The 57,671-nt window shown below is 65.0% G+C and carries 47 protein-coding genes, 1 tRNA gene and 2 pseudogenes; 28 read left to right on the top strand and 22 right to left on the bottom strand.

Annotated features, from left to right (window positions below):
- From ACV22V_RS03515 to ACV22V_RS03530, 4 genes are all read left to right on the top strand, one after another.
- On the top strand, positions 1-197 hold a 197-nt coding region (locus tag ACV22V_RS03515), incomplete at its 5' end, for a hypothetical protein (protein WP_448013021.1).
- 17 nt (positions 198-214) lie between these two features.
- Complete coding sequence (gene cueR, locus ACV22V_RS03520; protein WP_059701975.1) at positions 215-619, top strand: Cu(I)-responsive transcriptional regulator; 405 nt, start codon at positions 215-217, stop codon at positions 617-619.
- Between the two features lie 215 nt (positions 620-834).
- The gene (locus ACV22V_RS03525; RefSeq protein ID WP_006478295.1) at positions 835-981 is read left to right on the top strand and encodes a DUF3563 family protein; all 147 of its coding nucleotides are present in this window, start codon (positions 835-837) and stop codon (positions 979-981) included.
- Between the two features lie 145 nt (positions 982-1,126).
- Entirely contained in the window at positions 1,127-1,462 is a 336-nt protein-coding gene (locus tag ACV22V_RS03530) for a hypothetical protein (RefSeq protein WP_448013023.1), read from the top strand.
- Positions 1,463-1,477: 15 nt separating this feature from the next.
- Here the strand turns inward: ACV22V_RS03530 and ACV22V_RS03535 are convergent, their stop codons facing one another.
- Positions 1,478-2,323 carry a 23S rRNA (adenine(2030)-N(6))-methyltransferase RlmJ gene (locus ACV22V_RS03535; protein WP_059692400.1) on the bottom strand — a complete coding sequence of 282 codons (846 nt, stop codon included), beginning with the start codon at positions 2,321-2,323 and terminating at the stop codon, positions 1,478-1,480.
- Positions 2,324-2,434: 111 nt separating this feature from the next.
- Entirely contained in the window at positions 2,435-3,406 is a 972-nt protein-coding gene (locus ACV22V_RS03540) for a potassium channel beta subunit family protein (protein ID WP_059530621.1), read from the bottom strand.
- A 163-nt stretch (positions 3,407-3,569) separates the two neighbouring features.
- Here ACV22V_RS03540 and ACV22V_RS03545 point away from each other — a divergent pair, with 163 nt between their 5' ends.
- Positions 3,570-4,358, top strand: coding sequence for a 3-hydroxybutyrate dehydrogenase (locus ACV22V_RS03545; RefSeq protein ID WP_107938115.1), 789 nt, complete (start codon positions 3,570-3,572; stop codon positions 4,356-4,358).
- A gap of 144 nt (positions 4,359-4,502) precedes the next feature.
- Here ACV22V_RS03545 and ACV22V_RS03550 read toward each other — a convergent pair whose 3' ends face one another.
- The gene (locus tag ACV22V_RS03550) at positions 4,503-5,702 is read right to left on the bottom strand and encodes an amino acid aminotransferase (RefSeq protein WP_059535557.1); all 1,200 of its coding nucleotides are present in this window, start codon (positions 5,700-5,702) and stop codon (positions 4,503-4,505) included.
- A gap of 250 nt (positions 5,703-5,952) precedes the next feature.
- On the opposite strand from ACV22V_RS03550, the gene uvrB reads away from it, so the two are divergent.
- The 5 genes from uvrB (at position 5,953) to ACV22V_RS03575 (ending at position 11,497) form a co-directional block, all read left to right on the top strand.
- Positions 5,953-8,043, top strand: a complete 2,091-nt coding sequence (gene uvrB, locus ACV22V_RS03555; protein WP_059535554.1) for an excinuclease ABC subunit UvrB — start codon at positions 5,953-5,955, stop codon at positions 8,041-8,043.
- A 219-nt stretch (positions 8,044-8,262) separates the two neighbouring features.
- Entirely contained in the window at positions 8,263-8,814 is a 552-nt protein-coding gene (locus tag ACV22V_RS03560; protein WP_057929472.1) for an iron transporter, read from the top strand.
- A gap of 55 nt (positions 8,815-8,869) precedes the next feature.
- Positions 8,870-9,202 carry a cupredoxin domain-containing protein gene (locus ACV22V_RS03565; protein WP_006760846.1) on the top strand — a complete coding sequence of 111 codons (333 nt, stop codon included), beginning with the start codon at positions 8,870-8,872 and terminating at the stop codon, positions 9,200-9,202.
- Positions 9,203-9,260: 58 nt separating this feature from the next.
- Entirely contained in the window at positions 9,261-10,103 is an 843-nt protein-coding gene (locus ACV22V_RS03570; RefSeq protein WP_059535552.1) for an FTR1 family iron permease, read from the top strand.
- Positions 10,100-11,497 carry a 4Fe-4S binding protein gene (locus ACV22V_RS03575; RefSeq protein WP_059690425.1) on the top strand — a complete coding sequence of 466 codons (1,398 nt, stop codon included), beginning with the start codon at positions 10,100-10,102 and terminating at the stop codon, positions 11,495-11,497. The genes ACV22V_RS03570 and ACV22V_RS03575 overlap by 4 nt, the downstream gene beginning before the upstream one ends.
- 328 nt (positions 11,498-11,825) lie before the next feature.
- Here the strand turns inward: ACV22V_RS03575 and hemP are convergent, their stop codons facing one another.
- The 3 genes from hemP to ACV22V_RS03590 form a co-directional block, all read right to left on the bottom strand.
- The gene (gene hemP / locus ACV22V_RS03580) at positions 11,826-12,071 is read right to left on the bottom strand and encodes a hemin uptake protein HemP (protein ID WP_059820944.1); all 246 of its coding nucleotides are present in this window, start codon (positions 12,069-12,071) and stop codon (positions 11,826-11,828) included.
- Positions 12,072-12,210: 139 nt separating this feature from the next.
- A complete protein-coding gene (locus ACV22V_RS03585) occupies positions 12,211-12,693 on the bottom strand; it encodes an SRPBCC family protein (RefSeq protein ID WP_059535558.1) in 483 nt (160 codons plus the stop codon).
- Positions 12,694-12,792: 99 nt separating this feature from the next.
- The gene (locus tag ACV22V_RS03590) at positions 12,793-13,665 is read right to left on the bottom strand and encodes a pirin family protein (RefSeq protein ID WP_059535547.1); all 873 of its coding nucleotides are present in this window, start codon (positions 13,663-13,665) and stop codon (positions 12,793-12,795) included.
- Positions 13,666-13,787: 122 nt separating this feature from the next.
- Between ACV22V_RS03590 and ACV22V_RS03595 the strand changes: the two genes are divergently transcribed.
- Positions 13,788-14,765: a LysR family transcriptional regulator gene (locus ACV22V_RS03595; RefSeq protein ID WP_059690423.1), complete on the top strand. Its 978-nt coding sequence runs from the start codon at positions 13,788-13,790 to the stop codon at positions 14,763-14,765.
- A gap of 393 nt (positions 14,766-15,158) precedes the next feature.
- On the opposite strand, the gene ACV22V_RS03600 is transcribed toward ACV22V_RS03595, so the two are convergent.
- The 9 genes from ACV22V_RS03600 to ACV22V_RS03640 form a co-directional block, all read right to left on the bottom strand.
- A complete protein-coding gene (locus ACV22V_RS03600; protein ID WP_006754473.1) occupies positions 15,159-15,587 on the bottom strand; it encodes an ExbD/TolR family protein in 429 nt (142 codons plus the stop codon).
- Between the two features lie 13 nt (positions 15,588-15,600).
- A complete protein-coding gene (locus tag ACV22V_RS03605; RefSeq protein WP_059449473.1) occupies positions 15,601-16,332 on the bottom strand; it encodes a MotA/TolQ/ExbB proton channel family protein in 732 nt (243 codons plus the stop codon).
- 34 nt (positions 16,333-16,366) lie between these two features.
- The gene (locus ACV22V_RS03610) at positions 16,367-17,098 is read right to left on the bottom strand and encodes an energy transducer TonB (protein WP_223962579.1); all 732 of its coding nucleotides are present in this window, start codon (positions 17,096-17,098) and stop codon (positions 16,367-16,369) included.
- 217 nt (positions 17,099-17,315) lie between these two features.
- Positions 17,316-17,552, bottom strand: coding sequence for a (2Fe-2S)-binding protein (locus ACV22V_RS03615; RefSeq protein WP_059702732.1), 237 nt, complete (start codon positions 17,550-17,552; stop codon positions 17,316-17,318).
- A gap of 149 nt (positions 17,553-17,701) precedes the next feature.
- Entirely contained in the window at positions 17,702-18,565 is an 864-nt protein-coding gene (gene murI / locus ACV22V_RS03620; protein ID WP_448013028.1) for a glutamate racemase, read from the bottom strand.
- Between the two features lie 46 nt (positions 18,566-18,611).
- Positions 18,612-19,088, bottom strand: a complete 477-nt coding sequence (gene bfr, locus ACV22V_RS03625) for a bacterioferritin (protein WP_059535536.1) — start codon at positions 19,086-19,088, stop codon at positions 18,612-18,614.
- 191 nt (positions 19,089-19,279) lie between these two features.
- Positions 19,280-20,803: a fumarate hydratase gene (locus ACV22V_RS03630; RefSeq protein WP_006478316.1), complete on the bottom strand. Its 1,524-nt coding sequence runs from the start codon at positions 20,801-20,803 to the stop codon at positions 19,280-19,282.
- 34 nt (positions 20,804-20,837) lie between these two features.
- Positions 20,838-21,443, bottom strand: a complete 606-nt coding sequence (locus tag ACV22V_RS03635) for a TIGR00645 family protein (RefSeq protein ID WP_448013030.1) — start codon at positions 21,441-21,443, stop codon at positions 20,838-20,840.
- A 113-nt stretch (positions 21,444-21,556) separates the two neighbouring features.
- Positions 21,557-22,474: a DMT family transporter gene (locus tag ACV22V_RS03640; protein ID WP_448013031.1), complete on the bottom strand. Its 918-nt coding sequence runs from the start codon at positions 22,472-22,474 to the stop codon at positions 21,557-21,559.
- 315 nt (positions 22,475-22,789) lie between these two features.
- On the opposite strand from ACV22V_RS03640, the gene acs reads away from it, so the two are divergent.
- The 4 genes from acs to ACV22V_RS03660 all read left to right on the top strand — a co-directional run bounded on the left by acs (position 22,790) and on the right by ACV22V_RS03660 (position 27,470).
- On the top strand, positions 22,790-24,772 hold the full coding sequence (gene acs / locus ACV22V_RS03645) for an acetate--CoA ligase (RefSeq protein ID WP_448013033.1): 1,983 nt from the start codon (positions 22,790-22,792) through the stop codon (positions 24,770-24,772).
- An 85-nt stretch (positions 24,773-24,857) separates the two neighbouring features.
- Positions 24,858-25,202: a DUF4212 domain-containing protein gene (locus ACV22V_RS03650; RefSeq protein WP_448013035.1), complete on the top strand. Its 345-nt coding sequence runs from the start codon at positions 24,858-24,860 to the stop codon at positions 25,200-25,202.
- A gap of 3 nt (positions 25,203-25,205) precedes the next feature.
- A complete protein-coding gene (locus ACV22V_RS03655; protein WP_059689162.1) occupies positions 25,206-27,221 on the top strand; it encodes a sodium:solute symporter family protein in 2,016 nt (671 codons plus the stop codon).
- A 158-nt stretch (positions 27,222-27,379) separates the two neighbouring features.
- Positions 27,380-27,470: transfer RNA gene (locus ACV22V_RS03660), tRNA-Ser, on the top strand.
- Positions 27,471-27,536: 66 nt separating this feature from the next.
- On the opposite strand, the gene ACV22V_RS03665 is transcribed toward ACV22V_RS03660, so the two are convergent.
- Positions 27,537-28,904 carry a hypothetical protein gene (locus ACV22V_RS03665; protein ID WP_448013036.1) on the bottom strand — a complete coding sequence of 456 codons (1,368 nt, stop codon included), beginning with the start codon at positions 28,902-28,904 and terminating at the stop codon, positions 27,537-27,539.
- A gap of 335 nt (positions 28,905-29,239) precedes the next feature.
- Here ACV22V_RS03665 and ACV22V_RS03670 point away from each other — a divergent pair, with 335 nt between their 5' ends.
- The 12 genes and pseudogenes from ACV22V_RS03670 to ACV22V_RS03725 all read left to right on the top strand — a co-directional run bounded on the left by ACV22V_RS03670 (position 29,240) and on the right by ACV22V_RS03725 (position 48,345).
- A complete protein-coding gene (locus ACV22V_RS03670) occupies positions 29,240-32,182 on the top strand; it encodes a type VI secretion system Vgr family protein (RefSeq protein WP_448013038.1) in 2,943 nt (980 codons plus the stop codon).
- On the top strand, positions 32,172-33,422 hold the full coding sequence (locus ACV22V_RS03675; RefSeq protein ID WP_448013039.1) for a hypothetical protein: 1,251 nt from the start codon (positions 32,172-32,174) through the stop codon (positions 33,420-33,422). Before ACV22V_RS03670 ends, ACV22V_RS03675 begins: the two co-directional genes overlap by 11 nt.
- Positions 33,407-34,207, top strand: a complete 801-nt coding sequence (locus ACV22V_RS03680) for a hypothetical protein (RefSeq protein ID WP_257129909.1) — start codon at positions 33,407-33,409, stop codon at positions 34,205-34,207. The genes ACV22V_RS03675 and ACV22V_RS03680 overlap by 16 nt, the downstream gene beginning before the upstream one ends.
- A gap of 93 nt (positions 34,208-34,300) precedes the next feature.
- Positions 34,301-36,949, top strand: a pseudogene (locus ACV22V_RS03685) (type VI secretion system Vgr family protein); the annotation flags it as partial.
- 43 nt (positions 36,950-36,992) lie between these two features.
- On the top strand, positions 36,993-38,213 hold the full coding sequence (locus ACV22V_RS03690; protein ID WP_059689168.1) for a hypothetical protein: 1,221 nt from the start codon (positions 36,993-36,995) through the stop codon (positions 38,211-38,213).
- A 96-nt stretch (positions 38,214-38,309) separates the two neighbouring features.
- Positions 38,310-39,353 carry a hypothetical protein gene (locus tag ACV22V_RS03695; RefSeq protein ID WP_448013041.1) on the top strand — a complete coding sequence of 348 codons (1,044 nt, stop codon included), beginning with the start codon at positions 38,310-38,312 and terminating at the stop codon, positions 39,351-39,353.
- A 105-nt stretch (positions 39,354-39,458) separates the two neighbouring features.
- Entirely contained in the window at positions 39,459-42,242 is a 2,784-nt protein-coding gene (locus tag ACV22V_RS03700; protein ID WP_448013042.1) for a type VI secretion system Vgr family protein, read from the top strand.
- 122 nt (positions 42,243-42,364) lie between these two features.
- A complete protein-coding gene (locus ACV22V_RS03705) occupies positions 42,365-43,234 on the top strand; it encodes a hypothetical protein (protein WP_448013044.1) in 870 nt (289 codons plus the stop codon).
- A gap of 12 nt (positions 43,235-43,246) precedes the next feature.
- Complete coding sequence (locus ACV22V_RS03710; protein ID WP_448013045.1) at positions 43,247-46,096, top strand: T6SS effector BTH_I2691 family protein; 2,850 nt, start codon at positions 43,247-43,249, stop codon at positions 46,094-46,096.
- 129 nt (positions 46,097-46,225) lie between these two features.
- Complete coding sequence (locus tag ACV22V_RS03715; protein ID WP_448013046.1) at positions 46,226-46,945, top strand: putative type VI secretion system effector; 720 nt, start codon at positions 46,226-46,228, stop codon at positions 46,943-46,945.
- 120 nt (positions 46,946-47,065) lie between these two features.
- Positions 47,066-47,212 carry a hypothetical protein gene (locus ACV22V_RS03720; protein WP_448013048.1) on the top strand — a complete coding sequence of 49 codons (147 nt, stop codon included), beginning with the start codon at positions 47,066-47,068 and terminating at the stop codon, positions 47,210-47,212.
- A 512-nt stretch (positions 47,213-47,724) separates the two neighbouring features.
- Positions 47,725-48,345: an HAD family hydrolase gene (locus ACV22V_RS03725; protein ID WP_059535722.1), complete on the top strand. Its 621-nt coding sequence runs from the start codon at positions 47,725-47,727 to the stop codon at positions 48,343-48,345.
- A 44-nt stretch (positions 48,346-48,389) separates the two neighbouring features.
- Here ACV22V_RS03725 and ACV22V_RS03730 read toward each other — a convergent pair whose 3' ends face one another.
- Positions 48,390-49,502: a fatty acid desaturase gene (locus ACV22V_RS03730; protein WP_448013049.1), complete on the bottom strand. Its 1,113-nt coding sequence runs from the start codon at positions 49,500-49,502 to the stop codon at positions 48,390-48,392.
- Positions 49,503-49,728: 226 nt separating this feature from the next.
- On the opposite strand from ACV22V_RS03730, the gene ACV22V_RS03735 reads away from it, so the two are divergent.
- Positions 49,729-50,766 carry an AraC family transcriptional regulator gene (locus ACV22V_RS03735; protein ID WP_321852492.1) on the top strand — a complete coding sequence of 346 codons (1,038 nt, stop codon included), beginning with the start codon at positions 49,729-49,731 and terminating at the stop codon, positions 50,764-50,766.
- Positions 50,767-50,835: 69 nt separating this feature from the next.
- On the opposite strand, the gene ACV22V_RS03740 is transcribed toward ACV22V_RS03735, so the two are convergent.
- The 5 genes and pseudogenes from ACV22V_RS03740 to cysD form a co-directional block, all read right to left on the bottom strand.
- Complete coding sequence (locus ACV22V_RS03740; RefSeq protein ID WP_448013051.1) at positions 50,836-51,885, bottom strand: lactonase family protein; 1,050 nt, start codon at positions 51,883-51,885, stop codon at positions 50,836-50,838.
- Positions 51,872-53,233, bottom strand: coding sequence for an MFS transporter (locus ACV22V_RS03745; RefSeq protein WP_059689177.1), 1,362 nt, complete (start codon positions 53,231-53,233; stop codon positions 51,872-51,874). The genes ACV22V_RS03740 and ACV22V_RS03745 overlap by 14 nt, the downstream gene beginning before the upstream one ends.
- A 281-nt stretch (positions 53,234-53,514) precedes the next feature.
- Complete coding sequence (locus ACV22V_RS03750) at positions 53,515-54,702, bottom strand: helix-turn-helix transcriptional regulator (RefSeq protein WP_059701646.1); 1,188 nt, start codon at positions 54,700-54,702, stop codon at positions 53,515-53,517.
- Between the two features lie 122 nt (positions 54,703-54,824).
- The gene (cysN, locus tag ACV22V_RS03755) at positions 54,825-56,738 is read right to left on the bottom strand and encodes a sulfate adenylyltransferase subunit CysN (RefSeq protein ID WP_448013053.1); all 1,914 of its coding nucleotides are present in this window, start codon (positions 56,736-56,738) and stop codon (positions 54,825-54,827) included.
- Positions 56,738-57,658: pseudogene (gene cysD / locus ACV22V_RS03760) on the bottom strand (sulfate adenylyltransferase subunit CysD); the annotation flags it as partial. The pseudogene cysD and the gene cysN, both read right to left, overlap by 1 nt.
- Between the last annotated feature and the right edge of the window lie 13 nt (positions 57,659-57,671).

A 57,671-nucleotide genomic window follows, 5' to 3' on the forward strand; every position in this document is an offset into this window, starting at 1 on the left:
GACAAGGCGGGGGTTTTTGCATTGGGGCGGCGGAAATGCGAGTGCAGGCAATCGAACCTCTCCGTTTGCTGCCCAAGCGCGTCGCCGGAATCCTCCGCTTGTCACCGCCGCGCCGGAACGAAATCTCGCGATTTGATACGATCGAAGTGTCGTCGACGGCTGCTTGCCTCGACGTTCATGTTCGAACCAGTGCTTGATGGAGAGAGGGCAGGGAATGAATATCGGCGACGCGTCGCGCGAATCCGGCGTCAGCGCAAAAATGATCCGGTACTACGAACAGGTTGGTCTTCTTGCGCCCAGCAAGCGTAGCGACGCCGGATACCGGATCTACGGTTCGGACGAAGTCCATATCCTGCGCTTCATCCGCCAGGCGCGGCGGCTCGGTTTTCTCGTCGAGGATATCCGCAAGCTGCTGATGCTCTGGCAGGACCGCACCCGCGCCAGCGTCGAAGTGAAGTCGATCGCCCTCGGACACGTGGCCGAACTCGACAAACGCATCGCGGAATTGAGCGATATGCGCAATACGCTCGCCGATCTCGCCGCGCACTGCCATGGTGACGAACGACCTGAATGCCCGATCTTGGCGCGCCTGGCCGAACCGATCAGTGAACCAGATTAGTGCATGCCCTCCAGGTCGAAAAGAGGCCTCGACTCGATATTCATAAAAATCAATGAGTTAAAGCGGATGCTTCACAAGCCATTCCGAAATGGAATGGCTTCCATGCAAGCATTTCACTAGCATCTTGGTGCGGCATCGCTATAATTCGGGATAACCCTATACGGGAAATCCCTGAATCTCGATTCGCCAGGGGTCCCCCTTCCTTGGAGAACATCATGATCGCCTACATCGTTGAAAAGCTGAGCAACTGGTTCGAATCCGCAGAACGTGAGCGCCGTGAGGCATACCTCGCCACGTCGTCGGACATCGTCCAGCTCGAGAGCCGCATCCGCTCGCTCGAAACCAACGGCTACTCGCTGTAATCAGAGTCACCGTCAGGTGCCGCGTGGCACCGAACGAAAAGCAAGCCCCGTGTTGACGGGGCTTTGTTTTTTGTGCGCTTGATCTGGCGAAATCGTCGGCGCAGCGCTATGGTATGGGCCTGTTTTTAACCGGAAGAATACGACCATGCGCTTGCGTCTCGATGTGCGTCACGTTTCTCGCGTGCGTCTCGTTCTGGGGGCTGTCGTGCTCGCTCACGGCGTGGCGGCCGGGGCGGCGGCGACGTCCAAGCCGCTGATTCTCGATACACAACGTGGGATCCAGGATGGCAAGGGCGGCCTGGTGTTGCAATCGGCTCCGTTATCGTCCGAGCCGATCGTGGAGCCCGCAGGCATGCGCGCGCCGGCCGGGCAGGGGGCGAATTCATCGATCCCGCTGTTTGTCGCGCCGTATATCAATGTGCCCGGCTGGGGCGTGTCGCCAGCCGATCAGCAGAGACCCACGCCCAGACCGCAGCCATAACGGCAAGACGTCCGCTCAGTTCCCGCGGTGCTCGATCTGGCACCGCGCGCCACTATCCTGTCCCAGGCGTTCGACGAGATAGGGCAGCGCTTCGTTCATACTCTGCGCGAGGGTGTACGGCGGATTCAGGATGAACATCCCGCTGCCGTAAAGGCCCAGGCCGTCTGCCGGCGGATTCGATACCGTCAGCGTGAGGTGCAGCCAGTTGTTCGGTTGCAGGCGCTTGAGCTGCTCCGGAAAACGCTGCGACTCCACCCGCGCAACCTGCGGATACCAGATCGCGTAACAGCCGGTCGCGAAACGCTTCAGGCATTCCGTTACGCAAGTCACCGTGCGCGCGTAGTCCTTCTTGTCCTCATAGGATGGATCGATCAGCACCAACGCGCGTCGCGGCGGCGGCGGCAGCAGCGCCTTGATGCCCTCGAAGCCGTCACCGGCGAAAATCATTGCACGGCGCCCCGCATCGCGGAAGTTGTGACGCAGCACGTCGATTTCCGTCGTATGCATTTCGAACAGGCGCATCCGGTCCTGCTCGCGCATCGATCGCCATGCGAGATACGGCGAGCCCGGATAGTAGCGAAGCTCGCCGTCGTCGTTCAGCGCGCGCACCTCGTCGACGTAATCACCGAGCGCCTCGGGCAGGTTCTTTTCGTTCCATAGCGGCCCAATGCCGGTGTCGAATTCCCCCGTCTTGGCGGCATATCCGTCGCGCAGTGAATACACGCCGGCGCCGGCGTGCGTGTCGATGTACCAGTACGACTTGTCTTTCTTGTTCAGGTAGCGCAGCAGTTGGACGACGACGGCGTGCTTGAGCACGTCCGCGTGGTTGCCTGCATGAAAACCGTGACGATAACTGAGCATGGCGGGCTGCCTGAAACGAAGGATGAATCGATGAAAACGGACGATTGCGCGTGGCCGTCGGGCCGCGCGCCAATGCGGCCGCGTATTGTACGCGAGTGGGCGTGAGTCGCCTTACTCGAATGCGTCGCCGACGACCTCCTCGATACGTTGCTTGACCTCCGGCGTCAGCTTCGCGGCGACGTCGAGCGCGCGCATGTTGTCGCCGATCTGCTCGATCCGCGACGCGCCCGTAATGACAGAGCTCACGCGCGGATTCGCGAGTATCCATGCGATCGACAGTTGGGCGGTGCTGCAGCCGAATTCGGCCGCGATCGCGCCGAGCCGTTCGACCACGTCGTTGCTGGCCGAATCCGTCAGCCGGGCGCGGAGCCAGTCGTAGCCCGGCAGTTGCGCGCGGCTACCCGGCGGTACCCCGTTCCGGTACTTGCCGGTGAGCAGCCCCGATGCCAGCGGGCTCCAGGTCGTCAGGCCGAGACCGTAGTCTTCATAGAGCCGCGCGTATTCCTGCTCGACCCGGATACGATGGAAGAGGTTGTACTGTGGCTGCTCGACGACCGGCTTGTGCAAATGGTGCCGCTCGGCAATTTCGTACGCGGCGCGAATCTCGTCGGCGCTCCACTCGGACGTGCCCCAGTACAGCGCCTTGCCGCGTACGATCATGTCGCTCATCGCCCAGACGGTCTCCTCGATCGGCGTGTTCGGATCGGGGCGATGGCAGTACACGAGGTCGACATAGTCGAGCTGCAGCCGGCGCAGCGAGCCGTCGATCGCGTTCAGCAGATATTTCCGGTTCAGCGTGTGGTATTGGTTCGGCGCTTCCGTGAGTCCCCAGAAGAACTTGGTGGACACGAGGTAGCTGATGCGCGGCCAGCCGAGCGACTTGAGCGCCTGGCCCATGATTTCCTCGGATTTGCCGCCCGCATAGACCTCGGCGTTGTCGAAGAAATTGACGCCCGCATCGCGGGCCGCCGCAAGGCATTCACGGGCAACCCGCTGGTCGACCTGGTTGCCGTAGGTGACCCACGAGCCGAGCGAAAGCGCGCTGATCTGCAGGCCGGAGCGGCCTAGTCGTCGATAGTGCATGGGCGTCTCCCGCGACTCGGAACCGACCTTAAGCTTAGACGTTTTGCGCGCGAACGGCGGGGCCGATCGTGCACAATAGCGGCTGACCTGCCTGCACGACCGCGCGACGAAGGCGGATGCAGCGGGGCGCGCTTTTTCGATCCGATAACGGAAGGAGACGGACATGGCAGCAGATCTGAGCGGCAAGACCGCAGTCGTCACGGGCGCCGCAAGCGGCATCGGCAAGGAAATCGCACTGGAGCTCGCGAAGGCGGGCGCCGCGGTCGCGATCGCCGACCTGAACCAGGACGGCGCAAACGCGGTTGCCGACGAGATCAACAAGGCAGGCGGCAAGGCGATCGGCGTCGCGATGGACGTGACCAGCGAGGAAGCGGTCAACAGCGGCATCGACAAGGTGGCCGAAACGTTCGGCTCGGTCGACATCCTCGTGTCGAACGCGGGCATCCAGATCGTCAACCCGATCGAGAACTACTCGTTCGCCGACTGGAAGAAGATGCAGGCGATCCACGTCGACGGTGCGTTCCTGACGACCAAGGCCGCGCTCAAGCACATGTACAAGGACGATCGCGGCGGCGTCGTGATCTACATGGGCTCGGTGCACTCGCACGAGGCGTCGCCGCTGAAGTCGGCGTACGTGACGGCCAAGCATGGGCTGCTCGGCTTGGCACGCGTGCTGGCGAAGGAAGGCGCGAAGCACAACGTGCGCTCGCACGTCGTGTGTCCGGGCTTCGTGCGCACGCCGCTGGTCGACAAGCAGATTCCGGAGCAGGCGAAGGAGCTCGGGATCAGCGAAGAGGAAGTGGTGAAGAAGGTGATGCTCGGCAACACGGTCGACGGCGTGTTCACGACGGTGCAGGACGTCGCGCAGACGGTGCTGTTCCTGTCGGCGTTCCCGAGCGCCGCGCTCACGGGCCAGTCGGTCGTCGTCAGCCACGGCTGGTTCATGCAGTAACGGTAACGGTCTTCTTCGGTACGGGCGGCCGCGCCGCTCGTGCTGCAGGGAGCATTCGCCGGCAGTGAAGCGGCATAAAAAAACGCGCTCCTTGGAGCGCGTTTTTTGTTTCGGCAGGGCGGGCGGCTGCCCGCCGACGCCGGCTTACTTCAGGACCGCCGCGACCGCATTGGCGACCGCATCGAGGTTGCGCGTGTTCAGCGCCGCAACGCAGATCCGGCCGGTGCCGACCGCGTAGATGCCGAACTCTTCGCGCAGGCGATCGACTTGCGCCGAGGTCAGGCCCGAATACGAGAACATCCCGCGCTGCGCGTTGATGAAGCTGAAGTCGCGATCGACGCCGCTCGCCTTCAGGCGCTCGACGAGGCCGTTGCGCATCGCGCGGATGCGATCGCGCATTTCGCCGAGTTCCTGCACCCACGAAGCGTGCAGTTCCGGCGACGCGAGCACGGCCGCGACGACGGCGCCGCCATGGGTCGGCGGGTTCGAGTAGTTCGTGCGGATCACGCGCTTCAGTTGCGACAGCACGCGCGTCGCTTCTTCCTTGCTCGACGTGATGATCGACAGCGCGCCGACGCGCTCGCCGTACAGCGAGAACGACTTCGAGAACGACGACGACACGAACGCATTCAGGTCGGCAGCGGCAAACAGACGCACCGCGGCAGCATCGGCCTCGATGTTCTCGCCGAAGCCCTGGTAGGCCATGTCGAGGAACGGCACGAGGTTGCGTGCCTTGACGACCTCGACGACCTGCTGCCATTGCGCTTCGGTCAGGTCGACGCCGGTCGGGTTGTGGCAGCATGCGTGCAGCACGACGATCGTGCCCGCCGCATAGCCGTTCAGCGCCGACAGCATGCCTTCGAAGTTCACGCCGTTGGTGGCGGCGTCGTAGTACGGGTATGCGACGACTTCGAAGCCGGCCGCTTCGAACAGTGCGCGGTGGTTTTCCCAGCTCGGATCGCTGATCGCGACCTTCGCGTTCGGGTTCACGGTGCGCAGGAAATCGGCGCCGATCTTCAGTGCGCCCGTGCCGCCCAGTGCTTGCGCCGTGACCACGCGGCCCGCGGCGATCAGCGGCGAATCGTTGCCGAGCAGCAGCTTCTGCACCGCTGCGTCGTACGCGGCGATCCCGTCGATCGGCAGGTAGCCGCGCGGCAGGCCGGCGTCGACGCGCGCCTTTTCCGCTTCGCGAACGGCGCGCAGCAGCGGAATCTTGCCTTCTTCGTTCGTGTACACACCGACGCCGAGGTTGACCTTGGTCGGACGCGTGTCGGCGTTGAAGGCTTCGTTCAGGCCCAGGATCGGGTCGCGGGGAGCAAGCTGGACAGCGGAGAAGAGCGACATGATGATTCGGCAGTAGTGAAAAGAGGGTCAGGCTTTCAGCCGGCGGGGCGGGCGCAGCGGACCGCGCGCCAACGGGCACGGCGCCGGAAAGCGCAGCAGCCTGACATTGTAGCGAATTCACGCTGCCGAAGGCGGCGATCGCACGGCGAATTGCGATTTCGGGCGGTTGTCGCACGTCAGGAGCCGTCAGCGGTTCGCAACGCCGCGAAGCGCTAGAATAGTTTTTTTGCCCTCGCTCCGGCCGCACTCCATGTCCGAACATCACGCCGAAGTCGGCGACGCGCTCGACGAATCGAAATTCGTGACCTTCGAAGGGTCGCCGTTCCAGTTGTACCAACCGTATCCGCCCGCAGGCGACCAGCCGACCGCGATCGAAACGCTCGTCGAAGGTGTCGGCGACGGCCTCGCATTCCAGACGCTGCTCGGCGTGACCGGTTCGGGCAAGACCTTCACGATGGCCAACACGATCGCGCGGCTCGGCCGCCCGGCAATCGTGTTCGCGCCGAACAAGACGCTCGCGGCGCAGCTCTACTCGGAATTCCGCGAGTTCTTCCCGCGCAACGCGGTCGAGTACTTCGTGTCGTACTACGACTATTACCAGCCGGAAGCGTACGTGCCGCAGCGCGACCTGTTCATCGAGAAGGATTCGTCGATCAACGAGCACATCGAGCAGATGCGGCTGTCGGCGACGAAGAGCCTGATGGAGCGCCGCGACGTGGTGATCGTCGCGACGGTGTCGGCGATCTACGGTATCGGCAACCCGTCCGAATATCACCAGATGATCCTGACGCTGCGCACCGGCGACAAGCTCGGCCAGCGCGACGTGATCGCGCGGCTGATCGCGATGCAGTACTCGCGCAACGAACAGGACTTCCAGCGCGGCACGTTCCGCGTGCGCGGCGACACGATCGACATCTTCCCGGCCGAGCACGCGGAGTTGGCCGTGCGCGTCGAGCTGTTCGACGACGAAGTCGAGACGCTGCAGCTGTTCGACCCGCTGACCGGGCGCGTGCGCCAGAAAATCCCGCGCTTCACCGTGTATCCGTCGTCGCACTACGTGACGCCGCGCGACACCGTGATGCGGGCGGTCGAGACGATCAAGGACGAATTGCGCGAGCGCCTCGAGTTCTTCCACCGCGACGGCAAGCTCGTCGAGGCGCAGCGCCTCGAGCAGCGCACGCGCTTCGATCTCGAGATGCTGCAGGAGCTCGGCTTCTGCAAGGGCATCGAGAACTACTCGCGGCACTTCTCGGGCGCCGCGCCCGGCGAGCCGCCGCCGACGCTCGTCGACTACCTGCCGCCCGACGCGCTGATGCTGCTCGACGAATCGCACGTGCTGATCGGCCAGTTGAACGGCATGTACAACGGCGACCGCGCGCGCAAGGAAAACCTCGTCAACTATGGCTTCCGGCTGCCGTCGGCGCTGGACAACCGGCCGCTCAAGTTCCCGGAGTTCGAACGCAAGATGCGCCAGGTGGTGTTCGTGTCGGCGACGCCGGCCGACTACGAGCAGCGCGTGACGGGGCAGGTCGCCGAGCAGGTGGTGCGGCCGACCGGGCTCGTCGATCCGGAAATCGAAGTGCGCCCGGCAAGCTCGCAGGTCGACGACGTGCTGACCGAAATCAACGCGCGCGTGAACGCCGGCGAGCGCGTGCTGATCACCGTGCTGACGAAGCGGATGGCCGAGCAGCTCACCGAGTTCCTGGCCGACCACGGCGTCAAGGTCCGCTACCTGCACAGCGACATCGACACGGTGGAGCGGGTCGAGATCATCCGCGACCTGCGGCTCGGCACGTTCGACGTGCTGGTCGGGATCAACCTGCTGCGCGAAGGCCTCGACATTCCGGAGGTGTCGCTCGTCGCGATTCTCGACGCGGACAAGGAAGGCTTCCTGCGCGCCGAGCGCTCGCTGATCCAGACGATCGGCCGCGCGGCGCGCAACGTGAACGGCAAGGCGATCCTCTATGCCGACAACATGACCGAGTCGATGAAGCGCGCGATCGGCGAGACCGAGCGGCGTCGCGCGAAGCAGATCGCGCACAACGAGAAGATGGGGATCACGCCGCGCGGCGTCGTGAAGCGCATCAAGGACATCATCGACGGCGTGTACAACGCCGACGACGCGCGCGCCGAGCTGAAGGAAGCACAGCAGCGCGCGAAGTTCGAGGACATGTCGGAAAAGCAGATCGCGAAAGAGATCAAGCGTCTCGAGAAGCAGATGGCCGACTACGCGAAGAACCTCGAGTTCGAAAAAGCCGCGGCCACGCGCGACCAGCTTGCGCTGCTGCGTGAGCGCGTGTTCGGCGCGAACGTGGGCGACCACGTCAACGGCGTCCGGTAAATCTTTCCAAACGTCACTGAAATCTTCCGGTAACACCGTTGTAAGCCTTGTCGGATCAGGGGTTTACACGGTGTCTCGTTTGTTCCGAAGCCGGTTCGGTGCTAAACTCCACAAGTATTGAGAATAGTTCGCATTAACGTTATTCGTTGCGTTAGTGTTTCCAGCACGCGGTTCTGATGGACGGCGCGCAAGTCACCAGACAAATAACAAGGAGTGTCCATGTTGGGTTCTTCGTTCATCCGCACGTCGGTTGCGGTAGCGGCGGCGCTTGCCGCGATGTCGGCTTCGGCGGCCGAATATCCGATCGGCAAGCAGCAGATCCAGGGCGGCATGGAAATCGGCGCGGTGTACCTGCAGCCGATCACGATGGATCCGGAAGGGATGATGCGCAAGGCGTCGGATTCCGATATCCACCTTGAGGCGGACATCCACGCGGTCAAGAACAACCCGACGGGTTTCGCGGAAGGCGACTGGATGCCTTACCTGCAGGTCACGTACAAGCTGACGAAGCAGGGCGACACGAAGTGGAAGGCCGAAGGCGACCTGATGGGCATGGTCGCGAGCGACGGCCCGCACTATGGCGACAACGTGAAGCTGGCCGGCCCGGGCAAGTATCACCTGACGATGACCGTCAAGCCGCCGATGCAGTCGGGCCACATGGCGTTCGGCCGTCACGTCGACAAGGAAACGGGCGTGGGCGCATGGTTCAAGCCCATCACCCTCGAATACGACTTCCCGTTCGCCGGCATCGGCAAGAAGGGCGGGTACTGATTGGTGGCATCACGGACGGCGCGCTTCGGCGCGCCGTCGGCGCAGAGAACCCAGAATGAAATTTCCCCAGAAAATCGTCGCCGCAGCCGCCGCGCTGTGGCTCGCCGGCGCGGCGCATGCCGCCGATCTGCCGACGTTCAAGCTCGAAATGACGGACGGCAAGCTGAACCCCGCCCGCATCGAAGTGCCGGCCGGCCAGCGCTTCAAGATCGAGATCAGGAATACCGGCAAGGGCGCCGCCGAATTCGAGAGCGTGCAGTTGCGCAAGGAGAAGGTGCTCGCGCCGGGCGCCGATTCATTCGTGGTCGTCGCCCCGCTGTCGCCGGGCGAATACAAGTTTTTCGACGATTTCCACCAGCAGGCGCAGGGCGTGATCGTCGCGAAGTAATGCGTTTTATCTGCGTGCGGGCGTACGCGTGTCTTGCCCCGCGCGTCAGGAGGATTCAATGGGTCAGATCTTGTTCATCGTGTGGCGGGAGAGCGTCGAAGCGCTGCTCGTCGTCGGCATCCTCTATGCATGGCTGAAGAACGGCGACGACGACGCGCGCCGCGGCCTGCCGTTTCTGTGGACGGGCGTGGCGGTCGGCCTGCTGATGGCGGTCGGTCTCGGTGCCGCGCTCGTCGGCTTCACCGAAGTGCTGTCCGGCGACGCGCAGGACTATTTCCAGACGGCGATGGTGCTGATCGCGTGCGTGCTGATCGTGCAGATGGTGCTGTGGATGCGCCGGCACGGCCGCACGCTGAAACGTGACATGGAGCAGTCGCTGCAGCAGAGCACGCGCGATTCGAACTGGTGGGGCGTCGCCGTGCTGGTCGCGCTCGCGATCGCTCGCGAAGGCAGCGAGACGGTGATCTTCCTGTACGGCCTCGGTTTCGGTCAGTCGGGGCACGTGGACGCCAGCCAGATGCTCGCGGTCGTGATCGGCCTGGGCCTTGCGTTCCTCACGTTCTATCTGCTGCAGCTCGGCGGCAAGTACTTCTCGTGGCGGCATTTCTTCCGTGTCACCGAAGTGATGCTGCTGTTCCTCGGTGCAGGCCTGTTCCAGACCGGTGTCGACAAGCTGATCGACAAGGAAATCCTGCCGCTCGGCATTTCGCAGGTGTGGGATACGTCGTCGATTCTCGACGACTCCGGCACGTTCGGTTCGCTCGTCGCGACGCTGACGGGCTACCGCGCGCACCCGGCGCTGACCAACCTGATCGCCTATGCGGTGTACTGGGCGGTGGTCTGGCTGCTGATGAAGCGCGCGAGCCGTCGTCCGGTCGTCCCTGCAGGTCGCGCGGCATGAGTGTTGTTGCCGCAGCCAAGCCGGGCTGGCTCGCGCAGGCCGGTCAGTGGATGCAGCGCCACGGCGCGGTGATCCGCGGCATCCAGTGGGTCGTCGTCGCCGTCTACGCGTTCCTGATCATCGTGCCCGCGGTATTGCCGCTGCCGGACGATTCCGCGCATTTGTGGAGCAATCTCACGCTGATCGCGCAGTTCGTGTTCTGGGGCATCTGGTGGCCGTTCGTGCTGCTGTCGATGGTGATGCTCGGCCGCGTCTGGTGCGGCGTGCTGTGCCCGGAAGGCGCGCTGACCGAATATGCGAGCAAGTTCGGCCGCGGCGGCGCGATTCCGCGCTGGATGCGGTGGGGCGGTTGGCCGTTCGTCGCATTCGGGCTCACGACGATCTACGGGCAGATGGTGAGCGTGTACCAGTACCCGCTCGCGGTGCTGTTCGTGCTCGGCGGCTCGACCGTCGGCGCGATCGTGATCGGCGTGCTGTACGGCCGCGAGAAGCGCGTGTGGTGCAAGTACCTGTGCCCGGTCAACGGTGTGTTCGGGCTGCTCGCGCGGCTCGCGCCGATGCGCTACAAGGTCGATGAGGATGCCTGGCGTCGCTCGTACAAGAACGGGGAGCACGGGCATCGCGTGATTCCGATCAATTGCGCGCCGCTCGTGCCGTTGCGCAACATGAAGGGCGCCGCCGCATGCCATATGTGCGGCCGTTGCAGCGGGCACCGCGACGCAATCGCGCTGTCGTGGCGCTCGCCGTCCGACGAGGTCGTGAGCCTCGGCGCGCAGCAGGCGAATCCGTGGGACACGGCGCTGATCCTGTACGGCCTGCTCGGCGTCGCGATCGGGGCGTTCCACTGGACCGTCAGCCCATGGTTCGTGCAGATCAAGCAATGGCTCGCGGGCTGGCTCATCGATCGCGACATCACGTGGCCGCTCGAGACGAATGCACCGTGGTTCCTGCTCACGCACTATCCCGATCGCAACGACGTGTTCTCGTGGCTCGACGGCGGGCTGATCGTCAGCTACATCGTTGGCACGGGGCTCGTGTATGGCACCGCGCTGCTCGTGCTGCTGGCCGGTGCGACGCTGATGCTCGGCCGTTTCGACCGCGTGCGTCTCCATCATCTCGCACAGGCGCTGATCCCGATCGCGGGAGCCGGTGTATTCCTCGGGCTGTCGGCGACGACGCTGTCGCTGCTGCGGGCCGAGCACGTGCCGCTCGGCTGGGCGACCGACGTTCGCATCGCGATTCTGGTCGGCGCGAACGCATGGAGCGCCTGGCTCGCATGGAAGGTGACGGGGCGCTATGCGGCGTGGCCGCGTCGCCTGGCGGCATTCGCGTGGTTCGCGGCAGGCCTGGCCGTGGTCGACAGCGCATGGTGGTTGATGTTCTGGGGTTTCTGACGCGGTCTTGACGGCCTTGTGGCCGGGTTCCGGAGCAGCAGGCGAGCGTATTTCGCTGTCGGGCTCCGGAACCCGCCGAAGCTGAAGCTGAAGTGCCGACAGCCGCGATGTCTTTCTCTTTGCATCCAGACGCACCAACAAAAAAGCGACACGTCGAAGGACGTGTCGCTTTTTTTCTTCCTTGTGCGAGAACCAAAAAAGTGGCTTGGCTTGCTGCAACGGCTGCTTGAGTGTGTTTGCACGAAGGGGTCTAGATCTCGCGTGCAAGCCGTTACGCTGGCTACTGCCCAACACCTCTCAGGGAGGTGGTCCCCACAATACTCTGTCGTTACTTCGTCAGGATCAGTTTGCCGAGCCGCGTGGCACGCAACTGATAGGTCTCTCCGTTATGCGCGATGCTGATGTGGCTGTGGCCTTGCAGCAGCGCATCGCTGCTGAGGGTCCGGGTGCCGGCATCGCGGCTGCCGGCAGGTTTCGCCGGCGTCGTGACCGCTGCCGTCTTCTGACGATTGGCACTTGCGGTGCCGGTCGTGCGGCGCAAGCTCAGCGTGGTCGGGCGCGTGGTGTCGGTCATTCGGTTGATCGGTGACTGTCGATACGATGGAATGAATTCTAAATGATAACTATTCCCATTTACAAAAACTCTTTATCGATCGGTATGACAAATTCGATAGCTTGAATCAAAGGGGGCGGCCCGCAGGCCGCCGCCGACGTCAGTGGAGCGGGTCGGGGTCCTTGCGTCCCTGTGCGTATTCGCGGATCAGGCGCACCGTGTCGATGTCCGACGTGCGATACGCTTCCTTGACGATGCCGTGCGTCTGGCGTGCTTCCTCGCTGTCGTCCGTCACGGTCAGCGTCGTGTGGTACTCGAAGCGCAGGAACAACTCGTGGTCGTCGCGTTCCTCGATCGTCATCGTCAGCGAGCCGCCGATTTCGCCGCCGGCCGCATGGATGTCGTAGCGTACTTGCTGGTTCGGGGTGAACGTCACGCGGTCGCGCACGGTTGCATGCCCGTAGTGCAGCTCGCGTTCGAGCGTGGTGTCCGTCCGTTCATGGACGACACAGCTGTCGAGGCCGATCACGAACAGCTGCGGCTGTTCGGCACGCAGCACGAGGCCTTCCCAGAGCTGGTCGCGGGTGAGGGACGGCACGGCCGGATCGTCGGAGTTGATCTGGATCAGATGTTCGAAGTTCAAGGGGACGGGTTCCTTCTGGTGGCGGGCGGCCACATGGTTCAAGAAGTTATTGTGACGCAAAACGCGCGGTTTCGCGGCCCCTGCGGCCCCGTTCGGGCGTCATGCGTCGATGCAGCCCATGCGGCCGGTCTGGTAGTCGACGACGGCCTGCCGGATCTCTTCCTCGGTATTCATCACGAACGGGCCATAGCGGACGATCGGCTCGTTGAGCGGCACGCCACCGATCAGCAGCAGCTCGAGCGGCGTATCGCCGGCCTCGAACGTCACCGCGTCGCCATCGTCACCGTAGACGATCATCTGCCGTGCGTCGACTTGCTGCCTGTCGGGCCCGTAGCGGCCGGCTCCGTCGAGCGGATAGGCGAATACGCGATAACCTGCCGGCACCGGCTGGGTGACCGTTGCGCCCGGTTGCAGCGTGAAATGCTGGTAGAGGATCGGCGTGCGTGTCTCGATTGCCGCGCGCACCCCGAACGCTTCGCCGGCGATCACGCGGACCTGCGCCCGCCCGTCGGGCGACGTCGCGGTCGGGATGCGGGCGGCCGGGATCTCCTGGTAGCGCGGTGCGATCAGCTTGTCGCGCCGCGGCAGGTTGACCCACAGTTGAAAGCCGTGCGAACGTCCGCCAGCCTGTGCGAACGCGGGATCCGGCATTTCGCTGTGCACGACGCCCGCGCCGGCCGTCATCCACTGCACGTCGCCGGGGCCGAGCGTGCCGGCATGGCCGGCCGAGTCGCGATGACGAAAGCGCCCGTCGAGCACATAGGTGACGGTCTCGAAGCCGCGATGCGGATGGTCGGGCGCACCCTTGGCTTCGCCAGGGGCATAGTCGACGGGGCCCATTTCGTCGAGCAGCAGGAACGGATCGAAATCCATCAACAGCCGGGTCGGGAACGGGCGGTGAACCACGAAGCCGCCGCCTTCGGTCGTGCGAAGCGCGGGGTACGTGCGGTCAAGCGAGCGAGCGGTCGTCATGCAGAAGCCCTCGGTATCATCGGAATAGCGTCATTTTTGAAACATAGCGCTATTATATTGGGCGTTTTACGGTCCGATTTGCGGCGGTTCGCAATGGATTGTTCTGAAATTGGAACGATGACATGAACATCGATGCACACAACCTGAACGACCTCATGTACTTTTCGCAGGTCGTCGAACACGGCGGTTTCTCGGCTGCGGAACGCGTGCTCGGTATCTCGAAATCGCGCCTGTCGCGGCGCCTGACCGAACTCGAGGCGGCGCTCGGCGTGCGCCTGCTGCAGCGCTCGACGCGCAAGCTCGCGCTGACCGAGGCGGGGGAGCTGTTCTACCAGCATTGCCAGGCGATGCTCGCCGAAGCCCAGGCCGCGATGAACGCCGTGCAGCAGTTGCGCGCATCGCCGCGCGGCTCGGTGCGCGTGAGCGTCCCGGTGACGTTGTCGCAGACGATGCTGTCGCGCATCCTCCCCGAATTCCTCCACCGCTATCCCGAGGTGAAGGTGCACATCCGTGTGACGAATCGCGTGATCGACCTGTTCGAGGATTCGGTCGACGTTGCGTTGCGCGTGCGCTCGGAGCCGCCGCAGAACGCGAACATCGTCGTGCGGCCGCTGTGGCGGACCGAGCAGATGCTGGTCGGCGCGCCGAGCCTGCTGAACCAGAATGCGCCGCCGCTCGTGCCGGACGATCTGGCGCACTTCGAGACGCTCGATACGCCGAGCGTCGACGGACGGCACGTGTTCAACCTGATCGCGCCGGACGGCACGCGGCATTTGCACGAGCACGATCCGCGGCTCGTGACGGCCGATCTGATGACGATCCGCGAGGCCGTGCTCGACGGCCTTGGCATCGCGGCGCTTCCCGAGATGATGTACGGCAATGCGTTGCGTGCGGGGCAGTTGTCGCCGGTGATGCCCGGCTGGACGCTGCCGGTGCCGCAACTCTATGCGGTGTTCGTGTCGCGGCAGGGCATGCCGCCCGCGGTGCGCGCGTTCGTCGACTACCTGGTCGAGAAGCTCGACCACGGCGAATACAAGCAGCCGGGGTGCCCTGAGCGCGCGAAGCAGGACGCGGCGGCGGCCGATGCTTCGGCCACCTGAATGCAAGATGCGCGTCGTGGCAAATTTGTTTTGTCATTGAAGCGCCGCCGGCAATCGCAAGTTTCAATCGCCGGGACCTTGAATGCATACGCGGGCAGGCCTATATTGAAATCCCATTTCGCGAAGGAAGTTCTGAGCGGAATCAGGTGGCCGCATATGTTGCGAGCCAGATAGGGCAGAACGCGCAGTCCGTGAAGACCACGGTAGCCGCATTTGCGTTGCTCGAGGCGCAACCGATACCGCCGAAGAGCCCGCCGCCCGAAGGCGCCCGCGTGCGCATGAAAAAAGGCCTTCATCTGGCGATGAAGGCCTTTTACTTTGTGCGCGGCCGGCGAGGTGCGGCCGGCTGGGCGCGGCCGGCGAGGCGCGCCCGGCGAGACAACCGCGCGTGCGTTACTTCGCCTTCGCAGTCGGCTCCGTCACGAAGCCGAGCTTCGTCAGGCCGCCGGCCTGCGCATCGGACATCACTTCGGCCACACGCTCATACGCAACCTTGCGGTCGGCACGCAGGTGCAACTCCGGTTGCGGCTGATGCTGTGCCGCTTCCGCGATGTGCGCCTGCAACTGCTCGCGCGTGACCGTCTGGTCGTTCCACAGGATCGTGCCGTTGCCCTGGATCGCGACGTCGACCGTCTGCGGTTTTTCGTCGACGGGCTGGCTGCTCGCGTGCGGCAGGTCGATCTTCACCGCGTGCTGCATCGCCGGGATCGTCACGAGGAAAATGATCAGGAGTACGAGCATGACGTCGACGAGCGGCGTCATGTTGATCTCGCTCATCACGCCATCGTCGTCGTCATCGCTGAAGCCGGTGTTCATTGCCATGGTTCACCCCGTCTCAGCTGGCGCGCGAAGCAAGGCGCAGGCCGTCGCGGGCCGACGACGACGCGAGGCGCGCACCCGTCACGAAGTATGCGTGCAGGCCGTGCGCGAAGCGGCGCAGCTTGCTGACGACACCCTTGTTCGCACGGGTCAGTGCGTTGTAGCCGAGCACTGCGGGAATCGCGACGAACAGGCCGAAGGCCGTCATGATCAGCGACTCGCCGACCGGGCCCGCGACCTGGTCGATCGACGTCTGGCCGGTTGCGCCGATCGCGAGCAGCGCGTGGTAGATGCCCCAGACCGTGCCGAACAGGCCGACGAACGGCGCCGTGCTGCCGATCGACGCGAGGATCGCGAGACCGGCCTGCATGCGCGAGATGCCTTCGTCCATCGTGTCCTTCAGGCAGCGCGTGACCCAGTCCGACACGTCCATGCGGTCGTGCAGGTGCGGTTGCGTCTGATGGTGGTGATCGGCGGCTTCCTTGCCGGACAGCGCGAGCGCGAGGAACGGGTTGTCACTGGGCGTCGATGCGGCGAGACCGAGCTTCTTGATGCCGTCGTCGAAATCGTCCGAATGCCAGAATGCCTGTTCGGCATTCTTCGTGAGACGGTTCAGGCGAACCACGTTCCAGCCCTTGACGATGATCACGATCCACGACAGGACCGACATCACGAGCAGCGTGATCGCGATGGCGCGCGTGACGAAATCACCTTGCGCCCAGACGTGCGCGATACCGTAGCTTTGCATTTTTGTTTCCTTTGAATCTTTCGAATGAGGCGGGTTAATCGTCGAGCGTGAAGTTGAAGGGCAGCGTATGGGCGGCGCGGATCGCTTGCCCGTTCTCGAGGTATGGCGGGCAGGTGCTGGCGCGTGTCGCATCCAGCGCTGCCTCGTCGAGGCGCGGGTAGCCGCTGCTCTTTTGCAACTCGACACTTTCGATCTTGCCCGTCAAGCCGATGACGAAGTGAACATAGGCCGTGCCCGTTTCGCCGCGGCGACGCGACATCGACGGATAGGTGGGCTTTACGAAACTGCACTTGAGCGCCGATACGTTCTTCGGCGCGCTGACTTGCATCGTCTCACGGGCCGGACCGGGCGTGGCCGCCGGCGCGGCGGGGGCGGCAGCGGGGGCGGTGGGCGCGGGTGACGGATCGGCTGCCGGGGCGGGCGTCGGAGACGGCGATTGTGCGACCGGCTGAGGCGTCGGCTTGACTGCTTTCTGTACCGGTTTCGGTTCGACCTTCGGCTTGACGCGCGGCGTGGGCTTCGGTGGCGCGGGTTGCGCAACCGATTCGACCGCGACCGGCTGAGCGGCCGGCGCGGGCGGGATCAACTGCGCGGTGATCGACTGGACTTCGACCGCCTTCGGCGGCGGCGCGTTGCGATGGAGCCACGCGGCCGTCAGCATGATCGCATGTGCGGCAAGCACACCGACCGCGACGGTGATGACCCGGGGATTCATACGTGGGGCAGCCGGCAGGACGCCGGCAGGAGCGGATTGCGAAGCCTGCATGTTAGCTTGAAAGAACGACGTCGCACCCGGGGCGCGGCGGGTGAATCGGTGTTACTTGCGGAAGATCAGCAGCGAGATGCACACGGTGGTCACAAATCCGATCAGCAATTCCATGTCAGGCTCCTTGGCAGGTAAGCCGCTGGCTCGCGCGGAAGGTGGCTTGCTGACGGTCGGACATCAAATGCGGCCGCAGCCGCACGGGTACGCTCGGCGCCGCTCAGGCGGCCTTGCGGTCGTAGAACGTCACCGGAATCGGATGAGCGTGATGCTCGACACCGCACCGGCTCGCGCAGACGCCTTGCTCGGCCATGAGGTCGCGGACGGACTCCTCGCACTTGCCGCAGCAGGTGGCCACGCCGAGCTCGAACTGGAGTTCATCGAAAGAACTCAGGCCCTCGGCGAGGGACGCGCGAATCTTGCGGTCGGAAACAGACTTGCACACGCAGACGATCATGATGAGTTGCGATAGCTAACGTTAATGCGAATTATTATCATTAAATTTGCGGACGTTGACAAGCCTGGTTCGGCTTTTTTTAAGGTCATCGGACCCTTGAACCGGGAAGCGGAGCGGGAGAGGGCGAACCGGCGGCGTGCCGGCCCGCGTCAGACGGTCGCGCAGGCGCGCGCGTTCGGAGAGGAAATGGTGACGGATTCGACCGGCGCGTCGATGCCGAGCAGCGACGATGCGAGGGCGCGCAGTTGCAGGCCGTCGCTCGTCGAGCAGAAGCGTGGCGGCGCGGCATGCGTGCCGGCCGGCGCGCGCAGGCCGCGTTCGTCGAGCACCCGCGTGAGTTGCCGGGCGATGGCATCGCTCGTATCGACGATCGTCAGGCGGTCGCCGACAAGGTCACGGATCGTTTCCGTGAAGAACGGGTAGTGCGTGCAGCCGAGCACCAGCGTATCGGCGCCGTCGTCGAGCATCGGCTGCAGGTAACGCGCGAGCAGCGCGCGCAACGCGGGTGAGTTCGTGTCGCCGCGTTCGATCGCTTCGACGAGCCCGTGGCCGGGCTGGCAGATGAAGCGGCGGCCGGCGCCGTAGCGGTCGAGCAGTGCCTGAAAGCGCGGGCTGTTCAGCGTCGATTGCGTGGCGAGCACGCCCGCGACGCCGGTCGCGGACAGCACGGCGGCCGGCTTGATGCCCGGCTCGACACCGACGAGCGGTATCGACAGGCGCTCGCGGATGGCCGCGATCGCGCGCGCCGTTGCGGTGTTGCACGCGATCACGAGCGCCTTCGCGCCTTCGCGGGCGAGCCACTCGCCGATGGCCAGCGTGCGCTCCGTAATGAATGCCTCGTCGCGTGGACCATACGGTGCATGGTGCGAATCGGCGACATAGACGAACGACTCGCCGGGCAGGTGCGCGCGCACGGCACGCAGCACCGACAGGCCGCCGAGCCCCGAATCGAAGATGCCGACGGGGGCGGCGGGGCGGACCGCGGAAGCGGCTGGCGGGTTCGTCGTCGTCATGCGGAAGGCGAGGTGGCGATCGTGGCTAGTGTGGCGGGCGTGGCGATTACTCGGGCGAACCCATCATCGTCTGCTGGTAGTTCTGCAGGCCGACCTTGCCGATCAGGTCGATCTGCGTTTCCAGCCAGTCGATGTGCTCTTCGGTGTCGTCGAGGATCTTTTCGAAGATCTCGCGCGACACGTAGTCACGTACCGATTCGCAGTAAGCGATCGCTTCCTTGCACGTGGACTGCGAGATCTGCTCGAGCTTCAGGTCGCACTTCAGGATCTCTTCGGTTTCCTCGCCAATCAGCAGCTTGTGCAGGTCCTGCAGGTTCGGCAGGCCGTCGAGCATGAACACGCGCTCGATCAGCCAGTCGGCATGCTTCATTTCGCCGATCGATTCGTCGTATTCGTGCTTGCCGAGTTTTTCGAGGCCCCAGTGCTTGTACATGCGCGCATGCAGGAAGTATTGGTTGATCGCCGTGAGTTCGTTCTTCAGTTGGGCGTTCAGGTATTCGATGACTTTCTTGTCGCCTTGCATGGCTGTTCCTTGTTCAGTGGGGCTTCAGAAACCGAACGATAATCGCTCGAACGGGAAAAGCCAAGCCTCGAAGCCTTGTCGGGCCTGCCTTTTGCGTGTAATGAGAATCGGCCCCGGATTGCGGGCCGCGCGCGATAACGAGAATGAGAAGTAAAAAGGCCGGACATCCGTCCGGCCTTTCGTGAGCGCGCTTAAGCGGTTGCGACCGGGATCTTGCCGATCTTCGCCTGCCACTCCTTCGGACCGGTCTGGTGCACCGACGTGCCCGACGAATCGACCGCCACCGTCACCGGCATGTCCTGCACGTCGAACTCGTAGATCGCTTCCATGCCGAGGTCTTCGAATGCGAGCACCTTCGCGCCGCGGATCGCCTTCGACACGAGGTAAGCCGCACCGCCGACCGCCATCAGATACGCCGCCTTGTGCTTCTTGATCGCGTCGATCGCGACCGGGCCGCGCTCGGCCTTGCCGACCATCGAGATCAGGCCCGTCTGGGCGAGCATCGTCTCGGTGAACTTGTCCATCCGCGTGGCCGTCGTCGGGCCTGCCGGGCCGACCACTTCGTCACGCACCGGATCGACCGGGCCGACGTAGTAGATCACGCGGTTCGTGAAGTCTACCGGCAGCTTCTCGCCCTTCGCGAGCATGTCGGCGATGCGCTTGTGCGCGGCGTCGCGGCCCGTGAGCATCTTGCCCGACAGCAGCAGCGTCTGGCCCGGCGTCCAGCTCGCGACTTCTTCCGGCGTCAGCGTGTTCAGGTCGACGCGCTTGCTCGTTTCCGTGTTCGGTTCCCACTGGACCTTCGGCCACGCGTCGAGCGACGGCGCCTCGAGCTTCGCGGGGCCCGAGCCGTCGAGCACGAAGTGCGCGTGGCGCGTGGCCGCGCAGTTCGGGATCAGTGCGACCGGCTTCGACGCCGCGTGCGTCGGTGCGGCCATGATCTTCACGTCGAGCACGGTTGCGAGGCCGCCGAGGCCCTGCGCGCCGATGCCGAGCGCGTTGACCTTCTCGTGCAGCTCGACGCGCAGTTCCTCGACCCAGTCCTTCGGGCCGCGCGCGATGATTTCCTGGATGTCGATCGGCTCCATCAGCGATTCCTTCGCCATCAGCATCGCCTTTTCGGCTGTGCCGCCGATGCCGATCCCGAGCATGCCCGGCGGGCACCAGCCCGCGCCCATCGTCGGGACCGTCTTCAGCACCCAGTCGACGATCGAGTCGGACGGGTTCAGCATCACGAACTTCGACTTGTTCTCCGAGCCGCCGCCCTTCGCCGCGACCTGCACGTCGACCTTGTCGCCCGGCACGATCTCGTAGTGGATCACGGCCGGCGTGTTGTCCTTCGTGTTCTTGCGGGCGCCTTCCGGCGGATTGACGATCGATGCGCGCAGCACGTTGTCCGGGTGCGTGTAACCGCGGCGCACGCCTTCGTTGATCATGTCGGTGAGACCCATCGTCGCGCCGTCCCAGCGCACGTCCATGCCGACCTTCACGAAGATCGTGACGATGCCGGTGTCCTGGCAGATCGGGCGCTTGCCTTCCGCGCACATGCGGCTGTTCGTGAGGATCTGCGCGATCGCGTCCTTCGCGGCCGGGCTCTCTTCCAGCTCGTACGCGCGGCCGAGGGCCTGGATGTAGTCGAGCGGGTGGTAGTAGCTGATGTACTGCAGCGAATCCGCGATGCTCTGGATCAGGTCTTCCTGTTTGATGACGGTCATGGCTGAGACTCTGTGAGGACTGAGGGGAATACGTTTATGCGTTGGCGGCGACTTTGACCGATTCGCGGGACACGGCCGGGGTGGGCGCATGCGTCTCGTGGAAATGGGCCGGGTGCGTGTGGGTCGTCAGGCGGTCGACCCACGCCATCACGAGCGCCGACACGAGGAACGACACGTGGATGATCACCTGCCACATGATCGCGTGCGTCGTGTGCTGGTCGGGGTTGATGAAGGTCTTCAGCAGGTGGATCGACGAAATGCTGATCAGCGCCATCGACAGCTTGACCTTCAGCACGCCCGCGTTCACGTGGTCGAGCCACTCGGGCTCGTCGGGGTGGCCCTCGATGCCGAGGCGCGACACGAACGTCTCGTAGCCGCCGACGATCACCATGATCAGCAGGTTCGAGATCATCACGACGTCGATCAGGCCGAGCACTGCGAGCATCACGCTGATCTCGTCCAGGCTCGTCGCGTGCGACAGCAGGTGCCAGACTTCCTTCAGGAACAGGAACACATAGATGGCCTGCGCGACGATCAGGCCCAGATAAAGCGGAACCTGGAGCCAGCGGCTCATGAAGATCAGCGCGGGCAGCGGGCGCAGGGGACGACGGGTGGAGCCGGGCGAATGCGGGGCAGACATGGTGGAGGGTCGGGCGCTGGGCGCAGGTATCGGGGGTAATCTTGAAAAGGCGCGCTATTGTAACGCGTCGGCCGGCGCGACTGCAGCGACGCGCCGGGGTTGCCGGGGACGGATCAGGACGCCGCGGCTGCCACGCGCTTCACGCGCAGGCTCGCGAGCACGATGCCGGTGACGACGCAGGCGAGCGCAATGCCGTGCGCGAGCGTCGGGCGTTCGCCGAGAAACGCGATGCCGTACGCGGCGGCCGCGACCGGCAGCACCGCGCTGAACACGCCGGCGAGGCTGCCCGGCACGTGCCGGATACCTTTCATCCACAGCCAGAACGAGAAGATGCTGGCCGACAGCCCGTACCAGACGACGAGCGCCCACGTACCGGCCGGCACGCTCGCGTAATCGAAATGCCACAACGCCGTCGCGCCGAGCGGCAGCATCAGGCACAGGCCGAACAGATGCGTGTATGCGCAGATGTCGATCGGCGCGAGTGTCTGCGTGAGCCGGCGCGACAGGATCACGTAGATCGATTCGCAGCACACGGCGCCGAGGATCAGCAGGTTGCCGGTCAGCGAGCCGGCCGAGGTGCCGCCGGCGCCGTGCGCGGACGCGCTGCCTGCGCTGCCGTTGGCGAGGTTGATCGTCACGACGCCGGCGATCGCGAGTGCGATCGACACGAGCGCACGGCCGTTCGGTTTTTCACGCAGGATCAGCCACGCGAACAGCGCGACGATCGCCGGGATGGTGCTCGTGATCACGCCGGCCGCGACTGCGCTCGTGCGCTGCACGCCATTGAGCATCAGCAGCGTAAACATGAAGGTACCGAAGAACGCCTGCAGGAACAGGTTCAGCCATTCCGCGCGCCGGACGGCACGCATCTTCACCGGGCTGAACAGCGGCCACAGCACGGCGATCGCGATCACGAAGCGCAGCGTGGCGAGGATGGCGACCGGGACGAAGACGACGATGGATTTGCCGATACCGACGTTGCTGCCGACAAACAGCATCGACAGGATGAGGAAGAGGGCGTAGCGATTCAAGCTGGAATCCGGGAGGCGAGTTCAGTTAGGATTGTAGGGTCGCGGTTGTAACAGCGTAAAGCAGACCGCAAGGCGCCGCCGCGCGGCGTGCGAAACGGCGGTGTCGCGTAAGTGACGGGTAAGTTCGAGCGCTTATCGTGGATATCGCCGGGCCGTACATCCACCGTCTTGTGACGTGGTGCGGCGCAGCATCGCGCGCAGCCTTCGGGCCGCGCGCGGGTGAGTGGGAGACAGCGGCGCGCAAGCGCCGGCCAAGACGCGGCGCGCACGATCGCGCCGCCATGCAGAGGATTCATGTTCACCAAGGGGTAGTCGATGTCTGCGATTGAATCGGTTCTTCACGAAACCCGTCAGTTTGTGCCGCCCGAGGCGCTCGAGAAGGCGGCGACCATTTCCGGCATGCCGGCCTACCGCGCGCTGGCCGCCGAAGCCGAGCAGGATTACGAAGGCTTCTGGGCGCGTCTCGCGCGCGAAGGCCTCAGCTGGCACAAGCCGTTCACCAAGGTGCTCGACGAGCGCAATGCGCCGTTCTACAAGTGGTTCGACGACGGCGAACTCAACGCGTCGTACAACTGCCTCGACCGTCACGTCGAAGCCGGCAACGGCGAACGCGTCGCGGTGATCTTCGAAGCCGACGACGGCACCGTTACGCGCGTCACCTATGCCGACCTGCTCGCTCGCGTGTCGCGCTTCGCGAATGCGCTGAAGAAACGCGGAATCGGCAAGGGCGATCGCGTCGTCATCTACATTCCGATGTCGATCGAAGGCATCGTCGCGATGCAGGCCTGCGCGCGCATCGGCGCCACGCACTCGGTCGTGTTCGGCGGTTTCTCCGCGAAATCGCTGAACGAGCGGCTCGTCGACGTCGGCGCGGTCGCGCTCATCACCGCCGACGAGCAGGCGCGCGGCGGCAAGACGCTGCCGCTCAAGAGCATCGCCGACGAGGCGCTCGCGATGGGCGGCTGCGAAGCCGTCAAGAGCGTGATCGTCTATCGCCGCACCGGCGGCAAGATCGACTGGCATGCCGGGCGCGACCTGTGGATGCACGAGATCGCCGACGGCGAATCCGATACGTGCGCACCCGAATGGGTCGGCGCCGAGCATCCGCTGTTCATCCTGTATACGTCGGGCTCGACCGGCAAGCCGAAGGGCGTGCAGCACAGCACCGGCGGCTATTTGCTGTGGGCCGCGCAGACGATGAAGTGGACCTTCGACTGGAAGCCCACCGACGTGTTCTGGTGCACGGCCGACATCGGCTGGGTCACGGGCCACACGTACATCACCTACGGCCCGCTCGCGTGCGGCGGCACGCAGGTCGTGTTCGAAGGCGTGCCGACGTATCCGGACGCCGGCCGCTTCTGGAAGATGATCAACGATCACAAGGTCACGGTGTTCTACACCGCGCCGACCGCGATCCGCTCGCTGATCAAGGCCGCCGAGGCCGACGACAAGGTCCATCCGAAGAGTTACGACCTGTCTAGCCTGCGCATCATCGGCACGGTCGGCGAACCGATCAATCCGGAAGCGTGGATGTGGTACCACAAGCACGTCGGCCAGGAACGCTGCCCGATCGTCGACACGTGGTGGCAGACCGAAACCGGCGGCCACATGATCACGCCGCTGCCGGGCGCGACGCCGACGGTGCCGGGTTCGTGCACGCTGCCGCTGCCGGGCATCATGGCCGCGGTGGTCGACGAGACGGGGCAGGACGTACCGAACGGGCAAGGCGGCATTCTCGTCGTCAAGCGTCCGTGGCCGGCGATGATCCGCACGATCTGGGGCGACCCGGAGCGTTTCAAGAAGAGTTACTACCCGGAAGAACTCGGCGGCACGCTCTACCTCGCCGGCGACGGCACGGTGCGCGACAAGGACACCGGCTACTTCACGATCATGGGCCGCATCGACGACGTGCTGAACGTGTCGGGCCACCGGCTCGGGACGATGGAGATCGAGTCGGCGCTGGTTTCGCACGAGCTGGTTGCGGAAGCGGCGGTGGTCGGCCGCCCGGACGACACGACGGGCGAGGCGGTGGTCGCGTTCGTGGTGCTGAAGCGTTCGCGTCCGGAGGGCGAGGAAGCGGCGGCGCTCGCGAAAACGCTGCGCGACTGGGTCGGCAAGCAGATCGGGCCGATCGCGAAGCCGAAGGACATCCGCTTCGGCGACAACCTGCCGAAGACGCGCTCGGGCAAGATCATGCGGCGCCTGTTGCGCTCGCTCGCCAAGGGCGAGGCGATCACGCAGGACACGTCCACGCTCGAGAACCCGGCGATCCTCGAGCAGCTCGCCGAAGTGCGCTGACCGCGCCTGTTGCGCACGTTGCGCGCACGAGCCCCTGCGCGGCAATCCCGATTGCCCGCGCAGGGGCTTTTTGCTAAATAACGGCATGACCGTTCCGTCCCGTCCGGCGCCCGCCGCGCCGCCGCCCGTTCCCGAGCCGCTCGCGCGTGCCCATGCGCGCTATTGGCGTTTCAACGTCGTGCTGATCGTGGTGCTGATGGCGATCGGCTTCACGGTGTCGTTCGTCGTGCCGTTCTTCGCACCCGCGCTCGCGGGCATCCGCTTCGCCGGTTTCAGCCTGCCGTTCTATGTCGGCGCGCAGGGCGCGATTCTCGTGTATCTCGTGCTGATCGTCGTCTACATCGGCCTGATGCAGCGCGCGGACCGCGTGCTGCGGCGCGCGTACGACGAACATGCGGCGCAGGCGGGCAATTCGCACCATGCCCGCTGATCCATGCTGACGCATCGACTGATTCGCGCGTACGCGCTTTACACGCTCGGCTTTCTCGGGTTCGTGCTGCTGCTGTGGCGGATCGAGCGCGCGACCGGTTCCGGCGTGTGGATCGGCTACGTGTTCCTGTTCGTGCCGATTGCCGTGTATGCGGTGATCGGGCTGCTGTCGCGCACGTCGGATCTCGTCGAATACTACGTGGCCGGGCGGCGCGTACCGTCCGCGTTCAACGGGATGGCGACGGCGGCCGACTGGCTGTCGGCGGCGTCGTTCATCGGTCTCGCCGGCTCGCTCTACGCAACCGGCTACGACGCGCTCGCGTACGTGATGGGGTGGACGGGCGGGTTCTGCCTCGTCGCGTTCCTGCTCGCGCCGTACGTGCGCAAGCTCGCGCGCTACACGATTCCCGATTTCCTCGGCACGCGCTTTTCGAGCACCGCCGTGCGCGCGCTCGCGGCCGGCGCCGCGATCCTGTGCTCGTTCGTCTACCTGGTCGCGCAGATTCAGGGGATCGGGCTGATCGCGACGCGCTTCATCGGCGTCGACTTCGCGATCGGGATCTTCTGCGGGCTCGCGGGCATTCTCGTGTGCTCGTTTCTCGGCGGGATGCGCGCGGTCACGTGGACGCAGGTCGCGCAGTACATCATCCTGATCAGCGCGATCCTGATTCCCGTGTCGCTGATCGCGATGAAGAACGGCCTCGGACCGGTGCCGCAATTCAATTACGGCAAGCTGATGGAACGCGTGGCGGCGCGCGAGGCGCAACTGCGCGACGCGGCCGAGGAGCAGCAGGTGCGCGATGCGTATCGCCGGCAGGCTGCGGTCGTGCAGGCGCAGCTCGATCGCTTGCCCGCATCGTATGCGGACGCGCGCCGGCAACTCGTCGACCAGCTTGCTGACCTGCGGCGCCATAACGGGCCGCTGCGCGAGATCAATCAGCGCGAGCGCGAGCTGGCCGACTTCCCGCGCGACCCGACGGCGGCGCGCGTGACCTGGACCCAGGCGCGCGACGATCTGCTGGCACGCGCCGAGCCACCCGTGCCGATGCACGAGCCGTTTCCCGCGGCGAACGACGACGACCGCAAGCCGCGCGAGCGGAATTTCCTCGCGCTGCTGCTGTGCCTGTCGCTTGGCACTGCGAGCCTGCCGCATATCCTCACGCGCTACAACACGACGACGTCGGTCGCATCGGCCCGGCGTTCGGTCGGCTGGACGCTGTTCTTCATCGCGTTGTTCTACCTGAGCGTGCCGGTGCTCGCGGTGATGATCAAGTACGAGATTCTCACCAGCCTCGTCGGGCGGCCGATCGCCGAGCTGCCCGCGTGGGTCACGCAGTGGCACCACTTCGAACCGGACCTGATCAGCGTCGTCGAGGTGATTCGCGACGGCATCGTGCACTGGTCGGAAATCCAGATGCAGCCGGACATGGTCGTGCTGGCCGCGCCGGAGATCGCGGGGCTGCCGTATGTCGTGTCGGGGCTGATCGCGGCCGGAGCGCTGGCCGCGGCGCTGTCGACCGCGGACGGGTTGCTGCTGACGATCGCGAATGCGTTGTCGCACGACGTCTATTACTGCATGGTCGCGCCGGATGCATCGAGCCAGCGGCGCGTGACGATCTCGAAGGTCTTGCTGCTTGGCGTCGCGCTGTTCGCGTCGTATGTCGCGTCGCTCAATACGGGGAAGATTCTGTTTCTGGTCGGGGCGGCGTTTTCGCTCGCGGCGTCGAGCTTCTTTCCGGTGCTGGTGCTCGGGGTGTTCTGGAAGCGCACGACGACGCGCGGGGCGATCGCCGGGATGGTGACGGGGTTGGCGGTGTGCGTGTACTACATCGTGTCGACGTATCCGTACTTCACGCAGCTGACGGGGTTCGCCGGGCGGACGTGGTTCGGGATCGAGCCGATCAGTTCAGGCGTGTTCGGCGTGCCGGCGGGGTTCGCGGTGGCGATCGCGGTGAGTCTGCTCGATCGACAGCCGGATGAGTATACGAGGGCGTTGGTGGATTACATCCGGCATCCGTGAGTGGCGGTGAGTGCGGTGGTGGCACCTACGTCGGTGCGACATTCCCCGCGAGTGGGGCGTCCGGTACGTCGTCTATTTTGGGTCGTAACCCACGGCGGCGGCGTTTATCAAGGGAGTGGCGGGACGCCGTGGAAGTTTGCTATACTCTCGCTCTTCCCGGAGAGATGGATGAGTGGTTTAAGTCGCACGCCTGGAAAGCGTGTATAGGTTAATCGCCTATCGGGGGTTCGAATCCCCCTCTCTCCGCCAGAATTCAAATGCCCGCGCAAGCGGGCATTTTTGTTTCCGTGGCGGGTTTGTTACCGCACGGAATGCTTAGGCGGCCAGCGCCGAATCGATGATGGCATCTGCCGGCGGCGTGACGAGCAAGGCGGCTTGCGACAGCGGGTCGGCCAGCGTTACGACGAAGGCCGGTTGTGACGCCTTCAGGCAGTGCTGGGCGGCCACGGCGACCGCCGCTAGCGTGAGAACTGCCCCGCTGTGCCCGTTGGCCAGCCCGAGATGCAGATCATGTCCGCTCCTGTCTGCGGCGGGCCATGTCGCGCTAATTGCGCTGGCGATTTCATTGCGCTGGCGAGCGCTTTGGCTGACGTCGCTGACCAGCGCACAGTTTTTCATTTTTACATTCGCATCGTCAGCGAGTCTCCGCGCGTCGTCGAGGAGCCGCTCGATAGGCCGGTCGTTGTGCTTCGTGGCGAACGCGATGCGATGTATGCCCGGTGCGGGAGCCGATTCCCCATTTCCCGGCGGAGCGACCAGCAGTGCACACGCGCCTTCGCCAGGGACGATTCCATCGACGTGGTCGCGGCCATACAGATTGCCCAGACGATCGAGGACATTCACGGCGCTTTCACTCAACCATGAATCGCAAGCCAGTACGATGTGCCGGTTCGGAAGCAGGTTGTGGTTGAGCGACCGGTTCAACTCATCGAGCACGGCCAGCGCCTCAGCCGGGTGCGTGACGATGTGCGTCCGTGCGGCGGCCACCGTTGAATGCCAGCTTGCGCGGGCGGCACGGCCGTCGAGCCACGAGACGAGTATCGGCGCGACCTCTCGCCAGCGCGCGGGCAACAGCACGTGCAGTTCGACGGGCGGCACGGTATCCGCGGCGCTTCGCATTGCGCCACCGGCCGTGGCGTGGCGAGACAACAAATCGTCGAGCGTGCTGCCGGCCAACATCAGCGCGCGCCAGTGTTCGTCGTCCAGTTTTCCGGCAGATCCTGGGGGAAGCAGACTTTCGTCAAATTCGTCCAGCGAAATCGTGCTGTCCTCCCGCGCAAAGATGCGGCTTCCATCGGCCCGCTTCAATCGATCATGGAGATCGACCAGTGTGCCTCGGCGTGCGGCTGTCGCGACGTCGTCGATCGTGTGTCCGGCCGGGACGCGCAGGCTGCTGTCGAGCACGAAAAGGGTGGTGGCCGATTCGCCATCGTCGGCGGGGGGCGAGTTTGCCGCCGAGGCTGGCGGCTCGGACGCGCTCGACACAGGTGCACGCATGGTGCCGGTACGCAGGCCGACAAATGCGGTGATCACGAGCAACGGCAGGGCGATGCCGACCAGTACAAGATCGCGCGTACTGGGCGTCCTTCCGGCAAGCCGCCAGTAAAGCAGTGCGATGGCCCATACCGACAGGAATAGAACAACGACGCCGAATGCATAGCGCACGGTAGGGCGCTGACTCATGCTTGAACCCCGTGTTTTGAACCCTTCCCTCCGCCGCGGGTTCGCGATCCATTCGCACGCTGGCCGCGGGGCCTGCTAAGCAACTGAACGATCGCGCCGGGCGACGTTGCCGGGAGCATATGACCCGGGTCGTCCGCAACCCACCATCCTGGGATCCAATCGTTCTGCGAATGGCAGACCATTTAAAATTAATTGCCGGGATTGAGGCGGGTGTGATTTATTTGGTAAAAATTACTGAACAAAAGATAACTGTACCGGATTTGGCTACATGATCCTTGTATTGTTGTAACATCGCAAGCAAACAAATCACGTTCCGGGAAAGTGGTGAGGGCCGCATGGACGTATTGACGTCAATCACGACATTATTCAGCGCCAATCGCCTTTATTCTCTTGAAGGTCCAGGTGCGATCGCGTCGCTTCAAGTTGAGCGCTGGACCGGGCGGGAGCGGTTGTCCGCGAATTTCGTCTGGGATGTCTACGCGTTGGCAAGCGATCCCGCGCTCGACCTGGAAACGATGCTCGGGCAACGCGCCGCGGTACATACGGCGTTGACCGACGGCAGTATCGCGACCCGCAGCGGCCTCGTCGCGGAGGCTGAATGCATCGGTTTCGACGCGGGTTTGGCCCGCTACCGCCTGCAGTTGGTACCTTGGCTTGCCGCGCTCGAGCATGGGCGTGACCAGCGTACATTCGTCAATCAATCGGTAGCCGATATTCTGGACCGGATATTCCGGGAATATGGCGATATCGCGCGCTGGCGATATACCGCCGACGCAAACCAGCGAATTCAGGCGGTGGGGACTCGCGATTACGTCGTTCCATATCGCACGCACAGCAATCTCGATTTTGTCCTGCACGTTCTGGCCGAGGCCGGGTTGGGTTTTTGCTTCGTCGAGGACGATGACGCGCCCGCCGGCCACACGATGATGGTTTTCGACGACAGCGCGCAATTGCCGGAAGACGATACGTCGACGCGTCGCGGTGGCGTGCCGCAGCGCATGAGCGGCGCGACGGTTGAACCGGATGATGCCATTCTCGGCATGGGGCAATCGCTCACGCTGATGGCCGATCGCGTGACACTGCTCAGCAGCGATTACCGCGGAAATCAATCGGTCACGAGTTCGGCGAGTCTAGGTAACGCCGATGGCGCACGGGAACTGTATGACGACGTCGGCCCCGAGGCGTTTGACGGCTTTCGCCAGGCCGACGATGCCGCGCGGCGGCAGGCGGATGCAATTTTTTCGCAGGCGCGATTCTGGACAGGCTACAGCACCGTTCGCACCGCGCGATGCGGTCGGAACGTACGCGTGGCCGGCGCGGCATGGCGTCAGCATTTGCGCGATGAAGGCGCGGTACAGGATACGTTCCTGCTGACCGACGTCGCGCATGTCGGTGTCAACAATCTGCCCGAAACCGTGCTCGAGGCGCTCGAGCACCGGCTGGGGCCGCTGCGGTTACCTGACGTCGATGCGCGTACGCTGAAGCAGGCAGAAGCCGGGGGGTATGCGAATCGCTTCGAAGCCGTTCCGCGTGAACAGGTATGGCGCCCTACGCTGGACGACGGGACCGGCCAGCGGTGGAATCCGGCACCGACAGCCATCGGGGCGCAGACCGCAATCGTCGTCGGTGCGCGGGGGGAAGCCGAGCCCGGTGCGAACGTTCCGGTCCATACGGACGGGCAGGGACGTATCCGGTTGCGGTTTCACTGGCAGGCCGAAGGCGACAAGGGTACGTACCCGACGCGCGCGATGCAGCGTCTTGCCAGTGACGGACATGGCTTGCAGCAGACTCCCCGCATCGGACAGGAAGTGCTCGTGCAGTTTCATCATGGGCTGATTCATCGCCCGATCGTCCTCGGCGGCCTGTTCAACGGGCAGGGAGAAGGCGGCGATAAGCCCACGCCGGGCGGCGCCGTTGCGCAGCCGGCCGACGCTTCCGTTTATGCGCAGGCGACCGATCTCGCGGCCAGCGGGCAAGGTAACGTGGCCGGCGGCAATAGTCCAATGTGGCATGGCGTGGGTGGCGGGGCGGACCGCCATGCGCATGCCGGCGCGCTGTCGGGCTTCAAGAGCCAGGGTTTCGACGGCCAGGGTGCAAACCAACTCGTCACGGACGACAGCGATGGCATGGGCCGCTTGCAGATGAGCACCACGCATGCGGCAACGCAACTCAATCTTGGCCACTTGCGTTATCAGGCGGACAACTATCTCGGCAGCTTCCGTGGACAAGGCTTTGAAGTGCGCACGGCTGCGTATGGCGCGTTGCGCGCGACGCGAGGCGCATTGCTGACGAGCTATGCACTGCGCTCCGGTCAGCCGGCGGGGGAGGCGTCGGCGTTGCAGGCGCTTTTTTCGCAGCAGGCCGTGCTGGCGGAATCCCTCGACCGTGCGGCCGGGGAGCACGGCACCGTGCCACTCGCCGTGCAACGCGGTACGCGGCAGTCTGCCCGGTCGCGGCTCGACGCCGGGACTGCGCCGCTCAAGTCGCTGGAGCGAAGCCTGAAAACGACCGTCGGTCAGGACGGTTTTTCGCAGGCGCTCGGCGATGCGAAGGAACGGGCAGTCGGCAAACCGCTTCCGCATACGGGTGATGCCCTGGTGGGCGTCGCTGCGCAGGGCGGCCAGGGCATGCTGGCCGGACAGGGACTGCAATGGGTTGCGGGCGAAACGCTGACGCTCGGCAGCGGTGCCGACACGAACTTCGCGGTCAATCAGACGCTGCGGATTCACAGCGGACAGGGCGTCGGCTGGCTGGCCGGTGCGCGTGCCGCGAACGGCGCCGGCCTTACCGTGGTTTCAGGTCAGGACAACCTCGATCTGCAGGCGCAGCACGATGCGCTGGCGGTACGGGCGAAAGACGCCCTGAAGGTGGTGTCGGCCAACGCGAATGTCGAACTGACGGGCAAGACGACCGTGAATCTGGCAGTCAGCGGCGGCGCGCACATTACGATCGAAGGTGGCAACGTCACGTTCGGGTGTCCCGGCAAGCTGGTCATTCACGCCGCACAGCATCAGTTCGCCGGAGCGACCGATTTTCCCCGGGAGCAAGGGAAGTGGGGCGATCTCGGGCAGTACAACGAGTACTATCATCTGCACGACGCCGCGACGGGCGAACCGTTGAAGAACCTGCCGTACCGCATGGTGGGAGACGGCGGCGAAAAACTGGAGGGCATCAGTCGCGCGGCGGATGGACGGACGGCCACGTTTTCCACGCACTCGTCGTCGAAGCCGGTACGAGTCGAATACACGGGTAACGAGGACATCGACCATGGCTGGTGATCCCGTCGTCACGAAACCCGGCCCCAAGGTGCTGACGCAGACCAACAGCACGCACAAGGAAATGCAGGACGGCCGTCCCACGCCGGTGGAGTTGGTGAAGCTGGTGAAATACGATATCAACGTTCGCTCGTTTCATCCCAACAAAAAGTTCGAGCCACTGGGTTTCCGGTTTCACGGCGACAATCGCGGCTTTTCCCTGGAAGAGAGTTTTCATGCGATTTATCCGGCTCGCCGGGCCGGGCGCGTGACTTCTCGGGTATGGCAGGTCTTCAGCGTGGATTTCGCGCAGGGTTCGCTCGCCGCCTTCAAGCAGCGACTGACGGACTCGGTGTTCACGGCGTCGAACACGTCGTCCGGTCCGACCGTGTTTTCGGATGGTCCGGAGCCTTACGTCGACCCGCTTTATCGGCCGGAAGGAAAAGCAACGGCGAATGCGTTTTCCCAGGAGCACGCCGGGGAGCAGGTCGCCGACATGAATTTCGTGTACGACGGGAAGAATTTCGCGTTCAGGGGTTCCCGTTTCTCGCTGCGCGAAGCAGGGCGCACGGTCGTTCCGTCGCTTGACGTGCACGGCCACCTCAATATCAAGATCGAGCGGGTGCGCAAATGGATGGATATCGTCATCCTGATTGATGGCGACGGATTTCCGAACTGCGAAGCCTTCATCGAGGACCCTGCGGGGAACAAGCTGTTTCTCGGTACCCATGTCCGGATCGGCACGCCGGCCACTCATCTGTTCGGCGACAATCGCCGGATCATGTTTGCTAACGTGATGCGGGTGGAATTGACGACCGAAGGCAATTTCGGCTCGCGGATGTGGCTTTTCGCCCAGGTACTCGGCGGCACACCCGATCGTCGGGACGACTACCCGGCGGAGCCGGACATCAAGGCGCCTGCCGGATCGCCGACCGTGCGGATGAGTGATGGCACCCAGTATCCGATGGGCGACATGCCGCCGCCGATCATCCTGCCCGGGATGGACCAGGTTGCATGGGCCGCGGATCCGATCACGAAGATCGGCGACGGCGTGAGCGGCGGCTTCGAGGTGCCGATGCATATTTCCGCCTATGAAGACGTCGGTCAGGTATGGCAGCGACTGCGAGACAGCGTGAAGAGCCCGCCCGTCACGCGTCATCTGACGGTGTCCGCGTGGAACGACTATCACCTGCATCGCGATCCGAACGAGGGCCGGTCGAAAGACGGCGAGGATCTGGATCCATCGTTATGGAAGAGGAAATAGTGTCGTCGAACAAGCCCGGACGCTTTTCGCGTGCCCGCTACGTATTGCTGGCCTTGTGTATCGCGGTTGCCGTTGCCGCCGCGTGGCCTGGTTTTGGAAGAGGTTCCCGTATGCCGCTCATTTTTCTGATTCCGTCCGATTACGTCGGTCCCGTCGTCGCATTGTTCGACCAGAAGGACGGTATCGACCTGGTTCATGCCAGTGATGGTTATGAAGTCAGCGTGCCCGCGAACGGCATTGTCAAGGTGAAGGGGCATCCGACTTTCGAGCGGGGCGGCGGCTATCCGTACAGCAGCATCGTGTTCCTGCTGGTGGACCGGGACGGGCGCCGGCACCCGTTGCGGGAGGCGATCAATCCGTGGCAGGAGTACGACAAGGACGACAACGCGCACTGGCTGGTGGGGATACGTGATGCACAGGGCAATCTGCGCAAGATCCCGCTTTCGAACGCGGGCGGGTTCGTATTCGACGATTTTTCGGAAGCTGAGAAGAGCGAGAAGATGGTTTTGTGGCACGACACGTGCCAGGACCGCGTGTTCAGCCCCGACTACCCGGCTTATCAGGCCGGCGAAAAGACGGCACGGGAACTGAACATTCCACCGTGTGGGGAGTTCGTCGTCGGCTCGGTCAATCACGTCCGTACGTGGCCGGAATGGATGTTTTTACGCGGGAAGGGGAAGCAGGAGAAGCTGGGCATCCGGAATCCCGCGTATCGGTCCGTTCAGCAGTTGGTGGACGAGGCCAACGAACGCAACGCGAAGAAAAAGGCACTTGGCATCGAGTAGATCGGCGCCGGTCAATGCATTGACGCTCGGTCGGCAACCACGGCGAGCGAACGATTCGAACAAGCGGAATCCGCATGAGGGCAGGGGATTGAAATGGACGTCGTTGCGGCATTGAAGGGCTATTCACAAGCCACTCGCCACATCCAGATCGATACGGTAATGGCCGGAGCGTTCGCGGTCGAACGCTTCCACGGCCGCGAGGCAGTGAACGAATCGTTTCGCTTCGAAATCGATGTGCTATCGAGCGAACCGTTTCTCGATCTCGGTCCGCTGATCGGCAGTGCCGCGCGCTTGCGCCTCGCGACGGGGGCGGGCGAACGCAGTTGGAACGGCTACGTCACGCACGCGGCCTATGCCGATACAGACGGCGAGATCACGCGTTACCGGCTGACCTTGGAGTCGTGGCTCGCATTGCTGCATCTGCGTCGCAATTGCCTGTATTTCACTGATCTCGACCCGATGGGCATTTGCGATCGCGTGTTCGGCGACTATCCTGAAGCGCACTGGCGATACGACGTCAGCGATGCGCAGCGTACCTACGCGCTGCGTGGACAGTATCGCGAGACGGACTTTGCGTTCGTCCTGCGGCTGCTGTCGGAAGCCGGCCTTTCGTTTCACATCGAGCATGCTCAGGAAGCCAGTGGATCGAAGCCGTCCGGCAATCATACGGTCGTGATCGCGGACCACCGCGCCGAACGGAAGAACGGCACGTCGATCGGCTATCAAATTCAGGACGTCGGCGATCCCGACGGCGTCATCACGCAATTCACGGAACGCCACCAGTGGGTGCCCGACAAGGTCGTCGCGACGAGCTGGAAGGCAAGCGAAGTGCAGGCGCTGGCGGGTCACGCCGCGGCCGCAGCGGATGCGGATGCCCCGGTTCTTCCGGTGCGCGAAGTGTTCGACGGCCAGCGGGCCGGCCGTTTCGATACGTCGGCGCAAGCGCAGCGCTATGCCGAACAGCGGCTCGACGCGCTGCGCCTGCCCAAGACGATTCACTACGGCGCAGGTACGGCGCGCATGCTGGAAGTCGGCAAGACCCACACGCTGACCGGCTATCTGAACCGCTCGCACACGTTCGTGCCGCTGTCGATCGAACATGAGGCGGTCAACAACCTCGGGGCCGAGATCGGCGAACTGCTGAAGCGCGGGGAACTGACGGCCGGGCACTATCGCAACCGCTTCGTCGCCGTGCCTGATGGCGTGCCGATCATTCCGCCGCTCGTCGAGCGTCCGCTCGTGCACGGCGTGCAGACCGCGATCGTGGTGGGCGAGCCGAGTGCAAGTGTCAGTAGCACACGCGATCATCAGGTGCGTATCCAGTTTCCCTGGATGCGCGGTACGACACCGCTGCCAGGCGGGCTGACCGATACCGCGAGCCGGTCGAATCCGGCCGGGCATGCGCCCGGCGATCACCGGTCTGGGGTGCTGGCGCGAATTGCCGAGCAGGCGGCTGGTCCGAATTTCGGGCATGTCTTTACGCCGCGTGTTGGCGCGGAAGTCGTCGTGGGTTTCGATTCGGGCAACATCGACCAGCCCGTCGTGCTCGGACAGGTCTACGGCGGGCGCGTGAAGCCGCCTTTTGCGGCCGGCGATGGCAGTGGTGCCAATCATCCCGGCACGCTGACCGGTCTTCAGACTCAGACGCTGGACGGACAGCCGGGCAGCCGCTGGGTGATGGACGATGCGAGCGGCCAGTTGCGCCACGAACTCGGTAATTCGGTGGCCGATAGCCGCCTCGCGCAGGGCTATCTGATCGACCAGCAGGCATCGACACGTGGTGCGTATCGGGGAGAAGGCTTCGAGCTGTCCACGCAAGGCTGGGCGGTCGCGCGTGCCGGCGAAGGGATGCTGGTGTCCAGTACGGCCCGATCCAACGCCAGCTCCACGCAAATGGATCTGGCGGAAGGCGTCGGCCAGCTTGCGCGGGCCGTCGAGACGGCAAAGGGGCTCGACGCCGCAGCGACCGAGGCAAAGGCGGAAGGCCTCGGTGGCAACCCGGCGCAGGCGGATTTCCTCAAGGCGATCGATCCGGCCCAGGACGGCAAATACACGGGGGCAGTAAATGGTCAGGCCGCGACCAAGCCCGTGGGCAAGCAGCGCAGCGGCGGCGATCCGGTCGAGCGGTTCGCCACCGCCGCCGTCGTATTCGATTCGCCGGCGAATCTCGTCCTGTCCACGCCGAATAGTGCGGTGGCCTATGCGGCGGAACACGTACACCTGACCGCGCAAGGCGATGCGCACGTCGCCGCCGATGCAACGGTGGCGGGCATTTCCGGCGACGCTGCGAGTTTCTACGCGGCGACGGGGGGCGTGAAGATCATTGCGAACCACGGCCCGGTGACAATGGAGGCACATACGTCCACGATGGAGATAGTGGCCGACCAGTCGGTCCAGGTTTCATCGGCCGAGGACCGCGTCGACGTACTGGCGAAGGACACCATCGTGCTGCAGCAAGGCCCGAACAGGATCACGCTCAGCGGCGCGGATATCACGGTCGAAACACCGGGGCAGTTTCAGGTGAAGTCCGGATCGCACGTATTCGTCGGCCCGCAAAGTGCGCCGCCGAACCTTTCGCCATTGCCGGATTCCCGCGAACGTGCGTTCGACGAAGGTTTCATCCTGAAGGATCGCGACAGTGGCAAGCCGGCCGCGTTTCGGCCGTACCGGATCACGTTGGCGAACGGCGATGTTCAGCATGGCGTGACGGATGAACTGGGACACACGCATGTGGTGAAGACCCTGGCTTCCGAAATTCTCAAGATCGACGTCGAGGGCTGACAGCGTGGCGGACGACTTCAAGACGGCGGGGCGTTCACCGACGACGCCCGTCGATAACAAAAAACGCAAGGAATTGCTGGTCGAAAGCGATCTGCTCGAGATCCAGATCAACAACACGCCGGGCGTCGACGACGACTACGTACAGGTGAAGTGCGACTCGCCGGGCTGTCGCCATCGTGTGCGGTGCCGGATCCGCACGCGCAAGGCTGGCTCGGGGAACGTGCAGGTCGTGCTGACGAATCCGGACGGGCGCCTACGTTTCGCGGACGAGACTGACAAGACGAAATCACTCGAGGTGCCCGGCGACGGCTCCTGGGCTGACTTCGAGATTTCCGGCGAACAGGGCAGCAAGGCACTGAACGACGCAGTCATCGAGGCGCACGAGGCGACTGAAGACGGAAAGGTGCTGGCGAAGAAGAAGCTGACGGTGTTCTGGTTTGACGAGGCGAAGATCGACCTGACGGTCGGCGGGCCCTATGGGCTTGACGGGAAGACGATAACGGTGCCCGACGGATATGCGATCAAGCACTCGGCCCAGGCCCGGATTCGACCGGAGGGCGTGAATTGTGCTGCACCGCAAATTTCGGTTCTCAAGATCGGGGTCATGCAGAACGATCGTACGGTCGGACCCGGCGTCGAGACGATATGGGGCTCGCCGGAGATTTCGTGGGATCCGTGGATTGCGCCTGGCACTACCGTAATTGCGTCTGCCCAGTCGCGTGTTTCCAACATGTTGCCGGTCGTCGCCAACGACACTTCGCCGGCCAGCGCACCGCTGTATGACCAGCCGAAGGACCCGACGGCAAATCCCGACTCACTCAAACCGCCAATCGGTTGCAAAGGCGGTGCGCCAACGACGAGCTCCGACGCTCCTGCAGTCGATCTTAACGAGATCCTTGATATTGCTGCAAAAACGGCTTCCGGCGCGGTCGTCGGGAGGATCACATATTCGCAATGGCGCAGGACGCTGATCCACGGAAAATTCCTCTGTTGGGTCGTTGTCTTCAATACGTCGACGAATGAGTTTTGCACGCTCCGACAGAGGGCCTGGACCGTGGAAATCGATACCGACAAGGGCGCCGGACAGCGAGCGACGGCGGAGGCAAGCGACTCGCCGGTCAGCATCCTGCCGGTGTTGTGGCCGATCGCCAACGAGATTGTCGGTGCGCCCGCCAATCGACACGTGGAACCCTTCGGCACCGAGACGGTGACGTTTCGGAAATAGCATGGCAGCGGTCCGGCACGGCGTCATATACGTGCCGGCACGTCGTACGGATTGACACGATATCGAGGTAAGGAAGATGGTGGTCAATGATCGGTTGTGGTTGTCTCCGGGGTCGGAAATGACCGATGTTTCATCCAGATCTGCCAGGAGGGCGCAATGATGCCAGTTGATGCAAACCCCTTCGACTTCAAGGCGGACTTCGCGCTGATCGCGCAGGCGCGTACGGTGCACGATACGGCGACGCTGAATCTGTCCGATTACTACACGGCGAACCAGGCGCCAAGCTGGGCCGTGGCGGAGTTGAGTCCGAAGAAGGGCAGCGGCGGCCTCGTATCGCCTGGCGTGATGGTTCAGGTCGGCGACAAAACCTTCGTACAGCCCGAAGAGGCGGGGGCGGTGGTCCAGATGAAAGGCGTGTGGCGGGCCGTTGCCAAGGCGGACGCGTCGGTGCCCGCCGGGCGCGACTACGCGTGGATTCAGCCGCAACGCGTACGCATGCGCAGTCTGTCGCCGGACGATTTTTACTCGCCATTCATTTCCGGCGGCACGGTCGTTTTCCAATGGGACGCGTCGGCGCCGGATGACGCGCGATTCGTCGCCACGCGGATGATCTTTCCCGCATGGCAGCAGGACGTTGCGGATGCAATCAAGTCGGCGCCGCAACTCGAAATGGAACTCGCGAAGATCGGCGGCGGCCGGGCGGCGCTCGATACGGTCGACCGGCTGCTGGCGTCCGGCAACGATGTGTCGTCGATTCTGGCATATCGGGCGCTGCTGCGCGTGTCCGACCCGGACTTCGTCGCCAAGCACGCTGAAACGGCGCTGAAGACGACCGACGTCAATAAGCTGTCGATCATTGCATATCTGACCCTGGCGGCGTCGCAAGAGAAGGACCGTGCGCGGCTCCTCGAAGTATTGAAGTCGACGATCGACGGGACGACGGACGCGAACAGGCTGTTGGCCGTTGCCTACGGTGCGTTCGCCGTGTCGGTGTTCGATCGTCGCGATCGCGAGGCGGTGAGCGGGGCGCGGAATACCGTACGCCTGCTGCGGCAGCGTACGTCGGCACTGCACGTCGCGATGCAAGACAAGGCGCCGTGGTCGCAGATTTTCATGAAGATGGGACTGGATGACCAGTAACGGACACTTGGACTACGGCGTCGCGGCCTGCCGTGTGGCTGCGGCTTACGGACTGCACGTCGACAACGCTTTTGACGCGACGGCCAACCTCAAGGTGTAGAAACGATGGCAACGAGCAAGGACATCCTGCAGGCGCTGCTTGGCGGCTGGACACAGCATGAACGGTTCCTGCAACTGACGACGCCGCTCGGCAAGGATGCGCTGGTGGCCGAGTGTCTGGACGGTTGGGAGGCAATCGACGGCGGCGGTTTCCGCTTCCAGATCACGGCACTCTCCGACAACCCTGCATTGCCGATCGCCCGGCTGGTCGGCGGCCCGGTGCTCGTCGAATGGCCGACGACGGACGGTGGCGGCCAGCGGCGCCCGTTCCATGCACACGTCGCCGCGGCCGAACTGGTGGGCTACAACGCCGGCCTGGCGCGCATTCGTCTCGTGCTCGAGCCCTGGCTCGCGATGCTGCGGCAGCGCGTCGACAGCTACAACTTCAACGATGCCAGCGTCATCGACATCAGCGAGCAGATTTTCGGCTATTACACGCGCGGCGCGGTCGTGCCGGCGTGGCGATGGGCGTTGGCCGATAGCGAGCGCTACCTGCGGCGCAGCTTGACCGTGCAGGCCGGCGAGTCCGATTTCGAGTTCCTGTCGCGGCTATGGGCCGAAGAAGGGCTTTACTACTGGTTCGAACACGCCGGCGATGCGCAGGCAAAGACGCTCGGCGGCCATACGCTCGTACTGGCGGACTCCAACGAATGCTTCCTGCCACGCGAACCGGAGCGTGTGCCGTTTCATCAGACGGGCGAGAGCGACCCAGCCGGCGGCATTCGCCATTTTGCGCCGGCACGGCGCTGGCGTATCGGCCGCGTTTCGCGTGCAAGCTGGGATTACCGGCGTCTGTCGGCACGTCCTGTGGCGGCATATGCGAGCGGGGCCGTGGTGCCTGGTGAGGATCGCGATGTTGCCGGCCCCTACGCGTACCAGACTGCCGCAGTTGGCGAGCAGCGCAGTCAGCAGCACCTCGACGCGCAGCGAGTCGATGCGGCGACGGGCACGGGTACGGGGACACGGCGGGATTTGCGGCCAGGACTCCGGTTCACGGTCGGAGACCATCCGACCGTGAACGCTTCCGACGCGTTCATATGTCTGCGCGTGCAGCATCATGCTCGGGCCAATGTGGCCGCCGACATCCGCAGCGCGATCGAACAGCATCTGGGCTCCGTTCCCGCGATGTCCGACACGGGGAATGGCGGCCTTGGCCTCGATTTGGCGTGGGACGGGGATGGATCTGAAGAGGATTTGGCGGTGGAGGATGACGGGGTGTACCGGAACCGCTTTTTGGCCATTCCGGCCGATCGGACCTACCGGCCACTACTGGGACATGGTCATGGCAGCAGCTTGCATGCGGTCGCGATCGCACACGGCGCACAAAGTGCGATCGTGGTCGGCAGCGGCGACCCGGTTCATACGGAGCGGGACCACCGCATCCGCATCCAGCACCACGCGCAGCGTGGTGAGAATGCCGCGAGTCGCGAGCCGCATCCGCGCGCAGCGAATGCGCCGGCGAATCGGAACGCCGGCACGTGGACCCGTATGTTGACGCCGGTGGCCGGAGCGAACTGGGGCGGCGTGACGATTCCGCGCGTTGGCCAGGAAGTATGGACGGAGCTTCTGGAAGGGCAGCCCGATCGCCCCGTTGCAGTGGCCGCGCTCTATAACGGACAGGGCAAAGTCGACGCGCAGCACAACGCATTGGTCGGCGGCCCGAGCCGAAGCACGAGCAATGCCGCGGCATGGTTCGCAGGCAACGATCATCCTGCGGTACTGACGGGTTTCAAGACGCAGGACCTCGGACAGAGCCAGACTGGCACTGGCGGCTATCGACAGTTCCTGCTCGATGACTCGGCGGGCCAGTCGCGTGCGCAGTTGTACACGACCGACCGGAACAGCGGGCTGACGCTCGGCCACATCAAGCACCAGCAGGACAACCGGCGTCTCGCCGATCGCGGTTATGGAATCGAGCTTGCTACCGACGCCTCGGGTGCGCTGCGTGGCGGCGCGGGTCTGTTGATCACGACGGCGACCGGCACGAATCAGATGGATGCACGCGCGCCGGGCCTGGACCTTGCCGAAGGAATGCAGCGCGTGCGGGATCTCGCCGAAGCGGCACAAAGCCAGGGGGCCGGCGTCGGTGCGTCGGGACGGGAGCCGCAGCCGGACCAGTTGGAGGCTGTCGCCGGGCTGAAGCAGAGCCGCGACGCGCTCGAGGCGACCCGCAGCGGCGGCGCGGCGACCGATGGCATCGGAGGCGGCGGCGGGAGTGCCGTCGCGTGGAGTCACCCGCACCTCGTCGTGCACGGTGCCGACGGTATCGCGGCCGTTTCCGCGCGCAGCCATATCTGGGTGTCCGGCAAGGAGACGGTGCTGAGTGCGGGTCAGGACGTGCAGGTGACGGCCGAAGGCAAGACCAGCGTGATCGCGAATCATGGCATGTCGATTTATACCCAGGGCCATGCGGCGAGCGGTCGGTCGGTCGAGAACTCGGGCATTGCGCTGCATGCGGCGTCGGGCTCGGCGAGTCTGCAGGCGCAGAACGGCGGGACGTTGGCCGCCGCCGCACAGCGCGCGGTCACGCTTGCCAGCGTCGACGCCGACGCGATGGTGCAGGCGAAACAACGCCTGCTGCTGACGGCTGCCGATGCGTTTCTCAAGATGGAGGGCGGCAATATCGTGGTCGGCGGACCAGGGAAAGTCGAATTCAAGGCGAGCAGCCATGTCATGACCGGTCCGCAGAGCGCGTCGGGAGATGCGCCGCTGGCCGGAAGCCGCGCGAAGGATTGTCCGCAGACGATGGGCGATATGATCGCGTCGAGCGCGGCCTGTGCGGATTTGTGATGCGGATCGATAGCGAATACCACGCGGTGCACGAACCAGCCGGACCGGAGCAAGCGCAACCGCGACCATCGGTCGAGCAGTTGCACGAGCAATGCGCGGCGCTCGGGTTGTCGCATTGCCTGTTGCTGACCGGGCCGGCGATATTGCATCCGGTCAGCCACGAAGAAATCGATGTGCTGAAGACGATCGGCGAGTCGGTCGTCGAGGTGCCGATATGTCCGGAGCGTTTGTCGCCCGACTACTGGCCGTCGGTGATCGAACTCGATCTCGACCATCCGACTGCCGCCGAGATGTGCCGCCGCGTGCTCGAGCGGACGGTGGACGACTGGTCGCCGAACGCGCTGGCGGAAGGGCGTGGCCATCGCATGGGTGCTTTCCTGTTTACTGCCGAGCGCACGGATTCAGTCGTGCGGCATTTGTCGAACATCTTCGTACAGCAGCGTGCCGATCGTCAGGGGCAGCGATTGCTCGCGCTTGCCGACCCGGCCGCATTCGAAGGGATATGGCGAGTCTGCGACGCGGCGCAGCGGCGGGTTCTGCTGGGTCCGGTTGTGCTGTGGCGCACGCTGGGGCGCTGGGGCGAGTGGATTGACTGCCGTGCACCGGACGGAGATCGCATCGATGGCGAACGCGAACCGTTCCCGCATTTCGACGACGGCCAATGGACGAAGTTGTTCGACGTGCGCCCGATCAATCGAGCCTGGGCGCACAGGCGCGCGGGTGGGCAGGCGGTACAGCCGGACGATTTCGCGAAATTGCCCGAGATGCTGACGCGGGCACGCGCGTACGGATTGAGCGATCCGGAGGATCTCGAACTGTTTGCGATCCATACGATGGAATTCGGCGTGGATTTCGATCTGCATCCGCTTGTCCAGCGCGCGTTGCGCAATCGGCCTGCAGACGCGTATTACAGCCTGGCCGTCTCGGATCTGACCGAAGCCGACTGGGCGGCGATTCGTGAAACGCGGCCGACCGGGCGAGCAAGTCAATAAGAAGGAAAGAACATGTCGGAAACCGCCGATCGTTGTGCGGTCTGCCAGCTGCAGGGGCTGGCGGTGTATTTGCCGCGATACGCTGTCGTGCCGAAGGCATTTGCCGCGCCGGCTTTGGGCCCGTTCAGCGGCGCCGGTATCAAGGAGGTGTCGCTGACCGAGAGCAAGTATGCGCTTCGCCAGTTGCGTGAAGGATTCGTCTACTTCCTCTACGAGCGCGGCCCGCGCGGCAAATTCCATTGGGAGGTCTACGCCAGCGCGGCTGACGGCACGCTGACGAAACTGCTCGACCCGGCCGTCGCGAGAAGTGCAGAGGCGCCGAAAGCCTGCTCGCGCACCGGGCACAATGCACTGCGTGTGCAATACGTGGTCATCGAGAAGCCCAAGGAGTGCGGCAAGGTATGGGTCGCGTTCAGCGAGCGGCCGTGGAGCGACGCCACCATCAAGCGCTACGGCGCCGACAGCCCGGAGGCGGCGGAAGTGCGTCTGAATCGCATGCAGGCCATCGACCCGGCAGCGTGGGTAGCCGCCCCGAAACCTGGACCACACGTCGCGCCGCTCACTGCGGCGAACTTGCAGCACGTGATCGAATACGCGGGAGATGTCGCGGAAACACCGCTCGAAGTCAGCAGCCTGCCGTACGATTTTCGTCCGGAAATCAGTCGCGGCGCGACCGGCGCCTGTCGCGACAACGTGCTGAACCTATGCACGACCCGTTACCCATGGGCGGTGCGTCAGGGCATCTGGAACAAGGTCGCATCGGCACAGCTCGTCGAGGTTGCACAGGCGAGTTCGGTGTCGGATGGTGCGCCCTGTCAGCCGATGATGCTGGCGCTGTGGGACGCAGTGGGGATCGCGCACGAACTCAACGGATTTCGCAACGACGCGGTGTCGTGGCTCGATCGGTACGTTGTCGAACGTGCACTTCAGATCACGGCACTGCGCGACATCGATACGGCGAAGGAGGCGCTCGAGAAAGGGGCGGTCGACAGCGAGTCACGTTTCCAGTCCGAGACCGGACAGGCGACGACCGCCGGACTGAAGGACAGTGCGGCGGCGCTGCGCAAACGTGCCGCCACGTTGCCCGAGGGCCCCGAACGCACGCGCTCGCTGCAGACGGCGGACGACTACGACTATCTCGCGAAGAACGGACTGGGCGGCCCGTACGTGGCACAGGTGCAGTCGTTCCGCTCCGACGCCGAGCGTCTGGCGTGGCGTCAGAAGACCGACGCGACGATTGCCGACATCAACCGGACGAAGCAGAAACGCCTGAAGGACGCGCATGACGACGCGTGGCCGCGTTATGAGGCCAAGCTCAAGCGCGCGGACATCGAGGCATTTCGCAAGAAGTACGCGGAAATACAGGACAAGGTGCAGGCGTTGCAGGAGGCGCGCACGGACGACATCGGTCACTGGCTGAAGGCGGGGCTTTGGCTGGCGACGCTCGGCGACTGTCACGACTCGGATTTTTTCGACGGCATTGCGTACGAGGTTGCGGTGGGCACGGCGATCTTCGGTCTGAATTCCTCGCCCAAGGGACGGCACCTCGTCGATTCGCTTGTCGCACTGCTGGACGCAACGAAGATCGAGAGCATCGTGTGGCGCGCGATTGCGATGAACCAGAAGGACGGGCGCGTGCAATTGACGCAGGCGTTGCAGAGCGCGCAAAGCGCCAAGGAGACGCCGCTGCAGGGCAACGTGGACAAGATCGCGTCGGTTGCCGCGAGCATCAAGACGGTCGTCGGCTATTACAAGAAGCTCGCCAGTCTTGCAGTGGAAAAGGACCAGAAGAACATCACGCCGGTCGGCAAGTTGATCAGGGCACTCGAGATCGATCAAATTGCAATGACCGCGGGCGATTCGATTTTCAGAAAATTCCGTGTCAACCAGGGCGCGGACTTCGTCGGGGAAAAGATCATCCAGACCATTTTCCTGCAGCGCGCGGGCATCAGCGATGTCGATACGCTGAATCTCGTCAGGAAGCAGGCCGAGCTGGAGGGATTGAGCCGCAAGGAGGTCTTGAACACGATGCGCGTCGCGCACGGGTTTATCCAGGGCGAAGAAGCGTTGGGCGGCATGGGCAAGGCGTCGCGGTCCCGCGCGCTTTCCGAGGCATGGAACCAGCTCAAGCTGACCGAGGAGGGTAATGCCCAACTACGCTCGGCGCGCGTGACCGTCGTCACCAGCCTTCTCGAGGCGGTGAATTTCTACAAGCTGATGGTGATGCCGCACGACGAAAACACCACGCTCAATCTGATCAGCTCGGGGGCCTCGCTATGCTCGGGTCTTGTTGATATCAGCATGGCGCCCTTCTACGCGACGCTACAGAAATCAACGAGATCGCAGGCGTGGAAACTGGTCGGCGGCGGGTTAGGCTCCGCAGGCGCCTTCATCGGTGCGTGGATGGACGGCAAGTCGGCTGCCGAAAGCCTGACGAAGAAGCAGAATACGGTGTTCTTCCTGACGACAATCAAGGTCGTGGCCGGCGCCGCGACGGGCACGGCGGTGTTCATCAGCGCCGTCGGCAAGTCAGGCCCGCTGTTGAAGCGGGTGGCCAGTCGCTACGGTACCCAGGTCATTGTCGGCGTGGTCGAGGGGCTGGCCGAACGCGCCGCGGCGTTTGCCGCCTTCCGTGCGGTGGGTATGCTGCTTGGTTGGGAGGCGACGGTTGTATTGCTCGTTGTGCAAGGGTTGATCTGGTATTTCACCCCCAACGTGCTGGAGGCTTGGTGTACCCGATGCGCATTTGGAACCGGGTTGGAGAAAGATTTCTTCATCGAGCGTGAAGTCCCGCGCTATACCGACCGGGACGTGAAGAAGCAGGCCGAGGAATTCGGCAAGGCTCTGGCGGGCGTGCAATGACGAATTCTCCGTTCGATGGGAGGTGGGACATCGAGTGGGGACGCCAAGAGGACTCCACTGCCGGGTGTTTTGCGTGGCGCGATGTGTCGAGAAAACACTTGGACGAACACGGACGACAGGTATTTCAATATGCAGAATCAAATCGGACGGGCCACGCTTGTGCGCGGTCGGATGCAGAACCTGCGGCGTACGAAGACCACTCGCGACTTCATGCGTACCGAGGCCGATAAAGTGGCGACCGGCGTGGGGGCTGTGGGAATCGGCCTTTCGGGAATGACGGGTCTTGCAACCGGCATTGCCATTTCGGCGGGGAGCAGTAACGAAGAGGTGGAAAAGGTGTCGTTCGATGTGGGCGACACGCATGTCGAAGGCTGGCTGTGGCGGTGTCCGTTCCGGGAGAACGACGAAGTCGAGGTCGTGGCCGAGCCGGGAGCGACTGGCGCGACATGTTTCGCGGTGCGCCGGGTCGATGACGGGCTGATCGCGGTCTACCCTCACTGTACGAGCGGAAAGCGAGCGTATATCCGCAAGTCGACCAAGATCTGTTTGACGATCTTGGCGTTCTGGGCGGCAGGCATGGCCTACGCGTTTTTTGTTGCGGCGCCCGAACAATCGATGTTCGACAAGTTTTTCTACACCGGCATATCTGTTCTCTTCGTTGCGTTGCTGCTGTCGTTTTTTGCGATTTCGGCCTACCGCAAGGACCGGCCGTTCATCGCGATTTCGGAGCGCATGTTCGAGACGTTCGGGTGGGCTGACCCGGCCGTGATCGACCTGAAACGGACGTCGAAGGGGAAGAAGCGTGACGGCGACGGCCCCAGTTATGGACTACGGATCTTTCGCTACTGACGGGTGCAACGCGGTTCCAGTGCCCGCGTGGAGGAATGCGCGACGTATCGCCCACCGGCAACCGAGCGGTGCGGCAATCGTGCGGTCATTGATCGTCCGTCTGGTCCCACACTCCAAATCATGACGATCTCCGTGCTGCTCGCATTTGCCCTGATCCTGTCCGTCGGCGGCGTGCATTCGGTTCGCATGTGGAAAGCGCAAGGCCGTCGGCGCGGCTGCAACCGCGGCCTCGGCGATTTCGTGCGCGCGTACGGCGGCGCGGTCTGACTGGCGGCAGCCCGGCGTGCGGAACACCGCGGCGCTGGGCCGGAAGCAGCGATGACGAATCCGTCCGATGAGCCGAAGCGGCTCGAGTTCGATACGACGCCCGAGCGCACGCCCGGGCGTCTTGCGTTCGATGCGCCGCCCGGTGCGCCGGCCGCGCGCGTGCCCGAGCCGCAGGCGCTCGACTGGGCCGGCACCCGCGGCCGACAAAGGCGTGCGCGTGCCGCACGCCGAAGCGGTCGGCCGCACGCTGTTCGGCGAAGCGAACCACCCGCAGCTCGACGCGTGCTTCCGCGCCGCACAGGCCAGCTTCCCGAATCTCTATCCCGACTACGCGCCGCGCATCGAGCGGCACATTCGCCGCACGGCCGCAGCGCTGAGCGAACGGCACGGTATGGCCACGTGCGTTGCGCCGCATGCGGCCGCTGCCGGGGCCATGCTGCGTCTCGCCGTTTCACGCACGGCACCGCGAGTCTGCTATCTTCCCGGGCATCTCACCGCTTTCCCGCCTCTCCATGACCGACCGCATCGTCGCCGCATTCGATTTCGACGGCACCATCACCACCACCGACAGCTTTCGCCATTTCGTCCGCTACGCGGTCGGCACGCCGCGTTTCGCATGGGCCGGGCTGCGCGCGTTGCCGTGGATCGTCGCGATGAAGGCGGGCCTGTTGTCGCGCGGCGATGCGAAGGCGAAGTTCGCGTGGTTCGCGCTCGGGCCGATCCGCGAGGACGCGCTCGACGGATTGGCGCGCAGCTTCGTCGACGGCTACCTGCCGAACCTCGTGCGCCCGGACATGCTGGAACGGGTGCGCGAGCATCAGGCGCGCGGGCATGAAGTCGTGCTGGTCAGCGCATCGCCGTCGCTGTATCTGGAGAAATGGGCGAAGACGGCCGGCATCGACACGGTGCTCGCGACGCGCCTTGCGTTCGAGCGCGGCACGTTCACCGGACGACTGAACGGCGAGAACTGCTGGGGCCCGCAGAAGGTCGTGCGCTTGCGCGGCTGGTGGGGCAATCGGCTGCCGGCGAAGCTGTTCGCCTACGGCGACAGCCGCGGCGACAAGGAAATGGCCGAACTCGCGAACTGGGCGTGGATCCGCGGGCAGGGGCCGATGCCGCCGATCGGCGACTGATGGACTGACGGGACCGGCGCGGCGAGCGACGCCGCGCGCTGCCGTCAAGCGTCGGCCCGCCGCGTGCCGCGCACACCGCGAACCGGACGATACGCGCCCCAGCGATTCGCACGCCTGAACGTGCCGACGTCGTTGAACCGCACGCCGACTTCACGCAGTGCCTGATGCGCGGTGCGCGCGGTCAGTTGCCGGATGTAGAACGGATCGCGCACCACGAAGTGATGGATCGCGTGCGTGCTGCCGAAGTTGAAGCAGAACAACTGGAACGGCAGCATCCACCACGGGTTGAGCACCTGCGTCTGCTGGATCACGTTGCGCGAATCGATGTCGCCGAAGTAATGCATGTTCGAGCTGACGAAGTTGATGCAGAAGCTGCGCACGAAGTTCGGCCCGAGCCACACGACCGCGAGGAAATCGACGACATGCATCACGCGCTCGACGACGGCCGGCACGGTCACCGCATAGCCGAGCGCATGCAGCGCGAACAGGCCGGCGTGATAGACGATGAACGCGTGCCACAGCGCGTAGTACACGTGACCGATCGGCATGTAGGACGACACCTGCTCGATGCGCAGTTGCACGCGTTCGGCCGCATCCTGCACCGGCTGCGCGGCCACGTACTGCTTGACCTTGCGGCGCATCGCATCCGGCCGCAGCACGACCGCGAGCATCCCGTCCGCGATCATCAGCAGCCGCTTCACGCCCCAGCGTTCGCCGTTGGTGATGCCGAATTCCTCGAGATCCGATTCGCCGCCCGACACCTTGTGGTGATGCAGGTGCATGCGCCGGCGCGTCCACGGGTTGATCGTGCCCGGCCGCGTGAGCCAGCACAGCGCCATCATCAGGTGATAGGCCCACGGCGTCTTCTTGAAGTACATCAGGTGGATCAGGTCGTGCTCGAGCTCGTGGATCAGCGACGTGACGAACGCGGCGAGCGGCAGCGCGACGTACCACGCGATCGCGCCGCGCGCATACAGCCACGCGATCGCGAGCATCGCGCTCACCGACACGGCCATCACGGTCGCGCCGACGAGATTCTGGTTGTCGAGCAGCGGAAAGCGCGCGCGGATCGCGTCGCTCGCGGCGTTGACCTCGCGGCGGACGTACGCGACCTTGTCGGCGTCGTGGCGAAAGACGGTTCGTGCAGATTGGCTCATCGACCGGAATCCGTGCGGAAAGAGTGGGGCGCAATGCCGATGTGACAAGCATAGGTGCGCGTCATGGCGCATGCGAGGGCCGCCGGTGCCAATGATGGTGTCATTTCGGGCCACATTGGCCCGCCCGCCGGCCCGCGCTGCGGCGTCATGCGGCTAGAGTGCCGCCGTGGTGTCATTGCGGGCCAGCGACGCTACAATCCGCCGAAACCGCTCCGGAGTCCGCCGCATGGCCTTGTCCGTTCCGGATGCCGCGCGCCAGCTGAACAAGGCGACGGTATCGTCCGCGTATGCGCTGTTCATGCTGATGCTCGCCGAGGAGCGCGGCATCGACGGCGGCCGGATTCTCGCCGGGTCGGGCGTCGAGCGCGACCGGCTTGCCCGGCCCGACGCGCGCATCACGCCGCTGCAACAGGCGGCGATCGTGTTCAACCTGCTCGAGGCGACGGACGACCCGTCGATCGCGATCGAGATCGGCCTGCGCAGCAGTCTCACGAAATCCGGGCTGATCGGCTTCGGGCTGATGAGCTGCGCGACGCTCGGCGAGGCGATCGCGCTCGGGATCCGCTATCTGCCGACGCGCGTGCCGTTCTTTTCGGTGCGACTCGCGCAGCTCGACGGGATCGTCGATATCGACGTGCTCGAGGCATTTCCGCTCGGCCGGCTGCGCCAGTTCGCGGTGGAAAATTTCCTGGTCGAGACGGCGATCCTGTTCAACTCGCTGCTCGATCCCGCGCCGGGTCGCACGCTGCAGTCGCGCGCGGAGCTGCATTTCGAATGGCCCGAACCGCCGTGGTTCGAGCGCTATCGCGCGCGGCTGCCGCGCTGTCATTTCGACGCGAGCGCGAACCGCATCCGCTGCGACGCCGCGCTGCTCGACGAGCCGATCGGCACCGCGAACGCGCAGACCGCGCAGATGATCGTCCAGCAATGCGAGGCCGAGCTCGCGCGGCTCGGCTATGCGGAAAGCATCGTCGAGCGCGTGCGCAACCTGCTGATCTGCGGCGACGCCGGTTATCCGTCGGTGGACGAAGTCGCGCGCGAGCTGCACGTGTCGGCGCGCACGCTGAAACGCAAGCTCGCGGAATTCGGCGCGACCTATTCGGCGCTGCTCGACGAGATCCGGCTGCGCGATGCGCTCCGGTTGCTCGAGGGCACGCGCCTGCCGGTCGACGAGATCGCGGCGCGGGTCGGCTATACCGACCGCGCCAATTTCACGCGGGCGTTCAAGCGCTGGACCGGCGTCGCGCCGAGCGAGCGGCGCTGACGGCGCGCAGGGCGGCGCGGGCCGGTGTCGGTCGTGCGCCCTGCATCGATCCATCGGTCATTCGACCCGTCAGACGATCGCAACCCAGTTCGCCCCGCGACCGCCCGGCACGCGCGCATGCAACGACAGCGTGCCGTCGCCTGGCGCGATCGCATAGACCGACACGTATTCCGACTGCTCGCCGCATGCGACGAGCCAGCGTCCCGACGGATCGATCGCGAAACCGCGCGGCTGCGTTTCGGTGGCCGTCGCGTGCGCGGGTTCGAAGGTGCCGTCCGCATGGCGGCGATAGCAGAGCAACCGGCTCGACGTGCGTTCGCTGACATACGCGAAGCGCTCGTCGGGCGTCAGGTGGAGATCGGCGGCCCACACGGCGGGTTCGGTCGGCGCGGGCGGGCGCGCATGGCCTTGCGCGAGGTCGGCGACGGCCGGGTGGCGCGCGCTGACCTGTGCGTCGCCGAGGCGGCCGCTGTCGACGTCGCGCGGGAAGGCCGCGAGCGTGGCCTGGAATTCGCTGACCGCGACGAGCGTGCGGCCGTCGCGCGCGAAGCGCAGGTGACGCGGGCCGAAGCCGCCCGGCACGCGCGTTTCGCCGTGCTCGACCGCGCGCAGGCCGCCGGCATTCTCGACCAGCGCGAACGTGAAGATCCGGTCCGAGCCGAGCGAGCTCACGTATGCGAACCGATTGTCCGGCGATACGACGACGGCATGCGCGTTCGCGATGCCGTCCGCGACCTGCAGCGGCTCGCCGTCGCCGTCGCGCACGCGCGCGGCGTCGTAGAGGCTCAGCGCGTTGCCGCCGTACGACGCGCCGAGCAGCCAGCGGCCGCTGCGATCGAGCGACAGGTACGCGTGGCTCGCGTCGATCGCGGTCGCGCCGATGCGGGCGAGCGCGCCGGTGCCCGTCGCGACGCGGAATGCGACGATCGTCGGCGCCGCGCCGCGCGTCGCGACGTACAGCCGCGCGCGATCGGGCTGCACGGCGACCGGCATCGCGACGTCGCCGGCCGGGTAGCGGGCGAGCGGCGCGAGCGCGCCGTCGGACGTGAGCGAGAACGTGGCGAGGTCGCCGTCGACGGCATTCGAGACGACGACGGTCAGGCGGTCAGTGTTCGGCATGACGGAGCATGGTGGTGTTCGTGAAGGACTCGTCGGCCGGCAGGCCGCGCGGCGGATCGCTGCGCCGGTGCGTGCGGGCGAACAGCGCGGCGACCGCGGCGACGAGGGAGGCGATCGCGAGCGCATACAGGCCGCCCGTGATCGAACCCGTATGTTGCTTCAGATAGCCGAAGGCCGTTGGCGCGACGAAGCCGCCGAGGTTGCCGACCGAGTTGATCAGCGCGATCACGGCGGCGGCCACGCGCGTGTCGAGGTAGCCTTGCGGGATCGGCCAGAACAGCGACGCCGCGGCCTTGAAGCCGAGCGCGGCGAAGCAGATCGACGCGAACGACCAGACGGGATCGTGCGACGTCGACGCGAACAGCCCGCACGCGGCGAGCACGAGCGCGAACGACAGCCAGCGCTGCGGATGCTTCCACTTCGCGGACAGCACCGCGAAGCCGTACATCGCGCCGATCGCGATCATCCACGGAATCGTGTTGTAGAGGCCGACCTGGAAATCGGTGAGGCCGCCCATCTTGCGGATGATGGTCGGCAGCCAGAAGGTGGCCGCGTAGATCGTCAGCTGGATCGAGAAATACAGGAAGCAGAACAGCATGATCTGCGGGTCGCGCAGCAGCGTGGCGGCGGATACGTGCACTTTCGAGCGCACGTCGCGGGTCGCGCGTTCTTCATCGAGCGCGTTCTGGAGCGCCGCGCGTTCGTCGGCGGTGAGCCACGTCGCGTCGCGGATGTGCGACTTCAGCAGCAGCCAGCTCGCGCCGCACAGCGCGACCGAGAACATCCCTTCGATCAGGAACATCCACTGCCAGCCTTGCAGGCCGAAGCCGTGGATCGACAGCAGCGCGCCGGTGACGGGCCCGGACAGCACCGACGCGAACGCGGAGCCACCGAGGAAGATCGCCATCGCCTTGCCGCGCTCCTGCGGCGGCAGCCATTGCGACAGGTACAGCACGACGCCGGGGAAGAAGCCGGCCTCGGCCGCGCCGAGCAGGAAGCGCAGCACGTAGAACGACGTGTCGTTCCACACGAACGCCATCGCGGCGGCGACGATGCCCCACGTCGCCATGATCCGCGCGAGCCAGATGCGCGCGCCGTAGCGCTGCATCAGCAGGTTGGACGGCACTTCGAACAGCGCGTAGCCGACGAAGAACAGGCCGGCACCGAGCCCGTACGCCGCCGCGCCGATACCGATCGACGCTTCCAGGTGGCGATCGACGAAACCGACGTTCACGCGGTCGATGTAGTTCGCGATGAACATGATCAGCACGAGCGGCAGCACGTGCCATTTCACTTTCGAGACGGCGGACGCGAGCGGGTCGCGGCCGGGCAGGGCAGGCGTGGTCAAGGGAGTCTCCGGTCGGGCGGCGGACGAGGGCAGCGGCCCCATGTCGGCGTCGGGTGGTGATTTAAGTAGTATGTCGTCGTATGACATGGTACGCCTGAGATTCTGCGATGGCGTCGCGGGTTTACCCGGAAAATGCGCAAATATTGGGCGATATCATGAGCATTCCATCAGCCCTTGTCACATCCGATGACGTATGACATGGGTGGCGGCCAGACGAACGACAACCGGCGCTCGGCGGGCTGCTTCGCGCCGCCAGCGGCGTCACCCCGGGGGCGGCGCCGCTACGCCATCGACACGACGCTGTTCAGCAGCATTTTCACGAGCACGGCCTGGCGCGTGGCGCCCGTCTTCGCGAAGATGCCGCGCAGATGCGCGCGGGCGGTGTTCTTCGTGATGCCGGTGGCGGCGGCCGCTTCGTCGAGCGTCAGGCCGTCGACGAGCAGCAGCGCGATCTCGGTTTCCATCGGCGTGAGGCGAAACAGCCGGTGCAGCATGTCGCGCGAGGTCTGCGGCGACGACGCCGGATCGCGGACGAACACCGCGACGGCCGGCCGGTGCTGGCGGTCCTCCGCGCCGCGATAGGGCGCGAGCGGGCGCAGCAGCACGTTCAACGGCATCGCGCCGCCGGGGCGCGACAGCGTGGTGGCCTCGATGCGCCCGAGCGCGCCCGTGCGGAAATGCTCGAGCGCGGCCTGCAGCGCCTTCTGCAGCCGGCGCTCGTCGAGCGGGCACGACGCGTGGAGCCGCTCCTGGCGCAGGCACAGTCCGTCCTGCTGTGCGATCAGCCGTTCGGCGATGCGGTTGTGCTTGATCACGCGGCCGTCCTCGTCGAGGATCGCGGTGCCGACGTCGAGCCGGTCGACGGTGCCCGCGTACAGCGCGCGCTCGGCGTCGAGCACGTCGAGCGCCGCATGCAGCTCGATCGCGCGCTGCAGGTGGGGCAGCAGCGTCGCGACCTGCGCGCGTTCGGCCGCGTCGAAATCGCGGGCATGATGCGGGCGGCTCACGAAGAACGCGCACTCGACGCCGCGCTCGCCGCGCAGGTTCGCGCCGAGGATGAAGCGCAGGTCGAGCGGCTGCAGGTACTGCCGGTAGAAATCGTGCGCGCGCCAGCGGGCGGCGCCGAACAACCCGTCGGCCGTGAACACCTGGCCGGGCGGCTGGTCGAGAAACGGGCACAGCGCATAGAACTGCTCGCTGTACGACGGCTCGCCGGGCAGCAGCGGGCCGTCGGCCGATGCGTTGATGATGAGCCCGCGCCGCGAGCCGCCGGGGTTGCGCAGCACGAGCGTCGTGAAGCGCGCGTCGAGCCGCACGCGGATCGCTTCGAGAAAGCCCGCCCACGGCGTCGCTTCGGACAGGCCCTGATAGACGAGCCCGAGCCACGCGCTGAGTTCGCGGGCCGTCCATGCCGCGTCGTCGAAACCGTCGTGCGCGGCCGTGTCGTCGGGCGCCAGCGCGATCCGCATGCTCGAGTTCTCCTGGGGCGGGGTGAATGCTTCCGGCCCAGCATACCGGCCGGCCGGCGGCCCGCGTCATCCGAACGGAGTAGACGACGCGGGCCGTGCCCGTGCGACGCGGCCGGCGAGGGTCAGGCGACGCGCTCGCGCAGCAGGTACGCGACGATGCGGTCGGCCGCCGTTTCCGGCGACTCGGCCACCGTGTCGATGCGCAGTTCCGGCTGCGCGGGCGGCTCGTACGGCGAGTCGATGCCCGTGAAGTGTTTCAGTTCGCCCTTGCGCGCCTTCTTGTACAACCCCTTCGGATCGCGTTCCTCGGCAACCGCGAGCGGCGTGTCGACGAACACTTCGACGAACTCGTCGGCACCGACCAGCGCGCGCGCCATGTCGCGTTCCGCGCGGAACGGCGAGATGAACGACACGAGCGTGATGAGCCCGGCATCGAGCATCAGCCGCGCGACTTCGGCCACGCGCCGGATGTTCTCCACGCGATCGGCCTCGGTGAAGCCGAGATCGCGGTTGAGCCCGTGCCGCACGTTGTCGCCGTCGAGCAGGTACGTGTGCTTGCCGAGCGCATGCAGCCGCTGCTCGACGAGGTTCGCGATCGTCGACTTGCCCGCGCCGGACAGCCCGGTCAGCCATGCGATGCGCGGCGTCTGCGCCTTCTGCGCCGCGCGCGCGTCGCGGTCGACGTCGACGGCCTGCCAGTGCACGTTGTGCGCGCGGCGCAGCGCGAAGTGCAGCATCCCGGCGCCGACCGTGTCGTTGGTGAAGCGGTCGATCACGATGAAGCCGCCCGTGTGACGGTTCCGGTCGTACGGATCGAACGCGACGGGCCGGTCGAAGCTCAGGTTGCACACGCCGATCTCGTTCAGCGCGAGCGTGCGCGCGGCGAGATGCTCGCGCGTGTTCACGTCGATCTTGTACTTCGGCGTCGCGCAGGTCGCGCCGACCGTCTGCGTGCCGAGCTTCACGAGATACGGCCGGCCGGGCAGCAGCGGGTCGTCGTGCATCCACACGAGCGTCGCCTCGAACTGATCGGCCACCTCCGGCGGCGCGTCGGCACGCGCGATCATGTCGCCGCGGCTGATGTCGATTTCGTCGGCGAGCGTGAGCGTCACCGCCTCGCCGGCACGCGCGACGTCGGCTTCGCCGGCCGGCGTGATCACCGACGCGACGCGGCTTTCCCGGCCGGACGGCAGCACGCGCACGCGTTCGCCGACACGCACTTCGCCGGACGCGATGCTGCCGGCATAGCCGCGGAAGTTCAGATGCGGACGGTTGACCCATTGCACGGGCAGGCGGAACGGTTCGTCGCGCGTCACGCGCTCGACGAGCGGCAGCGTGTCGAGATGCTGCATCAGCGGCGGGCCCGCGTACCACGGCATCCGCGTGCTCGACGCGATCACGTTGTCGCCGCGCAGCGCGGACATCGGAATGCTGACGATCTCGTCGAGACCGAGCTCGGCCGCGAACGCGCGATAGTCGGCGTCGATGCGCTCGAACACCGCGCGATCGTAGTCGACCAGATCCATCTTGTTGATCGCGAGCACGACGCGTCTGATGCCGATCAGCGCGACGAGGTGGCTGTGGCGGCGCGTCTGCGTGAGCACGCCCTTGCGCGCGTCGATCAGGATCACCGCGAGGTCGGCGGTCGACGCGCCGGTGATCATGTTGCGCGTGTATTGCTCGTGGCCGGGCGTATCGGCGACGATGAACTTGCGTCGCGCGGTCGCGAAGAAGCGGTACGCGACGTCGATCGTGATGCCCTGTTCGCGCTCGGCCGACAGGCCGTCGACGAGCAGCGCGAAATCGAGGTCGCCGCCTTGCGTGCCGACTTTCTTCGAATCGGCTTCGAGCTGGGTCAGCTGGTCGTCGAACAGCATGTTCGATTCGTAGAGCAGGCGGCCGATCAGCGTGCTCTTGCCGTCGTCGACGCTGCCGCACGTGATGAAGCGCAGCAGGTCTTTCGTCCGGGCATCGTCGGCGTGCGGGACGGGAGCCGGGTGCGCGAGCGCCTCGGGCGCGGTCAGAACGTGTGCCATCAGAAATATCCCTCCTGTTTCTTCTTTTCCATCGAGCCGGCCGAATCGCTGTCGATCAGGCGTCCCTGGCGCTCGGACGTGCGCGTGTCGCGCATCTCCTGCAGGATCTCGTCGAGCGAGCTCGCGTCGCTGTCGATCGCGCCCGTGAGCGGATAGCAGCCGAGCGTGCGAAAGCGCACCTTGCGCAGCTGCGGCACTTCGCCTTCGCGCAACGGCAGGCGTTCGTCGTCGACCATGATCAGCGCGCCGTCGCGCTCGACCACCGGCCGCTCCTTCGCGTAGTAGAGCGGCACGATCGGAATGTCGTGCAGCCGGATGTATTGCCAGACGTCGAGCTCGGTCCAGTTGGAAATCGGAAACACGCGCAGGCTTTCGCCGCGGCGCTTGCGCGCGTTGTACAGCGACCAGAGTTCGGGCCGCTGGCGCTTCGGATCCCAGCGGTGCTGCTCGGAGCGCAGCGACACGATGCGCTCCTTCGCGCGCGATTTCTCCTCGTCGCGGCGCGCGCCGCCGAACGCGGCGTCGAAGCCGAAATGGTCGAGCGCTTGCTTGAGCCCTTGCGTCTTCCACACGTCGGTGTGCACGGCCGAGCCGTGCGTGAACGGATTGATGTCGTTCGCCACGCCGTCGGGGTTCACGTGCACGCGCAGGTCGAGGCCGAGACGCTCGGCGGTCGCGTCGCGAAACGCGATCATCTCGCGGAACTTCCACGTCGTATCGACGTGCAGCAGCGGAAAGGGCGGCTTCGCCGGGTAGAACGCCTTCATCGCGAGATGCAGCATGACCGAGCTGTCCTTGCCGATCGAATAGAGCATCACCGGGTTTTCGCTTTCCGCGACCACCTCGCGCATGATGTGGATGCTTTCGGCCTCCAGTCGCTCCAAGTGGGTCAACATCGTTCGTCTCCTTGTTGCATGCCGGCGCCGCGCGACA

This window comes from Burkholderia sp. AW33-5, from assembly GCF_053427615.1.

Coding starts and splice junctions, on each gene's coding strand:
- ACV22V_RS03565 (WP_006760846.1), top strand. CDS start 8,870: ATGAAATTTCCCCAGAAAATCGTCGCCGCAGCCGCCGCGCTGTGGCTC.
- ACV22V_RS03575 (WP_059690425.1), top strand. CDS start 10,100: ATGAGTGTTGTTGCCGCAGCCAAGCCGGGCTGGCTCGCGCAGGCCGGT.
- ACV22V_RS03535 (WP_059692400.1), bottom strand. CDS start 2,323: ATGCTCAGTTATCGTCACGGTTTTCATGCAGGCAACCACGCGGACGTG.
- ACV22V_RS03635 (WP_448013030.1), bottom strand. CDS start 21,443: ATGTCTGCCCCGCATTCGCCCGGCTCCACCCGTCGTCCCCTGCGCCCG.
- ACV22V_RS03560 (WP_057929472.1), top strand. CDS start 8,263: ATGTTGGGTTCTTCGTTCATCCGCACGTCGGTTGCGGTAGCGGCGGCG.
- ACV22V_RS03670 (WP_448013038.1), top strand. CDS start 29,240: ATGGACGTATTGACGTCAATCACGACATTATTCAGCGCCAATCGCCTT.
- ACV22V_RS03750 (WP_059701646.1), bottom strand. CDS start 54,702: ATGCGGATCGCGCTGGCGCCCGACGACACGGCCGCGCACGACGGTTTC.
- uvrB (WP_059535554.1), top strand. CDS start 5,953: ATGTCCGAACATCACGCCGAAGTCGGCGACGCGCTCGACGAATCGAAA.
- hemP (WP_059820944.1), bottom strand. CDS start 12,071: ATGACCGACACCACGCGCCCGACCACGCTGAGCTTGCGCCGCACGACC.
- ACV22V_RS03715 (WP_448013046.1), top strand. CDS start 46,226: ATGCAGAATCAAATCGGACGGGCCACGCTTGTGCGCGGTCGGATGCAG.
- ACV22V_RS03720 (WP_448013048.1), top strand. CDS start 47,066: ATGACGATCTCCGTGCTGCTCGCATTTGCCCTGATCCTGTCCGTCGGC.
- ACV22V_RS03605 (WP_059449473.1), bottom strand. CDS start 16,332: ATGCAAAGCTACGGTATCGCGCACGTCTGGGCGCAAGGTGATTTCGTC.
- ACV22V_RS03735 (WP_321852492.1), top strand. CDS start 49,729: ATGGCCTTGTCCGTTCCGGATGCCGCGCGCCAGCTGAACAAGGCGACG.
- ACV22V_RS03525 (WP_006478295.1), top strand. CDS start 835: ATGATCGCCTACATCGTTGAAAAGCTGAGCAACTGGTTCGAATCCGCA.
- ACV22V_RS03730 (WP_448013049.1), bottom strand. CDS start 49,502: ATGAGCCAATCTGCACGAACCGTCTTTCGCCACGACGCCGACAAGGTC.
- ACV22V_RS03600 (WP_006754473.1), bottom strand. CDS start 15,587: ATGGCAATGAACACCGGCTTCAGCGATGACGACGACGATGGCGTGATG.
- ACV22V_RS03700 (WP_448013042.1), top strand. CDS start 39,459: ATGGCAACGAGCAAGGACATCCTGCAGGCGCTGCTTGGCGGCTGGACA.
- ACV22V_RS03710 (WP_448013045.1), top strand. CDS start 43,247: ATGTCGGAAACCGCCGATCGTTGTGCGGTCTGCCAGCTGCAGGGGCTG.
- ACV22V_RS03590 (WP_059535547.1), bottom strand. CDS start 13,665: ATGACGACCGCTCGCTCGCTTGACCGCACGTACCCCGCGCTTCGCACG.
- ACV22V_RS03615 (WP_059702732.1), bottom strand. CDS start 17,552: ATGATCGTCTGCGTGTGCAAGTCTGTTTCCGACCGCAAGATTCGCGCG.
- murI (WP_448013028.1), bottom strand. CDS start 18,565: ATGACGACGACGAACCCGCCAGCCGCTTCCGCGGTCCGCCCCGCCGCC.
- ACV22V_RS03740 (WP_448013051.1), bottom strand. CDS start 51,885: ATGCCGAACACTGACCGCCTGACCGTCGTCGTCTCGAATGCCGTCGAC.
- ACV22V_RS03655 (WP_059689162.1), top strand. CDS start 25,206: ATGCTGACGCATCGACTGATTCGCGCGTACGCGCTTTACACGCTCGGC.
- ACV22V_RS03675 (WP_448013039.1), top strand. CDS start 32,172: ATGGCTGGTGATCCCGTCGTCACGAAACCCGGCCCCAAGGTGCTGACG.
- ACV22V_RS03550 (WP_059535557.1), bottom strand. CDS start 5,702: ATGTCGCTCTTCTCCGCTGTCCAGCTTGCTCCCCGCGACCCGATCCTG.
- ACV22V_RS03630 (WP_006478316.1), bottom strand. CDS start 20,803: ATGACCGTCATCAAACAGGAAGACCTGATCCAGAGCATCGCGGATTCG.
- ACV22V_RS03540 (WP_059530621.1), bottom strand. CDS start 3,406: ATGCACTATCGACGACTAGGCCGCTCCGGCCTGCAGATCAGCGCGCTT.
- ACV22V_RS03595 (WP_059690423.1), top strand. CDS start 13,788: ATGAACATCGATGCACACAACCTGAACGACCTCATGTACTTTTCGCAG.
- ACV22V_RS03650 (WP_448013035.1), top strand. CDS start 24,858: ATGACCGTTCCGTCCCGTCCGGCGCCCGCCGCGCCGCCGCCCGTTCCC.
- ACV22V_RS03570 (WP_059535552.1), top strand. CDS start 9,261: ATGGGTCAGATCTTGTTCATCGTGTGGCGGGAGAGCGTCGAAGCGCTG.
- cueR (WP_059701975.1), top strand. CDS start 215: ATGAATATCGGCGACGCGTCGCGCGAATCCGGCGTCAGCGCAAAAATG.
- ACV22V_RS03530 (WP_448013023.1), top strand. CDS start 1,127: ATGCGCTTGCGTCTCGATGTGCGTCACGTTTCTCGCGTGCGTCTCGTT.
- ACV22V_RS03725 (WP_059535722.1), top strand. CDS start 47,725: ATGACCGACCGCATCGTCGCCGCATTCGATTTCGACGGCACCATCACC.
- ACV22V_RS03665 (WP_448013036.1), bottom strand. CDS start 28,904: ATGAGTCAGCGCCCTACCGTGCGCTATGCATTCGGCGTCGTTGTTCTA.
- bfr (WP_059535536.1), bottom strand. CDS start 19,088: ATGCAAGGCGACAAGAAAGTCATCGAATACCTGAACGCCCAACTGAAG.
- ACV22V_RS03610 (WP_223962579.1), bottom strand. CDS start 17,098: ATGCAGGCTTCGCAATCCGCTCCTGCCGGCGTCCTGCCGGCTGCCCCA.
- ACV22V_RS03680 (WP_257129909.1), top strand. CDS start 33,407: ATGGAAGAGGAAATAGTGTCGTCGAACAAGCCCGGACGCTTTTCGCGT.
- ACV22V_RS03545 (WP_107938115.1), top strand. CDS start 3,570: ATGGCAGCAGATCTGAGCGGCAAGACCGCAGTCGTCACGGGCGCCGCA.
- acs (WP_448013033.1), top strand. CDS start 22,790: ATGTCTGCGATTGAATCGGTTCTTCACGAAACCCGTCAGTTTGTGCCG.
- cysN (WP_448013053.1), bottom strand. CDS start 56,738: ATGGCACACGTTCTGACCGCGCCCGAGGCGCTCGCGCACCCGGCTCCC.